This window comes from Oscillospiraceae bacterium, from assembly GCA_034925865.1.
Taxonomy (GTDB): Bacteria; Bacillota; Clostridia; order Oscillospirales; family SIG627; genus SIG704.
Map to the genome: position 1 here is coordinate 1 of JAYFRN010000003.1, position 57,671 is coordinate 57,671.

A 57,671-nucleotide genomic window follows, 5' to 3' on the forward strand; every position below is an offset into this window, starting at 1 on the left:
ATCCATTAGTGAACTACGGTCACTTTCATTGAGTTCGATTACATATTTGACTGACGGCATGCAATATCCTCCCATCATGTGATGAGAATATTGTATCATAGATTTTGCCTTTATACAAGTTTTAGATGTTACGAAGTACTAGTATATGGGCTTTTCTCTCTTATAAAAACGACTTATTTAAATGTTTCTTCGCATCAGGCGACTTTCTTTGTCTCCTGTTTCTGTCTGATGTACATTCAGAAGTTGTCGACAAGCTAATAAAAAGCTGTATTCAGAAAGAAATTTAAACACATTTCTTTTTGAATACAGCACTTTATTTAATTTTATCCGTGAATCTTTTCGATATATTTAAAAATATCTGGTCACTTAACTTTAAATTTTAAACTTATATCCATTGCTCTGACAGAGTGAGTCAACGCTCCGATCGATATGAGATCTACTCCGGTAGAGGCGACTTCATATAAATCTTTATCTCCCATATTGCCTGAAGCCTCCGTGATCGAGCGACCGCCGACAATTATGACTGCCTTTTTCATATCTTCCACAGACATATTATCAAGCATGATTATATCGGCGCCGACGCGCAGAGCTTCATCCAGCATCTCGAAATTTTCAACCTCAACTTCTATTTTAAGAGTATGAGGCGCGTTTTTGCGTGCGTTTTCCACTGCTGCGGTAATGGAGCCGGATGCCACGATGTGGTTGTCCTTGATAAGAACCCCGTCGGCAAGGTTAAAGCGGTGGTTTGATCCGCCCCCGCATTTGACAGCATACTTTTCAAGCACACGCATACATGGCGTGGTTTTTCGAGTATCTACGATTTTAGCTTTAGTGCCTTTGACGGCTTCGACCGCGGCGCGCGTGCGTGTAGCGATGCCGCTCATATGCTGTAGAATGTTTAAAGCGGTGCGTTCGGCTGTGAGAAGACTTCTCGCGTTTCCGGAAACAACAGCGATCACATCGCCCTTGTTAACTTGAACACCGTCGTCATAATTTATTTCAAAAAGAACAGCGGGATCAACATATAGAAACACATCTCTGCATACTTCAAGTCCGCAAATTATTCCGTCTTCCTTCGCGATGAATTTTCCGCTCGCCGCGGCAGAAGCGGGTATGGTCGACAATGTCGTTATATCTCCCGTACCCACATCCTCACTCAGAGCTTCTTTTATAAAATCATGTACAGACAGCATCCGGTTATCTCCGTTTCTATTGAAATTCACTGCTCGATATAATGAGCGCCTACGCTGACCTTTCGGTCGATCGCGCCCTTCGCGACGCGGCGCGCCACCTCGGTCATATTGCACAATTCCATTTTTGCGGGAGTGTCGAGAATCATGCGTTCATATTTATCAAATAATGCATTAAGCTTTATATATGCCTGATTCATATCCGCCATATGGCGTACAGCACCGAAATTATCGCTCATCAGCTCTTTAAGCGCAAGCTTGTCCGCTGCGACTTCATCGTTTGATGCCGAAGGAGCTACGGAATCAGAAGAAACGAACATTGATTCTGAAAGGCCATGCTTTGATTCGCGGTATTTTCTGGACTCGGCATTTATATGGCGCGCGCAGCGTCTGCCAAACACAAGACATTCAAGCACGGAATTGCTTGCCAAACGATTGGCGCCGTGTATACCGGTACAAGCGCATTCCCCACAGGCATACAAACCGTTGACTGAAGTCATACCGTTGAGATCCGTCTCGATTCCGCCCATAAAATAATGCTGTGCCGGATGGATCGGAATATTGTCCTTGGTAAGTTTGATTCCGTGCCGTTCACATTCCGCAAATATGGTCGGGAAACGGTTTGAGAAAAACTCCGTAGTCATAGACGAGCAATCAAGCCATGCGTGAGCATCACCTGTACGCTTCAGCTCTTTGAGGATCTCCCTTGTCACAATATCACGGGGCGCAAGATCAGCCATTTCATGCTTTCCCTGCATAAACGCCTCACCGTTGTTGTTCCTGAGAATACCGCCCTCGCCTCTGACAGCCTCGGAAATCAAAAACTGGCGTTCGCTGCCCGCGCTTTCGCTTGTTATCAGTGTCGTCGGATGAAACTGAACCATTTCCATATTGATAAGCTTCGCTCCGGCTCTCGCGGCGCACGCTATTCCGTCTCCGACGGCTCCGACAGGATTGGTCGTATAACGGTAAAGCTGACCTATTCCGCCGGTTGCTATTATAATGTTCGGTGATTCGAACACAACATATTTTTCATTTTTACAGTCGTATAAAAGCACCCCGCATACTCCGTGCTCATCGGTAAGAACATCTGTAAGAAAGCTGTGAAATTTGACATGAATATTGCTGCGCGACATTACTATTTCGGAAAGACGTTTAGTCGTTTCCCTTCCCGTGGCATCGCCGCCGCAATGCACGATACGGCGCAGCCTGTGCCCGCCTTCGCGTGTGATCTGCAGCTCTCCCTCGCTGTCGACATCGAACGGAACATTCATATTGACAAGCTCGCGGATATTTTCGGGCCCTTCCTCAACGAGCACTTCAACGGCTTCCTGCTTGCAAAGCCCCGCACCAGCCTTAAGAGTATCCTCAATGTGAAGGCGCGAGTTGTCTTCCTTGGCCATTACCGCGGCTATGCCGCCCTGAGCAAGCCACGAATTTGATTCGTCTATATCGACCTTGGTAATAATGGCGCATGATTTTTTGTCATCGATGTGGAGAGCGGCATACATTCCCGCTATTCCGCTACCGATTATTATTACGTCATACTTTTCCGCGGATGAAAAATCCGCACACTTCTTATCAAATAAAAACCTGCGCATTTATAAACACCTCTTATTAATATGCCTTTCCCCAGTAAACGAGCGACTTCGCCGGTTTGCCGCAGCAGACGCAGGTATCAGATATTTTCTCATCGGTAATGCTGTCGCCCTTAAACGGCATACAGCGCGACGAAACATCGCATGTTTCCTTAAGCTTGCGTTCGCACTCCTCGTCGCCGCACCACATAGCTCTGATAAAACCGGGCTTTTCGGCAGCAACGGATTTCATTTCCTCAATACTGTGGGCGTCATATGTCATTGAATCGCGGCGTACCTTTGCTTTTTCATATAGACCGGCCGTAACATCCGACAAAAGCTTATCTATAGTTTTTTCAAGTTCGCCCGGCGCAACGGATGCGACCGTTTTCTCTCCGTTATCTCGTCTGACAATCACACACGCGTTATTCTCGATATCCTTGGGGCCGATCTCAATCCGCAGAGGAACCCCGCGCATTTCATATTCCGCAAATTTCCAGCCCGGACTCTGCTCTGATACGTCGATACCGGTTCTGAAGGATTTTTTCAAACGGCTGTAAAGCTCGTTTGTTTTATCAAGCACGCCTTCTTTGTGCTGTGCAATCGGTATGATTTCAAGCTGTACCGGAGCGATGGCCGGCGGCAGCACAAGACCGTTATTGTCTCCGTGAGTCATTATGATCCCGCCGATTATGCGTGTTGAAATTCCCCACGACGTCTGATAGCAGTTCTTAAGCTTGTTGTCACGGTCGAGATATTGTATTCCGAAGGCTTTGGCGAAGCCGTCGCCAAAATTGTGGCTGGTACCGGATTGAAGCGCTTTCCCATCGTGCATAAGCGCCTCTATCGTATATGTTGCCAATGCACCCGCAAATTTTTCTTTATCGGTTTTTCTTCCTTTTATGACTGGGATGGCAAGATATTTTTCGCAAAATTCGGCATAAATGCCGAGCATGCGGATAGTCTCGTCATATGCTTCCTCGGCGGTGGCATGCATGGTATGCCCCTCCTGCCACAGGAATTCCCTGCTTCTCAAAAACGGGCGGGTCGTCTTCTCCCATCTTACGACGCTGCACCACTGATTGTAAAGCTTTGGCAAATCACGGTATGATTTTATAATATTGGCGTAATGCTCGCAGAAAAGCGTCTCCGATGTAGGACGAACGCACAGGCGCTCCTGAAGCTGCTCGCTGCCGCCCTGAGTAACCCAGGCAACCTCGGGCGCAAAGCCTTCGACATGTTCTTTTTCCTTATTAAGCAGCGATTCCGGGATGAACATAGGCATATATACATTGCAATGCCCCGTTTCTTTAAACATCCTGTCAAGTATCGACTGGATGTTTTCCCAGATAGCGTATCCGTAGGGGCGGATGATCATGCATCCTTTAACACCGGAATAATCTATGAGGTCGGCCTTTTTCACAATGTCGGTGTACCACTGCGCAAAGTCCTGCTCCATCGGAGTTATTTCTTCGACGGCTCTTTTTCCCTTTTGTGCCATAGCTTCTTTTCCTTTTTGCTGTAATGCGTTTTATATATAAAATTCAGTATATACCTTTATTTATACCTAGTCAAGGTTTTCGTTCGTTTTATCGAAAATTCGCCCGGTTCTAATTCCCTGCACACAGCTTTGGCCGCAACGGAAAGCAGATATTCCGGATTGAGATATTCCGAATTGTCAGCTGAAAGCACGGCGGAAAGAATTGTCGTCCCGCCTATTTCAAATACCTCCGCCGATATGATCTGAGACTTTATATCCGTGGGCTTTACTCCGGATTTTGTGCGTTTATCAACTATAAGCTCCGGCATTGCCAGCGCTGATTTGAGCTTTTCGGTTTCTTCTGATGAAAAACTGTAAATTTTTATTTCATATTCCGCCGCGTATACGTCATCCTTGGGATTATCGTCCTCTACGGAGCATGAAACCAGCGATATCCCCTTCGGAAGCTGCTCTGAAAGCCGCCGGAATATCTCATCCGCGTCCATATTACAGCAATCGGCGGTAATTATAGTCATCCGTTCGCAAAGGCTTTCCGTTCCGACGGAAAGCGGAAGCGAAAAACTGAGCTTCGGATGCGGATTAAAGCCTTCCGAATGTTTTAGATCAATATCTGCTCTTGTGAGCGCACGCGTGAAAACACGCGTCAGATCGAGATGCGAAATATACTTCACCGCTCCGAGCTTTTTGAATATTATTCTGTATACATGATTCTGTCCGGTCATTTTTTGATTTCTCCGGTAATTATCAATTCACGGATGCTGCGTTTTGGAACACAATGCACTCCGTCTTTATTTCTGTAATATTTTATCTCTGTGTCTTCCGCCGTGACAAGCTGTATTTTCTCTTTCGGGGCGCCGAGCGCGATAAGAAGCAAGGGCTGATATCCTTCGCCGAGCCCGAAGAGACCGGAAACCGCCTCTTTTGAAAAGCTGCCTATCATGCAAGAACCAAGCCCGATTTCACGCGCTCCGAGAGTGATCGCATATGCGTAAATTCCCGTATCAATGTCATACGGAGCTTTTCTTATCGATGTGTCGTTACATAAAAGAATATACGCCGTAGGTTCGTTTCCGGAAAAGGGCGGTTTGTTTGACGTAAAATATCCTGCCCATTTAATATGCGGAAATATCGCTGTACAACCTTCTTCAGAAACGGTATACGTAAATTTTATTGCCTGAAGATTGGCGGCGGATGGCGTCAGGGTACACAAGCCTATAAGCGAAAGCACCTCGCTTTCGCTTATAGGACGGCTTCTGTCGAAATTGCGTACGCTTCGCGTTTCGGTCATCAGATCTTTTAACATATATCGTTATTCTATAACAATGACTTCATAATCGTCAAGCTTGTCAAGAACAAATGTAAGCTTTCCGCTTTCGGTACGCTTGCCGAGAATATTGCCTCCGCGAAGCGTTCTGAGTTTGAATTCTCTGCCGTCTGTTTTAATTCCGAAGCCATCAAGCGTCAGTGAAAAGCGCACATTATTGAGAGGAACCAGCTTTTCAAGAGGACGGTACATAGCTCCCGTAAGATTTACCGCATGAAGAATAAATCTGTCGGAATTTTCTTGACGGCGCAGCACCGTTTCGTAAAGGCCGGGTTCATCCGATTCCACAACCGGCTTTGCGGTATAATCGGCGAAAGCGTTTACGAGATTTGCGTAATCCGTCATATTGCGGCCGTTAACGGTTTCGGCGTAGTTGCCGCATATATAATAGGCGCAGCCGCTTCCGTATTTATGCTCGCATAAGAATGGATAATATCCGTCCTCCGGAATAATGGCGTATGTGCTCGGCATCGGATGCATGACCTTCATCAATACCTTTGTATCCGGGAGCGTATTCCATTCAAGGGTCAGAATATTTCCGGGGATTCTTGGGAAAGAAAGCGCGTCGGTTATGGGATGCGAGCCGGTGGAAATAGCATACGCGTTTCCGACGCTTGGTGAACTGACAAGCTTTGGTGTGCCGCAAAGCCCGAGAACCTCGGCAAGCTTCGGGGTGGAAGCGAAGCTTCCGTCTTCATTGTACATACCGGCATCAAAATTGGCAAGGAGCTTTCCGCCGTCGGAGACGAACTTCTTTATCGCCTCGGCTCCGTCGTCGGTAAGGCATGCGACCTCGGGCAAAATCACCGCTTCATACTTTGAAAGAGTGCCGTCGACGAGCGAAACGTCGTCGATTATGTCAAACTGCACATGCTTGCGGACGAGCATATCATATACGGACATTATCGCGCCGTAATGGTCGCCTCTTTCGCGAAAGCCGGATTTTCTTGCCGCGACGAAGTCGCTGTCGCCAACGCTGGAGGCATAATTATTCGCAGTGAACTGAGACCAGACAAGCGCGATGCGCGCGCAGGTCTTTGAGGCGGCAAAAACATCGGAATTGGATAGTACGAATTTATTCATTGCGCGCGCCGCCAGACAGGATTCCGTATTTTTAAATTCGGAAGGCGAGAAATGCACTCCGTACCAAATATTCGATCCGTTGGCATAGCTCTGCGCGTATGTAAGCGTCGTTTCGGCCGGTGTGTGCAGGTAATATGCTATACCGGAATGGTTTCCTGAGAAGAAGCATACGGTCGTCTTGCCGTTTGCGAGCGTCTCGAGATATTTCGCTTTGCTGCTTACATGCCAAAGCCCGAGCCCCATAGACGCGGAGTGAAATCCGCCTTCCGCTCCGAGTATATCGACATACGGATAAACCTTTCTGGTATTGTTCCCTGTTATATCGGCTCTGAGCGCGGAATTATTTAAATAAAGCAATATGTCGGGATTTATTCTCTTTACGGTCTCATATGCTTCTTTAATATGCTGGGTCACGCTGTCAACGCGCATGGTCTGAAGCTCTATGCGCGTGGCCTCGTATATCGAATGTCCGAATTTTTTCTCAAAGTCGGCGCGGCATACGTCGCAATAGCATCCGTTCTCACGCATGACGGGACCGTCGAGAAAAACGCCGTCGATATCGTGATGGCAGAGAGCATCAAGCTCCTTAATAAAATTTTTATGCCAGTCGCCGTTCGGATTTATGCACACGAGGTTGTATATCGAATACGCGGGCATGCGATTTCCTTCCTTGGTCAGCTGACACCAGTCCGGATGCTCAGCAGCAATCTTATCGCTCATGCAGTGAGTATTATAATAACATATTTCATGAATGCCATGCGATCGTGATTTTTTTAAATATTTGTCTAGGATTTCGGCATGCTCTGATTCTTTGTAATATGCCATATGTCCGTTATTTGCGAGAAGATGAAGCAGCTGCTCGGTATTAAAGCCGTATTTCGCGACATATTCATCGAGCACCCATTCGTCGTCATCTCCGAGGCTGCACTGGACAGCGCTGATTGTAAGAGGCTGCTTTTCCCACCATTTCATAGTAATATTTCTCCTTTTATATCTGCCGATTCCGGCCGAATTTAGTCTTCATTGTCTGCGGTGAAATGATTACACTTTTTGGTTTATCTGCTATGCTTTATTAAAACGGCAATTAAATAAGTCTTGTCTTATAAGAGATAAAAGTCCATATACAAGAGCCTTTTCTCTCTTTTAGCGGTAATTATTTAATTGCCGAGTTAATAATATATATTTCCTTTGCCTTTTCGTATGCCGAATTCCATTCTATATGTGATTCCGGATAATACTCCTTAATCGGTTCGGACCGCGCGATGACTCCGCGAGCCTCTGTGAGCGAGGATATTTTCCCGAGTGCGATAAGCTGTATCACGGTATTTCCGTACACGGTTGCCTCCGTTGGGCCGGATAGCACCGGTATCCCGCATGCCGAGGCGGTCATGGCGCATAAAAGCGTATCTTTCGTTCCTCCGCCGACGACATAAAGCTTTTCAAAGCGTTTGCCTGTACAGCTTTCGAGGTTTTCAAGAACATATCTGTATTTCAAAGCAAGGCTTTCATAAATACAGCGCATGATATCGCCGGTTGTTTCCGGAATGTGTTGTCCTGTCCGGCTGCAGAATTCTCTGACGCGTCCAGGTATGTCTCCGGGAGTGGCAAAGGCAGGATCATCGGGATCAATAAACGATACAAACGGCTCGGCCTTCAGCGCGAGATTCTCAAGCTGTGAATATGAGTATTCGCTTCCTTCACGCCGCCATGCCCTCCTGCTTTCCTGAATTAGCCAAAGCCCTGTCACGTTCTTTAAAAAATTTACGGTCCCGCAGGCGCTAAGCTCGTTGGTGAAGTTATACGCCAGCGTCGTTTCGTTTATAAGAGGAGCGACAAGTTCCGTTCCGATTAATGACCATGTGCCGCTGCTTATATACGCAAAACCGGATTCTGCCGCCGGAACGGATATTACCGCGCTTTGAGTGTCATGGGCCGCGACGGAAATCACTTTTATTTTTTTGCCTTTCAGACCGACCTCGGCGGCGACATCGTCCGAAATACCGCCCAAAATAAACCCGCAATCCGTGACGGGAGGAAAGAGCTCAGCGGAAATGCCCAGAGCATTTAGAATTTCGGGCGAATATTCTTTTTTATTCGCGTCCAGCAGCTGAGTCGTGGAAGCCATTGAAAGCTCAGTATTCATAATACCCGTCAAAAAATAATTAAAAAGATCCGGTATCAGAAGCAGCCTTTTTGCTCTTGAAATCAACGCCGGTCGCTTTTTAACAAGTGCGAAAAGCTGATATATTGTGTTTATTTCCATGAACTGAATTCCCGTCAGCTCATAGATTTTCTCACGCGTGATTATTTTAAAGAGCTCGTCCTTCATTCCGGAAGTACGTCGGTCGCGGTAATGGACCGGGTTCTCAAGCATGCGTCCGTCTTCGCCGATTAGACCGAAATCAACCCCCCACGTATCAATACCGAGTGAATCCGTTTCGATGCCGGAAGAGGCAAGCTTCATAAGCCCCTGTTTTATCTCGAAAATCTGTCTGGGTGTATCCCAGAAAAGAGTATCACCGAGCTGGACCGGATCGTTTGAAAACCTGTGAATCTCATTGAGGACGATCTTCTCTCCGTCAAATTCCGCGACGACCGCGCGTCCGCTCGACGCTCCGAAATCAAATGCCAATACTTTTACAGTTTTCATTTCTATGATCATGCCTTCCTTTGCATCGAAGAATGAGTTATTGCCGTTTCCGAATGGCGAATCCGTTATTTTGTGTGAAGCTCCGCATGAGCTTTTTCGGATAAGGGCGCTCCGTAATATTCGTCATATATTCGTTTTATTGAAGGATTTTCATGCGCAAATCTTATCTCGGACGAACAATCAAGCGTTTTTAGTATTTCGGCGCGTTGGGCGGCAAGTTCAAATCCGTCGTGAATCGGCTGTCCGCCTCCGCCTGAACATCCTCCGGGGCAAGCCATGATCTCGACTATGTCAAAATGTTCTTCTCCGGATTCTATCATTTCGATTAACCTGCGCGCATTTCGTAATCCGCTCGCGATCCCGAGCGAAACCTTTGCGCCGGCGATATCGATTGTGTATTTTCTCATACCATTGTCATTCTCCCTGACATTGGAGAAACAGTCGGGAGAGGGATTTTTACCGGTGATGAAGTAATAAGCGGTTCTCAGCACCGCCTCCGAAACGCCGCCGGTCGTGCCGAAAATTACTCCCGCGCCTGAAGCCAAGCCCAGCGGAGAATCGAAATTCTCTTCTTCAGCGGCTTCGACATCATGGTTTGCGGATGTGATCATGCGTGCCAGCTCACGCGTGGTGATCACCGCGTCAACATCCCGTCCGTTTTCAAACGCGTTGGGGCTGTCCGCGGCTTCCTTCTTTTTCGCCAGACAAGGCATGACGGAAACAGAAAAAATTTTAGATGGATTCTCTCCTATCAACCCGGCAAAATAGCCCTTAACCGCTGCGCCGAACATCTGCTGAGGCGACTTTGTACTTGAGAGGTTTTCCGCCGCATCCGGAAAACGTTCCTTTGCGAATGTCACCCATGCCGGACAACATGAGGTGAACAGGGGATATTTATATTTTTTACCGCTTTTCAATCTTTCAATAAGCTCGCTTGTTTCTTCCATTACTGTCAGGTCAGCGGAAAAATCAGTATCGAACACGTAATTAAAGCCCAGAGCGCGGGTAAGCGATACAAGCCTGCCTACGTTCGCCTTTTCCGCAGTGAGCTTCATCGATTCAGCCCATGCTGCACGCACAGCCGGAGCGATCTGTATAACAGTTATCAAATCTGGATCGCCGAGCGCGGCGATCACCCGTTCCTCATCGCTCCTCTCCTTCAAAGCGGCGACAGGACAATGCGTTATACACTGGCCGCAGAGAGTACAGCCGCTTTCAGATATCGTTTTGCCGCCGGCCGCTCCGATTGCGGCACGCGCTCCCGTTCCTCTGAGCTCCCATGCGTTTACAGACTGGATTTTATCACAGACATTTATGCATCTCATGCATTTAATGCACTTCGCCGCTTCTTTTATAAGCGGAAACGAACCGGGAGCATCGTTTTCCGCCAGCTTTTTCTCATATATTCTGTCTGTGATATTCATATCACGGCAAAGGGACTGAAGCGTGCAGTTGCCGTTTCTTGTGCAGTTTGGGCAGTTGGCGTCATGCTGAGACAGGATCAGACGAATATTTGTTCGGCGCGCGCTGCGGACACGCTTTGAATTGGTATATACAACCATACCCTCTTCGATCATTGTATTGCACGCGGTAACAAGCTTCTCGCCGCCCTCAATTTCTACAAGGCAGACGCGGCAGGCGCCGATTTCATTAATATCACGCAGATAACAAAGCGTAGGGATATTAATGCCGCACTTTTTTGCCGCGTCGAGAATTGTCGTCCCCTCCGGGACGCTGACCGGCCGCTTATCTATTATAAGATTTATGTTCTTTGTTTCTGTTTTATTTATATGTGCGTTTACCATTGCGGTTTTCGTCCTCCTTTGAGTGAAGCGAGGCCGAAGCGGTCACAGCGCAGACATCTCGCGCATTCTCTTAATACTTCTTCCTGCGTCATCGGGTCTTCCATCAGATTAAAATCGTTCTTTCGTTCGGATTCCGGACGCTCTTTTGTGTTGATTCTACCGCACGCGCATTTAACGTGATAATCCGGCTCCGGAATCTCGACATCACAGGTTATTTTATGCGAAAATCCGAGGTAAGTGTCAATATTGCGCGACGCGACTTTTCCGGCTTCTACAGCCCGGATAACGGTCGCGGGACCGGTCACGCAGTCTCCTCCGGAAAAAATACCTCCGTCGCGTGAAACTACGGTTCCCTTTGAATTTGCCGTGATAAGTCCCCATCTTGTCGGGATGCCCGACTCCATAAAATGCTCCGATTCGACATCCTGCCCAACAGCGACGATTATGACATCGCATTCAATGCGCCGCTCCGGCTCGCCGGATTCAATGGGCCTAGGTCTTCCTCTGTCATATTCCCCGGAAATCTGCGGCTTTACAATAAGCGCGGCAACTTTTTCTCCGTCTGTTTCCACTCGGACAGGCGACATGAGCTGTATGACCTCGCAGCCCTCGGCCATAGCGCCATCTATTTCGTCCGCAAGAGCTGTCATATCAGTTATTCTCCTGCGGTAAATGCATTTCACATTATTCGCACCGAGGCGCATGGATGTACGTGACGCATCCATTGCGACATTTCCGCCGCCGACCACCACGACGCGCTTGCCCGTAAAGTCCGGCGCGTTTTCTTCTCCAACCGAACGCAAAAGCTCCACGGCGCTCATGACGCCGCGGGCATCTTCGCCTTCTATTCTGAGCTTTTTATCGGTATGCGCGCCGATTGAAATATAAACGGCGTCATTTTTACTCTTAAGCTCATCCAATGTAATGTTTTTTCCTATTTCAATACCGGTCTTGATTTCCACTCCCGCGGAAATAATAGTTTCTATATCCGAATCCAGCCATTTATCCGGAAGCCGGTATGAAGGTATGCCGTATCTGAGCATACCGCCGGTTTTTAAGCGCTTTTCATAGACGGTCGCTTTATGTCCCATCAGCGAAAGGAAATACGCGCATGTGAGCCCGGCTGGACCAGCGCCTATGACAGCAACGGATTTACCGGTTTGCTCCGCGCATCTCCGGACGGGAACCTTTCCCGCGCCTTCGACCGCCGCACGTTTAATGGCTCTGATATTGACAGCGTCGTCTATTATTCCTCTGCGGCAGCCCGATTCGCACGGATGCTCGCAGACGAGCGCGCATGACGCGACAAACGGATTGTCTTTTCTGATAAGCTTAACCGCGTCCGCGCATCTTCCCGCTTTTACAAGCGCGATATATCCGGGTACATCTACATCGGCTGGGCAAAGAGAGGTACACGGTATAGACCCGAAACCCGCGGCGCAAACTCCGTGCTGCGCATGAGATATGTAATCGTCATAAAATCCGGCGAGGATTTCAAGAAAAGCGGACGCCGCCTCAAATCCGATCGCGCAGTCCGCAGAATCGCGGATTGTCTTCGCTGTTTCTTCCATAAGAGCGAGATCATCGACGGAACCTTTTCCGTCGAGAATTTTCTCGGAAAGCTCATACAGTACATTCAGCCCGATGCGGCAGGGCACGCACTTTCCGCAGCTTTGCGCAAGGCACATACGGATATACGCTCCGGCGAGCTCGACCGGACAAGTTCCCCTAGGCGCGAATTCAGCTCGCTTGATTAGTGATTTGTAAAGCTCATTAGCGCATTTTTGCGCTTTTTCCTGCTTTTTTAATTCCAGTTCCGTCAAGTTTATTTCTCCTGATTTTTGCATTCGCATTCAGTATAATAATAACCGAATTATATGAACATAGTGTGAACATACGTCCTACTTGTCCTATTATGTCGAAATTTAAACACATGAATTATATGTTTACACAGGCTTTTATTTATAGTATAATTATTGAGTTGATTTAAGAGAAGAATCCAGATATCAGAGTCATTTCTTGTTAAAAGTTTTTTCAATTTTAATAGCATATTGAGGTTTTTATATAATGTTAAACTCGTTATTATCGCTTTTATTCCCTCCTATATGCCCGATATGCTCTATGCCTTTGCTCCCGGAGGATACAAGAGGCGTATGCGCCTCTTGTATGACAGAGCTCGCCGCACTTTATTCGCCTAAGCTTATATCAAGCCGGATTATATCCGACGCCGGTATATGCCGCGCAACAGTATTGTTTCCATACCGTGACGCAAAGATTAAAAAGATGATTTTCGCGGCAAAGACACGCGGCAGCCGAACCGCTGTAAGATTTTTCGCATCTTATGCCGCAGATGGCATTCTGTCAGAAAAAGTTTTTTCGTCAGCCCAAATAATTACATATGCTCCAAGGCGGAAAAGCGCGCTTTACAAGTCCGGAAACGACCAGGCGTTCCTATACGCTAAGGATATATCCACACTTACGGGCATTCCCTGTTCGCGCCTTATCTCCCGTACCGGAGGCTTTTTTGACGGAAGACGCGAACAAAAAACGCTTGGTCAGGCAGAGAGAGCGAAAAACGTCCGCGGCTCTTTCCGCGCATCTCCGGATGCTTCAGGTAAACGAATACTGCTGATCGACGACGTTATGACTACAGGCTCGACGCTTTCGGAAGCCGCGCGCGTTTTGTTAGCATCCGGCGCAGCATCGGTATGCGTGATAGCGATATCGGGGTGATCGGACATTACTACAAAATCAATTTATTTCATCGGGCAATATATAAAGCAATAAATTAACTACAATCTAATACATATAGGAGCCATAAATGAACATTTTACAAATAGAAGCAGCAAAAGAAAAATTCGGATCATTAATTGAAAAGCAGCTAAGAAGAATCGAAAAAATGAATCATGACGGAGATTTTATTAATTACAGAATGCTTGATAAAACTATAATCGGTGTTTGCGGCGGAGACGGAATCGGACCTTCAATAACCAGACAGGCACAACGTATTTTGGAATATTTACTTGCCGATGAGGTTCAAAAAGGTAAAATAGAATTCAGAATTATAAATGGCTTAACGATTGAAAGACGAATTCAAGAAATGTCTGCCATCCCAGCTGAAGTATTAGATCAACTGAAAGAGTGCAATGTTATTCTGAAAGGGCCGACAACAACTCCCAGAAAGGGCGACGATTATCCGAATATTGAATCGGCAAACGTGGCAATGCGCAAAGAATTAGATTTATTTGCAAATGTACGTCCTGTCCGTATTCCCGAACAAAAAATTGATTGGACTTTTTATAGAGAAAATACAGAAGGCGGTTATGCCGCGGGGAAAGACGGTATAAATGTAACCGATGATCTCGGAATTGACTTTACTATAACCACAACTCAGGGCTGTGAAAGAATAATAAAAGCTGCTTTTGAATTTACAAAGCAAAACAACAAAACAAGAATAACTGCAGTCACAAAAGCAAATATTATTAAAACAACGGACGGAAAATTCTTAGATGCATTTTATAAAATAGCAAAAGAATATCCCGGCATAACTTCTGATGATTGGTATATTGATATCATGACTGCAAAGCTTGTTGATATAAAAAGGCGAGCAGATTTTCAGGTTTTTGTACTTCCAAATCTATATGGAGATATCCTGACAGATGAAGCCGCCGAGTTTCAGGGCGGCGTGGGAACGGCAGGAAGTGCGAATATCGGTAAAAAATATGCAATGTTTGAAGCTATCCACGGTTCTGCTCCAAGAATGGTGAAGGAAGGCCGGGATATTTATGCCGATCCATGCAGCATGATGCGTGCAGGGGCGATGCTCCTTTCACACATCGGTTATAATATTGAAGCAGAAAAGTTAAATAAAGCGCTGGACACTTGCACTATTACAGAAAAAAAGCTGATAATGACCGGCAGAGACACCGGCGCAACGAGCGAAGAATTCGCCGATTACATAATGGATACTATAAATACCTTTAATTAAATTTAACTTACATATACAGAACAAAGACGACATAACACATCGTTTTTGTTCTGTCTTTGTATATTCTGATGGAGTATAGATTTTTGCTTTATGAAGGTATTGCTTTCAGAGGCTTCGTTAAAAATTTCTTTATATAGCACTTGACAAAACCATATTAACGGAATATAATATATTGTGGAATTTATTTCACCGTTGCCGTCCATATTGAGGTTCGGAGATGAAATCTTCAAATCCCAAATGCTTATGGATGGTATTTTTTGTGCAATAAAAGTATATATTTCGTCGTGTTTTCACATTACGACTATAGTATTTATACCGTTTGTCTGATCCCGTACATATATCAAATTATATTATTTATGCGTCAGGCAAAAGTGTGAGAACTTCTCACACTTTATGTTTGTAAAGAATTCCGGATTTTTATAGTATTCTTATCCCGTTTTGATATAATAATAAATCGGAACAATATTTGAACTGAAATCTCCGGCAAATTCAACATAAATAATATTATTATAAATAATCAAAATCATAATGGAGTACCAACGCAATGCAATACTACCTCATTTTATTACCAATCGCGTTATTGCTTATCGTATCAAAAGTATTGATGAAATTCTGCAGTAAAATCGGCTTGCCGGGCGTTATCGGAATGCTGCTTGCCGGAATACTTGTCGGTTTAATTAAATACATTCCCGGTCAAACGATTTTTAACGAAACAAGCCTTACCGGAATCGGATTTTTCGCACAGATCGGTGTAATCCTGATCTTGTTTACTGCCGGCCTCGAAACCGACTTGAACCAGATTAAGAGCATCGGCGGCCCTGCTGTAATCATCACATGCGCCGGAGTTATCGTCCCTATGGGACTGGGATTTTTAGTGGCAACACTCTGCAACGGCGGATTTGCGGCCTTAAATCATGACACAATCATAACAAACATTTTTTACGGAACAATATTGACCGCCACCTCTGTCAGCGTAACAGTCTCGACTCTCCGTGAAATCGGAAAGCTAAGCACTAAGGTCGGCAGTACAATCATCGCAGCCGCAATAATTGATGATATTCTGGGAATTATCGCCCTTTCTGTCGTCATTGCGTTGAAAAGCAACGGATCAACGGAAGTGGCGAACCCCTTGATGGTTATTTTAAAGACAGTTTTGTTTTTCGTGGTTGTTGCGATTATCGCATTTTTTGCATCAAAGCTTTTCAGAAATCTGGATACTAAATATCCCCATCACCGCTTGATTCCCATATTCAGCCTGGCATTCTGCTTTATAATAGCTTATGTCAGCGAAAGATGGTTCGGAATTGCCGATATAACCGGTGCTTACATCGTCGGTTTGATACTTTCCACAAATCCTGACAAGCAGTATATCGTCCAAAAATCCGATATTCTCGGTTATATGATTTTTGTTCCGCTATTTTTCGGTAATATCGGTATATCAACAGAGTTTGCGGGTATGAATCTGAACATGCTGTTTTTCGGAATCATGTTTATATTAGCCGGTATTATAGGTAAAATTATCGGCTGCGGCGGTGCCGCGCTTCTCTGTAAATATAAATTCAGCGACTCCTTAAAAGTTGGAATCGGAATGATGGCGCGCGCGGAGGTTGCTCTCGTTACGGCGCAAAAAGGTGTCGAAGCAGGCATTATAACCAGCTCTGTTATGCCCTTTATCGTCCTTCTTATTGTTGTTACAAGCTTTATCACACCGATAGCACTGCAATCCGTTTACCATCACGATGAAAAGCATGAGATCGCTTTAAATAATTCAAAGAGCCAAAAAGTTTAATAAAAATTATTTATTAAAAAGCAGGAGACCATCATGGCCTCCGGCTTTTTTATATCGCTAAAATGGTTAAATTTTTTCTTGCCTCTTAAGGTTTTCATCCAGTAAAAGTAGCTCCGAATTTTCTTCTTAGCAAGCACGATGCAAGTTGTAGACAAATCATTAAATTATACAATCTCTGCATTTCTGTGAAGTACCTTTTTCTTTATACCAGCTTCTTACTGCAATTCACAACAACACACCAATATTATACCTGATCAAATGGAGCGGAGAGCAGATACATAAAAATGTATCTGTTCTCCGCTCTTTGTTATAAATATAAACAATCTCGCTTGTGTGAAAACGGCAATTATAAAACGGAAATTTAATAATCAAAGCCCATATACCAGAGCTTTTTCATCCATAAAGTGCTATTATTTATTAACTCGGCATTTAAATAATTACCGCTTAAAGAGAGAAAAAGCTTTGGTATATGGGCTCTTCTCTCTTAAAAGACAAGGATTATTTAAATGCCGTTTAATAATTGCCGTGCTAATAATTACCGTATTTTTTAATTTATAGTTTGGTATATTGGCTGTTTATATTAATTCTTCTGTCATTTTGCATCTGAAGGCGCGGGCGCATCAGGAGCCACGTCAGCCTCAGAAGCCGGAGCTTTTTCGGTTCCGAGATAATCCGGCAACTTCATACCCGCCATGTCAAACATTTCACTCATGGGTGGTATTGACTTCATCATTCCTGATAAGAAATTCGCGGTTGATGTTTTCCCGTCCTTGGCCGAACCGGAATCCCAGACGGTTACCTTGTCGATCTTGATATTCTTGATTGCTTCGACCTGGAGTTGAATAAGCTTTTCCATCTTGTCGGCAAGCATCAGGCGGATCGCGTCATCCGAATTGCCATCGGCGGCTTCAACGATCTTAGTAAAGCCTTCGGCCTGCTTTGAAAGGATTTCATACAAACCGGCAGCTTCCGCTTCACGACGCATTCTGATGGAATCAGCTTCACCGCGCGCTCTCCGGCGTGTTTGTTCGGCTTCTGCTTCAGCCTGAAGTTCAAGACGCTTTTTTTCGATTTCAGTTTTAACAATGATATCGGCTTCGAGCTTTGCTTTTTCGAGGTACGCTCTCGCCTGCTCTGCGGCTTGCTGAGCAGCGTAGGATTCTTCCATTGCCTTTGCCGCCTGGATATTCTCCGTGGCGGTTGCGCGTTTAAGCGATTCGGCTTCTCTTTCGCGGCGGGTGGCGTCGGATTCCGCGACCTTTGCTTTGGCTTCGTTTTCACCCTGTATAGCTTCAGAATTGGATTTTGAAACGCTGATTCTTTGATCGCGTTCGGCGTTTGCCGCGCCTATCGCACCGGCGCGGTCAGCCTGAGCCACAGAAACCTTTGCGTCATTGATCGCTTTGGATGCCGCCTCTTTACCAAGAGCGACTATATAGCCGGATTCATCATCGATATCGGTAACGTTGACGTTTATCAGTCTCAAACCGATCTTCTTTAATTCGCTTTCCACGTTTCCGGATACGGCTTCAAGAAATTTATCACGGTCGGTATTTATTTCTTCGATATCCATTGTTGCAATCACAAGACGGAGCTGGCCGAAAATGATATCTTCCGCAAGCTTTTGGATTTCTTCCATCTTGAGTCCGAGAAGACGCTCTGCCGCATTCTGCATAATACCAGACTCGGTTGAAATACCGACGGTAAATCTTGATGGTACATCGATACGAATGTTCTGGCGTGAAAGCGCATTCCTGAGATCAACGCTTATCGAAACGGGCGTCAGATCGAGGTATTGATACGCCTGCATAACCGGCCATATAAAAGCCGCGCCGCCGTGTATGCATTTCGCGCTGCGCTGAGAGCCGTCGTTATTATTGCCGACTTTACCGTAAATGACCATAACCTTATCGGAAGGGCATTTTTTGTAACGGGAAAGCAATACAACCACTGTTGTAAACAATAGCACCGCGATAACCGTCACAAGCATTACAATTTCATATGTGTCCATGGGAAACTCCTTTATGTATATTATTTTTTGAGTAGCGAGTTTAATCTTTCAATAAATTCGTCAGCTTCCGCGTTGTCCGCGATGGGTGCAGAAAACAACGTCCGGCCGTCTCGTGCTTTTATTACAATCTCATATGCTTTGACGAATGTAAGCGCGGGATCGACATCGGCAAGCTCTTTTTTTACCGAAGCAACCGACGATATGTCGGCAAGAAAGATCGCAACAGTTTTTTTATCGTCCTTTTCTGACACGAAGGAAAACCGGCTGCATGAAATGTCGCATGTCGATTTATTGATCTTTATCTGTGTTATGGCATATTCGACTGTACGGAATTTTCCATCGTCTCCTTTGAGATATTGTATTCCGTCTCCGAACACAAAGCCCTCTGCGATATATCTGTCGCGGTCTCCCGAATACCCTTTTGATTTAGTACTGATAAATTCTTCACGGAAGAGATTGTCGCGTTTTCGTTCTAACGCATTGTCAATCTCCGAATCCTTTGGCTTTGTAATCGCTGAAACGAGAATCACAAAGCTTCCGGTAATAAGGAGCGGATACATAAAAAATCCGTAGCTCCATATAAAATAGCACAATATTCCTAAGAAAACCATCACTCCCCCGATTGCATAAAATAATGTGTGCAGCGCCTTTTTCTGAGTAAAGTATTTTGCATTGCCTGAATAGTTCATATGAATCCTTTCCACTTTTCATCCGGAATCCGGATCAGCCGTTTTTTGTTTGTGTTTTTATTATTAACTCGGTATTTAAATAATTTCTCTCTTATAAAACACGACTTATTTAAATGCCGTTTTAATAACTCGGCATTTAAATATGAGAAAATCCGTTGGGATATAGCCTTTCCCTCTCATAAAATAATACTATTTGTTTGACGTTTTAATAATCCTTTCGACCACGAACATATCGAGTCCGTTCGTCGAGACAACTCTTACCTGTTCTCCCGTTTTTATCGTATCGGGATCTTTTGTCATTGCAGAAACCTCCGAGTATTTTTCTTGAATTATAATATTTACCTTTCCCCGACCTTTTGCACAGCCCGGAATCGGGATATACACCTCTCCGACTTTTCCTATGGCGTTATTCAAGTCGATATTTCCGGAAGACTGCAGCTTTAGCATCAATTTCATTAATACTGCTATCAACATCAAAGCGGCAAAACCGCAAGCCGCCGAAAGCAGCACCGTAAGAACGACCGGCAGGCTCATGCCGTCAAACAGCATACCGCTCCAGCTGCCTACGCAGAAAAACGCCATTATACCTCTGACCGAGAATAATGACAGACCCGCGTCGCCGGTATCTGCACCCGATCCGGGATCAATCACGCCGTCACCGTTAACGTCGATGTCCGCACTTCCATCCGAACCGTCTCCGATTCCGAAAAGTAACAGGATCGTCTGAAGCACGAGAATAACAGTGGATGGTATTGCGATTATCGCATATATACTGGATACATCGGAAAGCGCCTCAAACCATTTAATCATAAAATTCCACTCTCCTTATTGAAGCTTCGGTTATAGTTTTTCATACAGCTCATTACAATAAAGCTGAAGCATTGTTGAATAATAGGAAACGACAATAATTTCAAGCGCTGAGATAAGCCGCCTGCGCGCTCCGGTAACTTTTTCTTCATATTTTTCGGTATATTTTTCTATACAGCCGCGCAGTGTTTCACCCGACGCATCTTCAATCTCCATCATCCTTTCGATTATATCGCATATATAACCGTATAAAACGGATTCCGGAATGATATCATCATCGCAGCAGTTAAGATCCCCATTTATATATTTCAGAAGAAAATCTATTTTTTCAAGTGAAAGTGATTTTCTCATCATGTTTACAATCAATATGCGCGCCACGGTGTCTTTAGAATACTTTTTATTTTTCGGATTCGGAATCCAGCGTCTCTTGACCCAGTTCTGGAGCGTAGAGCCGTCTATTCCCGATATTTCTTTTATCTGAGCCAGCATAATTCCATCAGTAATATAAAATATCTTATCTAAAAATTCGATACCGGTAACATTGCCCATAGATATTTTTTCAAGTACGGTCCCCGGTATTATCGGAGCGTATTTTATTATATTCATATCTGATCCCCCTTTCTTTGTAATGATTGTATCATAAGTTCACTAGATTGTCAATAGCGTTCTTGATAATTTTAAAAATATTTTATTGACTGCATTTCACGGTAAAGCTTTTTCTGATAGAAAGACAACCTAAGCTTATAGAGATCGCCGAAAATATAGCTTACGGTTCTACGCCCGGCGGTAAATACCCGCAGCCGGTCTTTCTCCTAAAAAATTCATAATGTGGACTCACCAAAAAAATCCCCGCAAAACCTTTTAAATGGTTTTACGGGGATTCGGCATGTCACGCATGAATCAAGCTCCTAAAGAATTGAGCTTCTTTGTGAAACGGCTCTTCTTCCTTGCGGCATTGTTCTTGTTCAGGTATCCTTTTGCGACTGCGCGGTCAATAATCTTAACTGCGGATTTGTATGTTTCCATAGCAAGCTCCTGATTGCCGTCGACAAGGGCCTTGTCATATTTCTTTATCGCGGTTTTCATTTCGGATATAAACATATGATTCTGAAGCGTCTTTTTCTCAGTTGTCTTAATGCGTTTTTTTGCAGACTTTATATTTGCCAAACTGCTACACCTCCTTAATACTATTGTTAGTCGTCATTCAATTATATCTTACCATCTTTCGAGATATTTTTCAAGTGTTTTTTTCTTTTTTTATTGATTTTTTCAAAATTTGGGGATAATAAAACAAGCATATAATTTGTTAAGGCGAATATTATTATCGCGGTAATCACAACTTGTATTAAAAACTTTGGTATATAGCTTCATAAAACAACCGCTGTTTTAATACCATTAAAATGATGATAAAACCGACTGTATACTATTACAGAACTTTTTCTCTTTTCAAGAAGCAGCAATTTTAACAAAGAACTTTATAAATAATCCGGAATCCAATACAGGTAAAACTCTTCCTGATTATAGCTATTGTTATTCTAAAATCACATGGCAAACGCATATTTATATTAAGCGGGTTATGACGATCTGTTCGTCCTGGTCCCGCAATAGGAGGATATGAAAATCATGGCAGTAAATTCATCTATCAGAACAGACCTCGCACTAGAAGCGCATGAGCTTGCGTGTGCCGCCTCTGGAGGCAAAAGCCCGGATGGAGTCGAATATCGCGAAGAAACCGACGGGTGTGTTAAGTTGATGTATGTCAAAGTAACAAACGAAAACGGCGAAAAAAGTACCGGTAAAAAGATCGGCGAATATGTTACCGCCGATATTGGACGCCTATGGAAGGATGAAACCGAAACATTCAAGCAAAAAGTTCAATATATTTCAAAAACAATTTCTAAAATGATCTCGGGCGCGGGCGGGGGCAAGTGCGTTCTCGTCGCGGGACTCGGCAACAGAAGCATCACCGCAGATGCGATAGGCCCGCGTTCAATCGACAGCCTGCTTGTCACCCGGCATATCAAAAACACCACTCCTCTGATCTTCGAAAAGCTCGGTCTTTGCGATGTGGCCGCAATTACTCCCGGCGTTCTCGGACAGACAGGCATCGAAAGCGCCGATATTCTAAAAAGCCTGTCCGATAAAATAAAACCGGACATGCTGATAGCCATTGACGCGCTTGCGTCGCGCAGACTGTCACGGCTCGCGACAACCGTACAGTTTGGCACCGACGGAATATCTCCGGGAAGCGGAATCGGCAACAACCGGCAAACCATTTCTTCGGAAACTCTTGGCATACCAGTAATATCGATCGGAGTTCCCACCGTTGTCGACGCGGCCACTCTTGCGGCGGATGCCATCGAAGCGGTAGCCGCAAAATCGGGCGTGGCGCCGGAATATGATTATGAAAAAATCAAAGAGGTTCTGTGCGAAGGCGATTTGAATTTCTTCGTAACTCCAAAGGAAACCGACATAGTCCTAAAAAGTGTTTCCGAGCTGATAGGCTATTCTATAAATCTTGCGCTTAATCCCAATCTGAATTATGAAGAAATGCTCTCGTTGGTATAATCTAATATTTATCGCGAAAGGATTTTAATCGATAATGAACAGCTCAAAACCGTTTTTATCACGCTTTTCTCCATCCAAGGGCACGCTTACCTCCGCCGTAACACTAATAACGGCCGCGGCGCTGACCCTTACATATTTTAAATTTACGGGGATTTCATTAAATTCAATAATTCAGGCTGCGGCATCCTTCGGCACATCATGCTTTTACAAATCCGCCGATAACTCAAGCCTCACGGACATTCCGGATGAAATACCGAAAAGTGCGCTGCCTGGCTTTTCCGGCAGGATGACACCCAATCTTTTTTTCTCGGATGCTGTCAAGGCTGAGAGAGAGATAAACAAATCAAATCAATTGTTTCCGGAGCCGAATCTGCCGCCACATTATGAAATACCGGATAATTATTATCCAGTTATCGCGGCTGATCTCGCATACCGCGGAATGGAACTGATTAATGATACTGATTTTTATATAGATCCGACTAAAATGAACGATTACGAAAACCCCTTTGTCTTTGATCCAAACGAAACCGGACCTATAGTGCTTGTCATACATACGCACGCCACCGAATCATTTTATGAAGATTCACAAATCACCTCTCTGTTCCCTCACGATAAGCTCCTTGTAGGCTATTATAAATCGGGTTCAGCCGCGCCGCGTTCCTCTGATACAGAAAAAAATGTAGTAGCCGTCGGTAAAGTATTTACAGATACTCTCAATTCGCTGGGTGTGGACACGATACAGGATACATATTTACATGATTACAATAATTATGAAGGCGCATATACCTCATCTCAGAATGCCATAAAGGAATATATGAAAAAATATCCTTCAATCAAATATGTAATCGACATACACCGCGATTCACTTATCAGAACAAACGGTGAAAAGCTGAATCCCGTAACAGTCATAAACGGAGAAAACACGGCGCAGGTTATGTGCGTGGTTGGCACGAATCAAAGCGGTTATTATCATCCGAACTGGAAAATGAACCTAAAGCTGGCATTTCATTTCCGTAATGAGCTGAACTCTATTGACGAAAGCATGTGTCGTCCCGTTTATCTTCGCACCGGAAGATTCAATCAGCATCTTTCGCCGGGAAGCATGCTGCTTGAAATCGGCTCCTGCGGATCACGGCTGTCCGAAGCAAAAAACGCCGCGAAACTCGCTGCGTCCGTTTTAGCTGAAATAATTCACGAATAAGCATAATTTTACGCTTTGAAGATACAAAACAACCGCTTTTTTTCAATTCCTCTTCGACATTCTTTTTTACCGATTGATATTAAAATCGACATGTCGTCATTTCAAATGATCGGAAAGGATAAGGTTAAAAGTATGGAAGGTAAAATAAGCCGTCCCGAGTCAAAATCGGGAGCTTCAAAACAAAAACGTAATGAACCTGATATTAAAAACACTGTCAGCGCGTTCCTGTCGGGCTTCGACAGAGGCATGTCTGTCTTTGCCGGCGATATTTATGCAGACATCCGACAATCGGAATCGCATGTAAAAAACGCTTTCAGAACACTGTTTTTCTGCGTGGCGTTGTTTGCCGGCGCTCTGTTGATATCGGCCTGTCCGTTTTTGGGAGAACAATATCCTATAGGGTTGGCAATCATCTGCGCTGTGGGTGTAAGGCACCGTCGCGAAGCGATCGGGATCCGAGGAAACGCGATGGGAGCTGTATTGATTGCCGCGGCTCTGTTTTCGTGTATTTTCATGAAAAGCGGAATCCTGGTTTCGTTTTTTATAAGCACGGCTGTCTTCCTGACACGCCTTGCGTTTACCAAAGGCGCTTTAAACGAGGGCTATGGAGCGCGCGTGGCTATTGCCGCGTCCGGAGCGATATCCCGTGCTCTCATAACCTATATATTCACCGGGTTTGAAGCCGCCGATATCGGGTATGCCGCTCTGTCCGGTCTGAGCGCGGCGGCATTCACATTCCTGCTTTGCGGGTTTCATCCGCGTGAGAACGCAGAAAACCTTCCTGACCGCTCGCTTCATCGTACGGCCGCAATCGGAGCAGTCATTTTTACAGCTGTATTATCGATACGCGGTGTCGATTTTCTCGGATTCAGAATCAGTTTTGTAATTGGCGTCGTGTTGACTCTATGCGCCGCCGGATACAAAAACGCATTCATGGGCGCGTTATGTGGAATTGTCTGCGGAACGGCGGTCGGAATGTCCGGCAGCGCATACATAGCGCCAATGCTCGCAGCCGCGGGCTTTTGCGCCGGATTTCTTTTTCCCGTCGCTAAGATCGGTTCTCTCGTATGTTCGTTCGCAGCCGGGTGTGCTTTTTGTATATTTACGGGAGGATCAAAGGCTCTTCTCTCCTGCGGTGCGGATTTTCTGGCGGGTATTCTTATCTTCTTCTTTATAATGCGTTTTATTCCGATACCCGAGCGCGCCGCAACTCAGAAAATCCGTGAAATTACTACCGGATCTAGCTCCGACACCTTGTCAGAAGGAAAGCTCCGCGAACGGATAAAAGGGATTTCCGACGCTTTTGGCAGCTTGTCGGCAGAATTCACTTCGATCTCGGACAGGCTAAGGGTTCCGCAGATAACGCATGCCACACATATAGTAAGCACTACAACCTCCGGGCTTTGTTCAGGCTGTTCCCTTTCTGGAGTTTGCTGGGGAAAGGAATATACCTCAACTCAGGATGTAGCTCTCAAGCTGGCTAATAAGCTGTCGAATACAGGCTCCGTCTCAGAGGACGATATGCCCGCGTTTTTCAGGGAAAAGTGTATAAAATCGCCCGAATTGATTGCAACAATAAATAAAAAATACGATAAACTGTGCGGAGAATGGCTGAAAAACGACAGAGCACAGCTTCTCGCGGGCGAATATTCCACAGTGTCGCGTTTATTAAAAAGCGCCGCCGACGACTGCGAATCAGACTGTTCACGTAACTTTGGCGCCGAAAAGCTTGCGCGGGCTGCTCTAAACGGGCTCGGAGTGTATTATAAAGCGATATTTGCATATGGTACACGATCTCTTATCGTCGACTGTGCCGGAATAATCCCCTCAAATCTCTCTTCCTCCAGTTCTGAAATAACTGCTTCTTTTGAAAAAAAGCTCGGAGGAATTTTTGGCGAACCGGAATTCATATCAAACGGAACGGCTTCCGTAATGCGTATGAGACGCAAGCGCAGAATGATGCTCGAATGCGCCAAAGTATCTCGAGCAAAGAACGGCGAAGCCATAAACGGAGACACCGCCTCTTTCTTTGAAAATCCCAATGATTATTTTTATACCTGCGTATGCGACGGAATGGGCACCGGGCGCGACGCGGCTCTCACATCACGACTTGCCGCGATATTTATAGAAAAGCTTCTGACTTCCTCGGGAGAAAAGAGCATTACGCTCGAAATGCTCAACGGCTTCCTGCTGGCGAAAAACGATGAATGCTTCACGACCGTCGACTTGTTGGAAATAGACATGCTTTCGGGAGAAGCGTCATTTATCAAAGCCGGTGCCGCACCTTCATATGTGCTGCGTGCCGGGCGTCTGTATAAGATAAATTCCGCCACTCCTCCTGCCGGAATTATTAAACGTATGACAGCGGAGCTTACGAAGCTGGAGCTTTATCCGGGCGATATCGCAGTATTAATGTCAGACGGTATAGAGGATGGAGATATGTATAAGCTGCCTGAGCTGTTAAGCGGTGCATCGCCTGATATTTCGCCCGCCGAGCTGTCAAGATTGATCCTTGATTCCGCGTGTTCTTCCACCGGACGGGGCGACGACATGACGGTCGCGGTTGTAAAGGCCCGCGCGGCGTAAAAGCGTAAAGCTTAAAATTTATCTGTTTATACCGGGATTTATTGCCATACATCCGGCATAAATCCCGGTATTTTATTAGTTCGGCATTTAATAATTGCCGTTTAATATTTTCCAATTAATGTTGACATTTTCTCCGAAAAAGTTATAATCAGAGATAATACAGCGGCAATACTAATATTGCGGTTTTACCTTAGCGGTTTATATAATCGTAATTTCGGCATACAGCAACTCTAAAATTGCAGTTTGGAGAAAGGAAATGCTAAAATGAAGCCGATTATAAATGAATTTACCGTTCCCTCTCCTGACGGAGCCGTAATGCTCAAGGGGCTTTTTTATCCCGCAGTAAATCAAAAAGGACTGCTGGTCATCTGCCACGGAATGCTGGAGCATAAGGAGCGATATGACGAATTCTGTATATATATGTCAGAGCAAGGAATTTCATGCGCCATTTTTGATATGCGCGGCCACGGGGAAAGCGTAAATTCGTCTGATGAATTAGGTTATTATTACAAAGGCGGAATCAAGAGCGTCGTTGAGGATATCCGCGCTGTGCTTATCTATACCCGATCGCTCGCCGGAAATGTACCGGTCACTCTGTTCGGGCACAGCTTCGGCTCGCTTGCGGTAAGATCTTTCGCGAAGAAATACGGAAATACGATCGATGCGCTGATTGTATGCGGCAGTCCTTCTGAAAATCCTGCCGCCGGCGCGGGAATTGCTGTCGCAGAGTTAATGAGCATATTCGGCTCTTTGAAAAATAGAAGCGTTTTAATCGACAATCTTGTATTCGGCAACGCAAGAAAAGCGTTCGCAGCGGACGGGAGGTGCGGATGGCTTTCCTCAAACCGTGAAAGCAACGCCGCTTATGAAGGGGATCCTCTGTGCGGTTTTGTTTTCACGCTTGACGGATTCATTACGCTTTTCAGGCTGATGAAGGATGTCTATAAAACAGAGCCATGTGTGAACCAAGCGCTGCCTGTGCTTTTTATAAGCGGAGCCGGAGATCCCATGAGGATCGGAAACGATGAGTTTTTCGCCGCCGCCGAATCCATGAAAAAATGCGGATACAAAAACGTCCGTGCACATCTTTTCGAAGGAGCAAGACACGAAATACTCAACGAATGTGATGAAATTAAAAAAGCGGTATACTCTGAGATTGCAGATTTTACGAAAAACGTTGGATAAAAAGAAGATTTAATAATATAACAGTCCGCCGGAAGAAAAATTCCTCCGGCGGGTTTTTGTACGGTTGATAATAAATGAGGTATTATAGCTTCTTCCAATTTCCCCAGCTGCCGATAGGGCTTTTATCAACCGAAAAATATCTTGCTGACATTGTAATAACCGGCTCGGCCATTCTTAACCGCTCCTCAAACGAGATGGTTTCATCCGCCAACCGTTCATCGGCGAGTACGTTTTTGATACTGCAAACATAAATTTCACTTTTTCCCTCTTCATCAAGGCGAAGCGTCTTGTCAACAACAAGTTCAAAACTCCATACGCTGTCTTTTGGCACAGGTACATTTAATACCGCGCCGTTTATTGACTCGATTATTTTTGATTTATCAACCTCATAACCGGAATTATTGCCAGAAAAGTCGGCGAACGGCAACAATGATTTTGTTACGACTGATGCCGAAAAAATACCCGTTGCGCGTATCCTGTCGCGTGTAAGTTTATCCTCGCCTATACAAGCGACGAATTTAAATTTATCATCCCAGCAATATGTAGCCCAACAAAAAAGACCATAATTCGGAATATTACCTTCTTTATATGTGCCATATAGAAACAGACACTGCGGGCAGAAAGCATTGGACGCGGGCAAAGAAATTTTTTCCATTTTTTTATTTTACCTCTCTTAAGTGTGGATTATTACAACCCTGTCGTATATAAAACCGATATGCCACCGGTAATATGTTGTAAATCATTGGCACATCTCATTGATTTCTTTCTGAATGTACTTCGGAAATTTGGAAACAACAATGTCATATGCATGGTCAATCATCTGCAAGATTTCTTCGTCCGGCACAGTGCCGTCAAGGTTTACTGTATTGAAATGAGGCTGATGGATGGGAGGGCAATGCCAGCCTCGCACCACAGAGCTGGAATAAACACTTCGGTAAAATTCAGCCGACTCCGGGGTGCAGTTCAATGTAACCTTCGGTTCGCCGTGAAGCATAAACGGCTGTGCGAAAATCCGTCCCTTTTGCTGAGAAGGAGCTTTTACCTTAATGACAGGATAAAGCGGATCAAAGGGATAATCCGTATATGTACATGGCTTTTGCAGACAATATTCTATTATTTCCTGATGTGTCATAGCTTTTAAACCATTTGTTTCTTTCTTCAGTCAGCTGCGGATATAAATCGTTATTCCGTTCAAATCATATCTCTTATCGTTAATTACAAAGACATATTACCATAATCCGTCAGTAAATACAATATAAATACATTTCTTTGTATATGTTTTTTAGTTCAGCGTATAATAAACTCAAAGGAGTGATATTAATGTCTTATGTAAGCCCGGCGCTTCGTGACAGGTTTGAATCGCTTTCCATAGATCTTAAAAATGAAATTCTGTCACGAAATGTAAGACTCGAAACCCTGCAGGATCTTATCGATATTTTGGATAAAATTGCATCCGAAGGAGAAACCGCCGGAAAATAAACGGCGGTTTTTTTATGGGAATATATTGCGTTGCAGGACAAGTAAATTCAATATACATTTTTCTTTTCTATGAATATACTATTTCAGAGGTGAGTTTATGAACTACTGCCAGCTGACTATGGCTGTCACTGCGCTGGCAAATGCGCTTGCGGGTATGTTGAACGAAGATGAAATTTCCGTGCTGGCAGCCTTGTTGACGCAACTGGGCGACACTCTCGCAACAATAAACACCCATAAGGAAATATGCGAGGCAAGGCATGATGATAATGAGGAAAGCATAAAAAAACGATAATGATATTTTCTGATGCTGTCGGAATAAATAAAAGCCCCGGTTTGCTGTCATAAGAAAACGAATTTTTGACAGCAAGCCGGGGATGATTTTATTATGTTTACTATTGCTCCCCCAATTAAACATAGCCTGGGTTATGTGGCGTAGAGTGTGTACTGTGCCTTAATCTTTGATATTATGCCCTCAGTCAGACGGTAATTCCTTCCGTCCTTCAATGAGATATAGACAAAATTAGTCTTTATCGGGACATTTGAGCAATCTCAAAATAATAAAGATTTTACTCTACTGTTTACTTTTGTGTTTTCTCTTTCTCTTTATATATTGAACGCGTTCAAAAATCAAATAATGAGGAGAAATTCTTATGGCAACCTATAACATTAAAAATCTGGGTTCCGGTAAATATCTGAACATCAATGGCAATTATCTTACTTCCCTTACAAATCACCAGGAAGTTACGCAGTGGAGCGGCAGTAACAAGCCAGAGCAAACTTGGGTTATTGACACAATAGATACAAGTAGTACAAGTGTCGGTGTACCCATCAAATCGTATGTAAATCAATCTTTTAGTCTAAACATTTATCGTGCAACAAAAAATTGCGATGTTTATCCTTTAGCTTTAAATGGTGGTGGAGACGGCTTTGTATATTTTGTACCTGTGGCAGGTGTAACAAACGGATATAAGATTATAACAAAATCTGATTTTTCGGCAACAAAACACTACCTCTCTCTTGCAGCCAACAACGCCACAAACGGGACAAATATATGCTGGGCGCCGACTAATGGAACCAACTATCAGGTCTGGGTGCTCGAAACTACAAAATACATGCATGTAAATGCGAATTTGCATTATGTCCGCATTGCACCATCTGAAATCGATATCCGGTACATAAATGCCGCTAAAACGTCTCCAACTGATGGCAGCTATTTTAATGCAGGATTTTTCGGTGATTATTACGGCTGTGGTACCTTACCTGTTGCAAATCTTTTATGTAATTTAAATGAAAGTGTAATCTCAGATGCTAATCAAACTGCTTTGCGGGGTTGGTTATGTACGATATCAGGCAATAAGTTGTATAAGAACAGTTATAACCCGACGGGAGTTTCAACGCCTATTTCTACTTTCTATATAGATTCATCCAACAATGCTTATATTGCGCAAGCAAACAGCGTCCAAACCACATGGAAATGTGCGGTTTCAGGCGCACCGATCATGAAAAATGGTGTAATAACGAGCATTACCGAACTTAATGATGAACACTGGGATCCTAGTTGGAAATATGGAACATGGCATGGTTGTTTAGCTGTAGCTACTTCATCTACCGTAGGCGCATCTGAGTTTTTCTACGTAGCTATGGAAACCACAAGCGATGATTGCAGAACTGGCGAAGCATACAACATTGTAAATAGCTTGAATTTGGGGATCCAGAATGCAATTATTCTTGATGGCGGCACAAGTTTTATTTTCAAATATAATGGCACTACAAGAGAAACTACTGGAGGAACCAGACCAATTAACAATATAATGTACTTCTAAGAAATCAACCGGCGGGGACATTTAGTCCCCGCCGGTTATTTTAAAATGAATTGTATTAGCCGTATCAGTCCGTCTCTAAGGACGGTTCCACATGCCTCACATGCGCAACAGGCGAAAAATCTTCTATAGGGCAGTTTGTTACCGTCAAACTTAGCAGAAGATTTAATCCGCGGAGTACCGATATGTCTGTAATCGGATTGTCGTCAAGACCCAAGCGCTCCATCTTGCTCCAGCTTCCCAGAGGTGTAATATCGCTTATATTGTTGCCGCTAAGTCTTGCGTCGGTAAGATTCACCAATCCGGAAAGCGGTGAAATATCGACAATGTTGTTAGAATTAATGTATAAAAGGACAAGATCAGTTAATCCGGACAATGGTGAAACATCAACTATGTCGTTAGCTGCAATCTCCAACCAGACAAGATTCGTTAATTCGGACAATGGCGAAACATCAACTATGTTGTTGCTGCCCAAGTAAAGCTTAGTAAGATTTTCAAGCGTTGCGAGCGGTGAAATATCAGCTATATCATTTCCAGAAAGCGAAAGGAGGTCAAGCTTGTTTAGTCCGTTTAGCGGTGAAATATCAACTATTTTGTTATTATGCGCTTGAAGTTCAGTAAGATTCATTAGTGCCGCGAGAGGAGAAATATCAACTATTTTGTTATAATAAATGATTAAATCGACAAGACCAGTTAATCCGGACAATGGTGAAACATCATCTATGTTGTTGCTGCTCAAGTCAAGTTCAGTAATATTTTTAAGCGCCGCGAGAGGCGAAATATCAGCTATATCATTTACAGCAAGTGAAAGGTGGTCAAGCTTGTTTAGTCCGGTTAGCGGTGAAATATCAACTATTTTGTTGGAATTAATGTATAAATCGACAAGACCAGTTAATCCAGACAATGGTGAAATATCAGCTATGTCGTTGCCTCCCAAGTTAAGTTCAGTAAGCTTTTTAAGCGCCGCGAGAGGAGAAACATCAACTATGCTGTTGCTGTTCAAGTTAAGTTTAGTAAGCTTTTTAAGCGTCGCGAGAGGCGAAATATCAACTATTTTGTTAGAATGCGCTTGAAGTTCCGTAAGATTTATAAGTGCCTTAAGAAGGGTAATATCCTGAATACCCACACCGGATATATCCAAGCTTGTCACCTTGAGAAAATCCTCTTTAGTAAGATCACCATTTTCCACATTCGCGCTTAACCGTATTGCCGCTTCAATTTCAGGGTAGTCACCGATTGTTCTGATGTCGAAACCGTTTATCAGATAATCATTTACATTTGAATCCCCCGATTCCGTTGCGATTTTATTAATATCGGTTTCGCTGTTTCGATTTTCGTTGAAGGCTACCATACAAACGGAAAAACACAGTAACGCCGCCATTAGCAGTGAAAAAACGATCTTTTTCATAATAAATAAGTCCTCCCTATCAAAAATATCATATATATTATTATCTCGTAACATCTAAATATTTATTGTCGGATACAAATGCTTGATGGTACCACGGTGGTGTGAGAGAACGGGGTGACTTTGGCTGTCAGCTCCTCCTACTCGATTGTATTATTCAGGTATTGTTCCGCCTCGTGTGTATGGTTCCACACGCTCCACATGCGCAACAGGCGAGAAATCTTCTATAGGGCAGCCTCCTAACATCACTTGTAATAGTGTAGTTAAGTTACCAAGTACAGTGATGTCTGTAATCGGATTAGAATTAAGTGTTAAGCGCTCTATATTTTTCCAACTGCGAAGGGGTGTAATATCGCTTATATTGTTACCGCCAAGTCTTGCATCGGTAAGATTCACCAATCCGGAGAGCGGTGAAATATCGACTATGTTGTTAGAATTAATGCATAAAAGGACAAGATCAGTTAATCCAGACAATGGTGAAACATCAACTATGTCGTTAGCCGCAATCAACAACCGGACAAGATCAGTTAATCCGGACAATGGCGAAACATCAACTATGTTGTTGCCGTCCAAGTCAAGTATAGTAAGATTTTCAAGCGTTGCGAGCGGTGAAATATCAGCTATATCATTTACAGCAAGTAAAAGGTGGTCAAGCTTGTTTAGTCCGGTTAGCGGTGAAATATCAACTATGTCGTTAGAATAAATGATTAAATCGACAAGACCAGTTAATCCGGACAATGGTGAAATATCAGCTATGCTGTTGCTGCTCAAGTCAAGTTTAGTAAGCTTTTTAAGCGCCGCGAGAGGAGAAATATCAACTATTTTGTTATAATGCGCTTGAAGTTCCGTAAGATTTATAAGTGCCTTAAGAGGGGTAATATCCTGAATACCCTCACCGGATATATCCAAGCTTGTCACCTTGAGAAAATCCTCTTTAGTAAGCTCACCATTTTCCACATTCGCGCTTAACCGTATTGCCGCTTCAATTTCAGGGTAGTCACCGATTGTTATGATGTCGAAACCGTTTATCAGATAATCATTTACATTTGAATCTCCTGATTCCGTTACGCTTTCATTCGGATCGGTTTCGCTGTTTGAAGAAGGGTCTTTAACATTTGATTCCCCTGATTCCGTTGCGCTTTTATTAGAATCGGTTTCGCTGTTTCGATTTTCGTTGCAGGCGACCATACAAACGGAAAAACACAGTAACGCCGCCATTAGCAGGGAAAAAACGATCTTTTTCATAATAAATAAGTCCTCCAAAAATTATTATCAAAATATCATATGTTGGATATATCCACTTATATAAATGCCATAAGCATGTTCAAGGGTGGAATAAAAAAGTGACGATACTCCTTCTTGTAGCTCTCGGAACAGTGCTTGATAATATTATCACACCCAGTAACACGTTCATCAGAAGTATGATAGTAAGCTACTACATCGCTAATGAAAGTCTGAGTATTCTTGAAAATATAGGAGCGTGTGGAGTGCCGTTCCTAAAGCACTGTATAAAATACCGTACAGTCTCAAAAGCAATGGCAGCACAAATCAATGCTATATTTAATTTGTGCGTCTAAATTGTCTGTTTACGCAATATTGGATATCAATATAAAATGATAAACATAATACATAATATTTAGAGATCATTAGCATTTTATTTCTTATATTTATTTATATCCAGTTTATTTAAATTTTTATTTTAACACCTGCATTTTGTATTATTTATAATTATATTATTAATTATAACCTAAATTTGGATTTTGTCAACTTATTGCCAATTATTTTTTAATTCATGAAATTATTTGCCATCGGGTAACCAGCAATTTATTGCGGTTATATAAAATATATCATATCATCCCGCAAAAAACTCCGACAGCTTTTCTGCTGCCGGAGGTTAATTTGAGTCAAGAATAAAATCCCGTATTTTAATTACATTGTCCATTTTTTATATTCGTAAAGTTCATCCGCCATTCTCGCAATCTGTAATCGATCAAGCTCAGGATTCATTACGGCAATGCTTTCGACAACCTCATGTCTGCTTATTTCCAACGGCAGCATATTTTCATTGTATTTTGTATTTGCTGCAGGTAATTTATCTGAAAATAATTTTGTCCAATTATTATTTTGAGCGAAGCCCAGGCGGTAATAATTCTTCATTAACATTTCATTTCCGGATATATCGGATGTAACTGTTATTAAAGGAAGAGAGCAGTACGGGGCTTTTTTATAGTGAATTATTATAGGCAGCGAAGCTTCGCCAACAGATTTTATTATTTTTTTCTGAATGCGGTTTATATTATTTTCGTCTGTTTCACGTAGACAATTAGCGGACATTTCATTAAACAACCGTTTAATTAACTCCAACTTATTATGATCAACAGAAAAGCCAATCAAATTCATCGGCAAGCTGTTTATAATTGATTTTATAATAATTGAAGTTTCAGCCGCATTGATTGCTTTCATTGAGTCTATTATTATATTATATGGCAATCCTTCAATAGGACCGTATGTTAAATAGGTAATGATATTCTTTACAGCGTTATTTTTATTTCTGCCAAATTCGTAAAGCAATTCTAATGAGTTGGAACAACATGCATCTAATATTAAAATGTCGATTTTATTGCCCGCTTCACCCGCCGCCGCATCTATAGCTTTTACCATTTCAGGAATGCCCATTATATAAGGCATATTACCGCTGTAATCGGTCATCAGACCGACGCAATGATAACTGTGCCCTCCTGTTATCAACATATATCTTTTTGCAGGATAATTAAGTATCCCCCATTTAACAAAGTTATATAGCTGTTTGGGATCCGACATATTAACGTTGCCCATATATTCAAGCAATTCGGATTTGCCTTTATGAATATAATATCGGCGAACGCCTTTTTCGTTATCATTTAAAAAAATAATATCACGTCGAATTAACTTGACAAGCCGCTCATCCGCTGTGCCGATTTGCATCAAAACATTGAAGGCAGAAAAAGAGCCTGTTTTTTCAGCATCAAGCATAGCTTTATGCATTTCAGGCTCAAGATCATTGTTGCCATTTGCGTATATCAGAACTGTCCAATCAGCATAATTTAAGCATGTATCCATTTAAACTTTCCTTTTTTAAGACTTTCTAACGGTGATTATTAAACGGTAATCTTAATAAATTATTATAAGAGAGAAAAGCTCATATACCAAGCTTTTCTCTCTTAAACCTGATTATATAATTACCGGGTTAATATAATGAAATGCCCGCTGTACAAGTTTACAAACAAAAGTAAACATCGTTCTATTTACTTAAACTATGGCTTCTGTTTTAAAATGCATTATGCCTCGCACAGGTGTTTTATTTATCAGTATCGCGGCATTATAGGAATAGAAATTTGTCGTTGCCAAATCCGGTTTCCCGTCTCCATTAAAATCTCCCGGTATAATATCGGAGGGATAATCACCCGTAGCATAATATTGCGCCCATTGAAAAGTACCGTTTCCGTTTCCGAGTATAACAGCGACACGGTTATTTATGGTATTGGTAACCGCCAAATCCACATTGCCGTCATTGTTAAAATCAGCGGTTGTTATACCGGTCGGACCAGTCCCGGCCGGAGTAAAAGTCGGAGGTTGAAATGTGCCGTCACCGATGCCAAGCAGTATTGCAACATTGTTTGATGAATAATTTGTAGCCGCGATGTCCAGGATTCCGTCGCCGTTAAAATCGTTGGCTGCGATATCCATAATATCAGAACCGGCCGGAACTGAAGATGCCGCCATAAAAGTGCCGTCTCCTATTCCGAGCAATATATTTACATTATTATCACCGCATGCCACCGCTAAATCAATTACACCGTCGTTGTTAAAATCAGCCGCTATTATTGCGTCAGCGGGAGCGCTTATCGAATATGGCACCATCGCTTGAAAAGTACCGTTTCCGTTTCCGAGAAATACTCCTACTATATTGTTGCCGATATCTGTTATAGCTAAATCCATATTACCGTCATTGTTAAAGTCGGCAGACACAATATTAATAGGATTAGAGCTTGCGGATATTGCAACAGCAGGTAGAAAAGTGCCGTTACCATTACCGAAGAGGATTGCTATATCACTTCCGTTTGAATCTGTCACAGCTAAATCTATATTGCCATCGTTATTAAAATCCGCAGCGGTGACTGCGGTTGGATTAGCGCCTACAGAATAATTTGCCGTTGGACCGAATGTGCCGTCGCCATTCCCGAATAAAATTGTTACATCATCATTTTGATTGCATGCTATAGCTAAATCCGTATTTCCCGACGTTGTAAAGACGCCGGTCGCTATACCATATGGGCCCTGGTCTGTATTGTAAAACACAGCCGGGTCAAAGGATAAAATCATATATATCTCCTATTTATATTATTAATGCAAAGATATTATATTGTATTTACATAGTTCATGAGTGCCATTAGCCTATATATCCGGCATTTATGGCTCGTAAAGATATCATATAATGCTATGTTCTTGCAATATAACGATTACGTTAAAACTTACTATAATATAATATTCGAAATCGTATCGTATTGTTACTTGTAAACTCCGGCATATTGTCGACAGCAGCCTACTTGATTTACATAAAAAATGGCTGAAGCAAAAATAGTCAGAAAAAAGAGCCGTTGACTACAATTTAGTAGTACAAACGACCCTGTTTTTTGAAAAGATGCAGTATGAAACAGCAAATTGCTGAGAGTTGAAATTCCGATATTCTAATAAATAATTGCATTTACGAGAGAAAAGCTTATGATTCTTTTATGGACTGTGATTATGCCCGGCAAACAGACAGCTCATGATAACAGAACAACTGCCTAAATCAATTCTCTGAACATTAAAAGCAGCTCGGTTTTACTGTTTATATTCAGTTTCCTGTAAAGACTCGTTCCGTATGTATTCGCTGTGGAATATGCTATGCCCATCGTAGCGGATATCTGCCTGAGAGTATAGCCTCCGAGCATCAGTCTGCATACCTCCTTTTCCTTCGGCGACAGTTTAAATTCCGCGAGCTTTTCATCAAGCCTGGTGCCGTGTGTCACATCGGGACGGTTAAGGTCATCCATGCACTCGGCATTATAAAGCTTTGATGAAAACATAGGCGATATAAAAACTAAAATCATTGTGATAATAATAGAAATTAATGCAATATGCAAAAATGAAGATGATTCGTAACTGTTCTTTAATAATAAGAGCAGGATGAATCCGGACATATAGCCCGCGCCGGAAATAGCCGCGCCAATACGGTAAAATATTACACTGGAAAACTTTTTAGACATTATGCCGCTTATATAATAAATTGTTATCATACCCGACGCATAAGCAGCTCCGAAAAGGAATGAGCTTACGTAAGCAAATGATAAAGCGTTTTTATATATTATTGCCATTACAGAGCCGAGTGAAATCAAAAAAAACGAAATGTTCACTCCGTAACACATGCTTAAGCCGGCAAATCGTCTAAGAACATATGTAATTAACGCTCCAAGAATAATTCCGGCTAAGTAATATGCAGCCAGACTCTTTCCGGTCGACAACTCAAGATTTTTAAATATAAAAGGCACGGTTATATCATTCAGAAAATATACTGCGAATACAAGCAGCATACTTGAATAAGCCGAGAGCGGAATTATTACATTTATATCTCCCACAGTTTCTATGGAACGCCACGCAATAAAAAAGGCGCATATTATCAGAATTACCAGAACCAAACCGGCGCAAAGCTTGAATACTATCGTATTTCCGATACATGAGATGATATAATATACCATTTTTGACATTATAACTCCAAAAAATATGGCATAGAATTTCTCGGAATTATTCAGAATCATAAAATAAGAGAATCCGAAGCATGCAAACAAATGCCCTGTTGCGACAGCGCACGGGATCAAAATATATAAATATATAATTTCCAATTTAAAAAACAGAGTCGCAATCAACGCTATCAGCAAGATAAATGCGCTTGCCGGAGCAAGCTTTGTATATGCTCTGCCGTCAAAAAAGCAGATAACCAATACTGCCGAAACGAGATATATAATTACAAACAGCTTATTAGCCTGAATTCCGAGCATCATTTGTCTTGGCTCAATCCCGTATCCCGGCATCCATACCAAATAAATCCATATGAAAACTGATATCCACCCGATAAAACGCGGCAAATTGTATAAAGTGATTTTTTTAATTGATATACTTCCGCATTTTTTTACGTCAGATATAATATTAGTCATAACATGAGCACCTTGTTAAAGGGCTTAATGAAAAGTCCCGCTTTTTATATTAGATATCGGCCATGGAGACATAACGGTATCCGTTTTCGGCGATAAAGCGTTTTCTGCCCTGTATATCGTCGCCGAGGAGCACATTAAACATTTTAAATGTTTTATCCTCGTCCTCAGGCATAATTTTAATAAGTCTGCGCGACTCCGGATTCATGGTCGTCTGCCACATCATTTGCGGCTCGTTCTCACCAAGACCTTTTGAGCGCTGAACCGTATATTTCACATTTCCGAGTTGTGTAATAATCTTAGTTTTTTCCTTCTCATCATACGCGAACATGATCTTATCTTTAACTGCGATTTCATAAAGCGGAGATTCGGCAATAAATGTCTTTCCTTCACGAATAAGCGTAGGAAGAAGGCGGTAAAGCATTGTAAGGATAAGAGTTCTGATTTGATATCCGTCCTCATCGGCATCGGTGCATATGATGATTTTATTCCATTTCAATGTTTTTATGTCGAACTGTTCCAGCTCCTTATGGGATTTGGAGCGTATTTCAACTCCGCATCCGATGACCTTTAAAAGATCGACAATTATATCGTTTTTAAATATTTTATCATATGAGGATTTTAAGCAGTTTAACGTTTTACCCCTGACCGGCATAATAGCCTGAAATTCGGCGTTCCGCGCCAGCTTGCAGGAGCCGAGCGCGCTGTCTCCCTCGACTATGAACAATTCGCGTATTGAGGCATCCCTGCTGCGGCAGTTGGCGAATTTCTCTACGCGATTGGATATGTCGAGCGTTGAGGAAAGCTTCTTTTTGAGATTTATTCTCATCACTTCCGCATTTTCACGGCTGCGTTTATTTATCATGACCTGTGTGGCTATTCGTTCTGCATCTGCGGGATTTTCCGCGAAATATACCTCTAGCCGACGCAGAAAAAATTCAGTCATGGCTTTCTCTATAAAAGCGTTGTTTATTGCTTTTTTTGTTTGATTTTCGTATGAGGTTTTATTTGAAAAGCTGCTTATTATGAGGACAAGGCTTTCCTCGATATCGGAAAAGCTGATTTTCTGATCGCTTTTCGAATATTTATTATTTTGCTTCAGATAATTGTCAACAGCTTTTGTAAAGGACGAACGTACCGCCTTTTCCGGAGAGCCGCCGTGCTCGAGAAAACTGGAATTGTGATAGTATTCTATGCGTGAAACAGCGCTGGAAAAACAGAATACAGCTTCTATCATCACAGAGTATTCTTCCTGATCCTCCCGGTCGCGTCCCACGCGCTCCGTCGTTGCGTATACGGGAAGAGTAAGCGTGCGTCCTCCGGTTGCTTTTGATGTTTTCGACGGCTTTTTTCCGCTTTCAGTATCGGTATCGTCGTCGGTATCCTGTTCGGAATAATCATCGGTATTTTGATCTTCCGTACCGGGGACGGCATCTCCGGTTATCTCCTTGATATAATCGATTATTCCATTTTTATAATAATAACTTTCTTTGAAAACTCGTTCGCCGCTTTCCGCCGGCTTAAGATAGCTGCCTTGATTTGACTGATGTTCATATATAAGTTCAATGGTTATACCACGGTTTATAAAAGCCTGTCTTTTGAGAACATCGGTGAAATACTCAAGCGGTATATCGATATCGGTAAAAACCTCAATGTCCGGCTTCCATTTGACAATGGTCCCGGAGTGCCTTTTATTGAGCGGTTCTTTTCTGAGCTTGCCACTGACTGCGCCTTTTTTGAATGAAATCGAATATTTTATATCATCGCGGCAGGAAACGACTTCCATGTATTCGCTTGTGCATTGAGTGGCGCAAGCGCCGAGACCGTTTGTGCCGAGGGTGTATGTTTTCTGATTATTATTATACTTTCCTCCGGCATACAGCTCACAATATACCAGATCCCAGTTATAGCGTTTTTCATTCTCATTCCAATCAAGCGGCACTCCGCGTCCGAAGTCCTCGACGGATATGCTTTTGTCGGCATTATATCTGACAATGACGCGATTGCCGAAGCCCTGGCGTTCTTCGTCGAGTGAGTTTGAAAGTATTTCAAAAAAAGCATGTTCACATCCCTCAAGTCCGTCGGAGCCGAGCATGACAGCCGGACGTTTTCTGATTCTGTCCGCTCCTTTAAGGCTGACTATGCTTTCGTTTGTATATTCTTCGGCCATTTTATATGAATTCCCCTGTCTATGGATTTTTGCGTTAATATGAACACTTTTGCATGATACGTCTGAATATAAATTTGCCTGCGCATAAGCATAAGCAAGGCGCAGGCGCAAGCAAATTATATATCGGTGAATATTTCGAAATTATTAAAAGCCGTATAATTATCCGAGCTTGTTTTCGCTGCCGAGCACGCAGGTAATCTTGTGCTTGACAAGTTCCTTTACATTGGCGCGCGCAACGCTGAGATAGGTTCTCGGGTCGAACGCGTCAGGCTGTTCGAGCATGACTTGACGGATGCCGGCGGTAAACGCGAGACGTATATCACTGTCTATGTTGATTTTGCAAACAGCCATTGAGGCGGCCTTTCTGAGCATATCCTCGGGAACGCCTTTGGCATCGCCGAGCTTTCCACCGCATGAGTTAATGATTTTGACGTATTCCTGCGAAACGCTTGAGGCGCCGTGAAGAACTATCGGGAATTCGGGCAGACGGCGTGAAACCTCTTCAAGGATGTCAAATCTGAGACGGGCTTCGCCTTTGAATTTGTATGCGCCGTGGCTCGTGCCGATGGCAATGGCAAGCGAATCCACGCCGGTTTTGTTTACAAATTCCTCAACCTCGGAGGGATCGGTATACATGGCGTCGTCCGCGTGAACCTTAACTTCATCTTCGATTCCTGCAAGCTTGCCGAGCTCTCCCTCGACAGTGACATTTCTCGAGTGAGCGTATTCGACCACTTTTTTTGTAAGAGCAATGTTTTCTTCAAATTTAAATTTCGATCCGTCGATCATAACAGAGGAAAAGCCGTTGTCGATGCAGGCTTTGCAGATCTCAAAATCCGCGCCGTGATCAAGGTGAAGCGCAAAGGTGATGTCTGTATCCTTTTCTACCGCGGATGCGAGCGCCATGAGGTATTCGGCCTTGGCGTATTTTCTGGCTCCGGCGGATACCTGAAGAATAACCGGAGAACGAAGCTCGTCCGCCGCCTCGGTTATCGCCTGAATTATCTCCATGTTGTTGATGTTGAAAGCGCCGACTGCATATCCTCCGCGATATGCGTCATTAAGCATTTTTTTTGTGTTTACAAGTGACATTGATTTCTCCCGACTTATTTATTTATTTTATCTTTTTTTAAATCTGCTGACAATAATAAAAGCGATCACGCAGACAATCATTATCCCGAGAATCCACATGATTCCCTCGTCTCCGGTCTGCGGAGGAGGCGCAGTCACCTGGGTAAGGGTCAATACTTCTGCAATTTCGGTGCCTTCCATGATCATATTGATTTCCGGCATTTTCAAATTCCGGCATACATTGCCACTACATGCAGCAGTTGCCCGCGTCCTTTCAAAAAAATCAGCTTCACAATATACTGAATATTATACATCAAATGTAAATCCGCGTCAATATCTCAGCGGTATTAATTGAAATATGTTTGATATAATTTTATAAATAATAGTTTATATTATTATTTAATTATGTAATAAAGGCTTGAATGTCTTTAAAATTTCAATACTTACGCATGTTTCTCAACCTGCGTTTAATTTTATTTTAGCAATCAAAATCTCATGATCGGAGACTCCGGTTTCGACGGCTTTTACAATAATAATTGTTTCATACAAGAGTAAAGTCAATATACCAGAGTCGTTAATCGAGCGGCAGTAATTTAAATGCCGCAGCAGTAAATCAAACTTCACCAGTGATTAAGTCTCCTGATTTATGGGAAGATTCGTACTGATATTATTATATCACCACACATAAAAACCCGCAATGATAAAACCGACAAAATAAAAAGGAGCAAAATAAAAGAAATTGTGAAAATTATAACAGATATAACTCTTGATTATTTTGTGACTTTATGATAAAATGAATATTATAGTAAATTTAGGAAAGGTAAGAACTTGTATGTTCAATAAAAAGTCAATCGAAGACATTTCCGTTAAAGACAAACGTGTGCTTGTCAGATGCGATTTTAATGTACCTCTTGAAAACGGCGTCATCACAGACGCAAAACGCATCGTCGAAGCGCTTCCCACGATAAAATATCTCAGCGAACACGGAGCAAAGGTTATTCTCTGCAGCCATCTTGGCAGACCCAAAGGAGAATTCAATCCCGCCTTTTCGCTTAAACCGATAGCGGATAAACTCACGCAGCTTCTTGGTAGGGAAGTGGTGCTCGCCGCCGATGTCATAGGTCCAGACGCGAAGGCAAAGGCCGCCGCGCTGAAATCCGGAGATATCATGCTGATAGAAAACGTCCGTTTCCATAAAGAAGAAGAAAAGAACGATCCCGCATTCGCAAAAGAGCTCGCTTCCTTCGCGGACATATACGTAAACGACGCTTTCGGCACAGCGCACCGCGCTCATGCATCTACAGCCGGCGTCGCCGATTATCTGCCCGCCGTCTGCGGATATCTTATTCAGAAAGAAATCAGGATTATGGGCGGCGCGCTCGATAATCCGGAGCATCCTTTCGTCGCCATTCTCGGAGGCGCAAAGGTTTCCGATAAGATAGGCGTCATCAACAATCTTCTCGAAAAAGTCGATACTATTATAATCGGCGGAGCCATGGCTTATACTTTCGTCAAAGCAAAGGGCGGAAAAATAGGCATTTCGCTCAATGAACCCGACAAATTCGAGCTCGCTCTTGAGTTGCTTAAAAAAGCCGAAACAAAGGGCGTTAAATTTCTTCTCCCTATCGACAATAAGGCTACTACCGCTTTTTCCAACGACACGCCTTCGATAATCTGCAAGGTTGACAATATCCCGGATAATTATGAAGGACTTGATATAGGACCCGAAACCATAAAGCTGTTCTCCGACGCAGTCAAAGACGCTAAAACCGTCATCTGGAACGGTCCGATGGGCGTATGCGAATTCTCCAACTATGAGGCCGGCACGCGTGCCATTGCCGAAGCGGTTGCGGATTCCGGAGCGGTCTCCATCATCGGCGGAGGAGATTCCGCGGCAGCGGTAGAAAAGCTCGGATTTGCCGACAGAATCACGCATATAAGCACAGGCGGCGGAGCCTCTCTCGAATTTCTTGAAGGTCTTGAGCTGCCCGGAATAGCCTGCCTACAAAACAAATAAGATAAATTATTAAGAAAAGATCGGTATCAAAATGGGAAAATATATTATCGCCGGAAACTGGAAAATGAACAAAACTCCGTCAGAGGCGCGTGCTCTCGCGGCTGAAATAGCTAAAAGATATCCGTCCGCGTCATGCGAGGTGGTTTTATGCGTTCCGTTCGTCGACCTTTTTGCCATTCGCGAAGCGGTTTCCGGAACATCGGTGCGTATAGGCGCACAAAACGTACATTGGGCCAAATCCGGAGCGTTCACAGGTGAAATATCCGCCGATATGCTTGTGGAATGCGGCGTCGAATATGTGGTAATAGGACACAGCGAACGCAGGCAGTATTTCGGTGAAACAGATAAAACAGTAAACGACCGCCTTACCGCGGCGCTTGCGGCCGGACTTAAGGTTATTCTTTGTGTAGGAGAAACCGAGGCGCACCGTGACGCCGGCGAAACCGAAACCGTTGTCAAGAACCAGGTAGTACGCGATCTCGAAGGAGTGGGCGCGGATGCAATGAAATCCGTCGTCATCGCATATGAGCCGGTATGGGCCATCGGCACGGGTCGCACGGCGACCGACGATCAGGCCGAGGAAGTTTGCGCGCTTATCAGAGGAATCATTTCCGGAATTTACGGAAAAGAAAGCGCAGAAGAGCTTACCATTCAATACGGCGGCTCCATGAACGCGAAAAACGCGAAGGGTTTGCTGTCCATGCCAAATATTGACGGCGGACTTATCGGCGGCGCGTCATTGAAGCCGGATGATTTCGGCGTTATAATCGAAGCGGCAAAATAATTTAATTTATTGTAATTAATGGTCCTTTTGAAAAAAGCTTAAGAATTCTTGAATGTTTTACTTAAAGTTTTTCCGATTCCGTTCCGCGATCTAAACCGATATCGGAACGGAATATATATGTGCCCGTAGCGCAGTCCGGATAGCGCGATAGACTCCGACTCTATAGGTCACAGGTTCGAATCCTGCCGGGCATACCAAAAACTCCCCAGCTTTGATACAATCGTATTGAAGCTGGGGAATTTTTATATACAGGAGCGTACAGTTCACGCCCTCCGGTCTCAGCCATAATTAACCATATGAAAAGATATGACATTTCAATTTCTTGTGTAATAATAAATCATAAACTTAAGTATATGTATTGACAAATTTTTAAATCGGCACTATAATTAAGCAAAATATTACATTTACTATTCTAATGGTATTATTATGAAATTCTTTTGGATTCATCAAATTCGAAGCGTACGGTCGGATTTGTTATCCATGCTTCGCAGTAGCGATTGAGAGGAGACAAGCGTGAGAAAATTCCTTCTTATAGTTCGCATGTACATACAGGCTTTCACCAGAAGAAAAGTGTGGATGAGCTTTCTTTGCTTCGGAGTAATATTTACGCTGGGCTGTTATTTGTTAGTTTACGATCATGAATATCTACTTGCGTTACCCCAAACCTGTTATGGTCAGATCATACTTACGCTGGTTTTCATGATGATGGGCATAGAACTGATAAGAGAACAGCGGCGGGAGCATCTGAATGATATTATGGCCGCTTATTCCAAAACATCCGGTCTTATTCCCTGGGCTCAGGTGCTTGCTATCGGTTTTATTGACCTTCTGATGATGCTTGTGATTATGGCGGGATGCTATATCCGCATGGTGAAGGATGGAGCCCCGGCTTTATGGATAGAACAGTCATTAGCCTATATCGCGTTACTGTATTTTCTCCCCTGCCTGATCTCAGGCGTTTGGGGGCTATTAATTTCTCAATGGAATAAAGGCAAAAGCGTTTATCTGCCGGCTGTTCTTGTCTGGGTGCTTACCTCATCATTATTCAGTACATACCTCGTTGATTATACCAGGTCAATAACGTATAACAGCGGCGGATTTTTCTTTAACGCGCTCAATATGGGCATGAATAACTTTCATATTTCCGATAATGTATCGACAGGTGCGCCGATTGAGCTTCCCCGGTGGATTGTCCGCATTGGGATCGCAGTGCTATTGATCGCTCTTTTTCAATGCAATAATAACAGGTGCTTTGCTTCCACACGCAGACAAAAGCGGAACGCGGGAATCATTACTGCCTCTGTCGCCGTTTGTGGAATTGCTATGATGACGTTTTTTTACTATAACTATTCAGTTTTCTTTACGCGTTTTGCCGATCCTATGGACAGGGATGATTATGTTTACGACAAAAATTATGAGTATATTCCGGGAGAATCGGTAAGCCTGGTTGATTACCCTTCGAAAAAAAATATTACTCTTGTAAAAACGGATATCGATCTCTCCTGCACTACTCAGGGAATAAAAGCCGAAGTCACTATAGAAGCCGTCATGGATGCGGATGCAGACGGTCAGGGCTTTATGTTATATTCCGATTTCAATGTCGATGATGTTAAGGTGGACGGGAAAACTGCCGAATTTGAAAGAAGTAACGATGTATTGATAGTGCGCTTTCCAAATGCAAAAAAAGCGGGTTATAAAGTCACTTTTGTATTCCGTTATCATGGATACAGCCTGCCGTGCTTTCCGGCAAATGAAACCACGGTGCAATTAAATCGTTCTTTCCCATGGATACCCTGGCCGGGGATAAAGACGGCAATTGAAAACAACAATTTCTATGAGCCATCCGAAAAATTCTTTATTGAGGACTGGCAATGTGGAGATGAAGTTCATTATACTCTGCGGTATAAGGGCCCGGGAAATTTATACACCAATTTGGAAAAGCAGGGAAATAATTTATATAAAGGCTCCTCAGATAACGGAATTTCGCTGTATTCCGGCATGGTTCACTATAATCACCGGGATGTAGATATATATGTACCTGCCGGTTTATACCAGGATGCCATTGACGCTGTCGACGGTTTACTGGATGCTTATGATCCTTTGCTGGAGCTGTGCGAAAGGATGGAAACTCCCATAAAACCAGTAAAGCCGCGTTCCATTGGAGTCGCAAAAATTACAACCCCTTTTATCAGTCATTTTACATCGCGCCAGGAGCTTTATACCCGAAATGACGAATGGGAATACCGGTTGTACGGCGACTCAATTGATATTGCATATTATAGACGTGATTATGCGAATTCACTTGAAGCTTATCAAGCATCAAAAGAAGTAAGCGCAGAGTATGCTGTTTCTTACCTTACGAACCCCTGCGTAGGTTATCCCATCGATGTTTCATATCCGTCCACAAGTAATTTCGCTTCCTGGCTCAGCTTTTATTTACTTGCGCCTAAATTAGATGATTATAATTTCAAATCTAAATCTGATATGTTGATAAATTTTGGTTGCGGAAACGCCGATATGAAATATGTCGACAATAAGTTAGTAGTTGAAACCACGCTGACAAATGAAGAAGAAGGATGGATAAGCGGAATACTTGACAGAATGCGATCAAAAGAGAACTTTGACGAGACCTTTAAAGCTTTGTATCACCGTTTATTAAATAAAGAAGCAATTACAGCATCCGATATCGTATCTGCACTATATCATCATCAAGGAGAGTGAATTATGGATATATACAGGAGCGTACAGTTCACGCCCTCCGGTCTCAACCATAATAAACCATATGAAAAGATATGACATTTCAATTTCTTGTGTAATAATAAATCATAAATTTAATTAAATGTATTGACAAATTTTTAAATCGGCACTATAATTAAGCAAAATATTACATTTACTATTCTAATGGTATTATTATGAAATTCTTTTGGATTCATCAAATTCGAAGCGTACGGTCGGATTTGTTTTGGATTAAAAAAATAAACAGGAGAAATATCATGAAGAAAAAACTTAAGCTCAGGATTACCGTTTTCGCTACATGCATATTGTTGATGTTCCTGATGGTTACATCAGCTTTGGCAACAATTTATCAATCTACAGCACAAGTAAGTATTGGTTACGCTGCAAAAGCGGTAGGCTCAAAACAATCGCTAAGCACAGATCAACTAAGGGGCATAGTAGTAAGTTATAGTACATCAACTGGAAGTGATCCTTTGTATGGAGCAATGTGTACAAGAGGTGACATTTGGATTCATACGAGAGATTCCGCTAATGTTTCCCCAGGATGTTCAGTTTATTTGCTTTGGGATAACCCAAACAGACTGACAGGAACCTTTTGGGCAGAAGCCACAGCTACTGGTGGCAACCATAATGGGTATTGCACTGCCTATCAAGATCGCTAAATAATTTTCTTTAATCGGTTAAGCACGCTCCGCGGCAGCGATTTTTCCGTTGCCACGGAACGTTTAGAGAGGAGACAAGCATGAGCAAATTCCTTCTTTTAGTTCGCATGTACATACAGGCTTTCACCAGAAGAAAGGTATGGATGAGCCTTCTTTTCTTCGGAGTAATATTTACTCTTGGCTGTTATTTGTTAGTTTACGATCATGAATATCTTCTAGCTTTACCCCAAACCTGTTATGGTCAGATCATATTTACGCTGGTTTTCATGATGATGGGCATAGAACTGATAAGAGAACAGCGGCGAGAACATCTGAATGATATTGTGGCTGCTTATTCCAAAAGATCCGGTCTTATCCCCTAGGCTCAGGTGCTTGCTATCGGTTTAAAGGAGAGTGAATTATGGATATATACGGGGCGCACAATTCACGCCCTCCGGTCTCAACCATAATAAACCATAAGAAAAGATATGCCATTTCAATTTCTTGTGTAAAAATAAATCATAATTTTAAATAAATGTATTGACAAATTTTTTAATCTGCATTATAATTAAGAAAAATATTACATTTACTATTCTAATGGTAATATTGTGCAATTCTTTTGAATTCATCAAATTCGAAGCGTACGGTCGGATTTGTTTTGGATTAAATATAAAATAAACAGGAGAAATATCATGAAGAAAAAACTTAAGATCAGGATCACCGTTTTCGCTACATGCGCATTGTTAATGTTCCTGATGGTTACATCAGCTTTGGCATTAACAGTTGAATCGCCAGCTAGTGTTCGTATTGGTTCAACTTCAAAAGTAGTAGGACCTATCCAAACTCTAACCAAAGCTTCACTCACAGGTCATGTAGTAAGTTATAGTACATCAACTGGAAGTCGTTCTATGTATGGCGCTATGGTTACTCGAGGTTCTGTATGGATTTATACAAGAGATTCCGCTTCTGTTTCCCCAGGATGTGCTGTTTATGATTTAGCTTGGGATAATGGATCTTATACCGGAACTTTCTGGGCGGAAGCCATAGCCGAAAATGGCAATCATAATGGTGATTGTACTATTTATCAGGATCATTAATAATTCAAAGCTTTAAATCGGTTTAGCACGTTCCGCGGCAGCGGTTTAGTTCCGTTGCCGCGGAACGTTCAGAGAGGAGACAAGCGTGAGAAAATTCCTTCTTATAGTTCGCATGTACATACAGGCTTTCACTAGAAGAAAGGTGTGGATGAGCTTTCTTTGCTTCGGAGTAATATTTACGCTGGGCTGTTATTTGTATGTTTACGATCATGAATATATTCTTGCTATGCTTGAGACCTGTTATGGTCAGATCATACTTACGCTGGTTTTCATGATGATGGGCATAGAACTGATAAGAGAACAGCGGCGGGAGCATCTGAATGATATTATGGCCGCTTATTCCAAAAGACCCGGTTTTATTCCCTGGGCTCAGGTGCTTGCTATCGGTTTTATTGACCTTCTGATGACGCTTGTGATTATGGCGGTATGCTATATCCGCATGATACTAGATAACGCCCCGGCTTTGTGGATAGAACAGTCATTAGCCTATATTGCGTTACTGTATTTTCTGCCCTGCCTGATCTTAGGCATTTGGGGGCTATTAATTTCTCAATGGAATAAAGGCAAAAGCGTTTATCTGCCAGCTATTCTTGTCTGGGTGCTTACCTCTTCATTGTTCAGTACATACCTTGTCGATTATATCAGGTCAATAACCCAAAACAGCGGCGGGCTTTTCTTAAACGCGCTGAATATGGGCATGAATAACTTTCATATTTTCGATAATGTATCGACAGGTGCGCCGATCGAGCTTCCCCGGTGGATTGTCCGCATCGGGATCGCGGTGCTATTGATCGCTCTTTTTCAATGCAATAATAGCAGAAGCTTTGCTTCCACACGCAAACAAAAGCGGAACGCGGGAATCATGACTGCCTCTGTCGCCGTTTATGGCATCGCAATGATGACATTTTTTTACCATAACTATTCCGTTTTCTTTACGCGGTTTGCCGATCCTATGGATAGAATTGCATATGTCTGGAGCAAACATGTCGATTATATTCCTGGTAAATCGGTAAGTCTGGGCGATTTCCCTTCAGAAAAAAATATTACGCTTGTAAAAACGGATATCGATCTCTCCTGTACCACTCAGGGAATAAAAGCCGAAGTCATTATAGAAGCCGTCATGGATGCTGATGCAGATGGTCAGAGCTTTATGCTGTATTCCGATCTCAATGTCGATGATGTCCGGGTGGACGGGAAAACTACCGAATTTGAAAGAAGCAACGATGGGCTAATGGTTCACTTTCCCAATGCAAAAAAAGCGGGAGATAAGGTCACCTTTGTATTCCGTTATCATGGATACAGCCTGCCGTGTTTTCCGGCTAATGAAACCACGGTGCAATTAAATCGTTCTTTCCCATGGATACCTTGGCCGGGGATAAAGACTGCAACTAAATACGGCAATTATTATAAATACGACGAATCCGAAGAATTCTTTATAGAGGACTGGCAGCGCGGAGATAAAGTTCAATATACTCTGCGGTATAAGGGCCCGGGAAATTCATACACTAACTTAGAGAAACAGGGAGATAATATATATATAGGATCCTCACACAACGGAATTTCGCTGTATTCCGGTATGGTTCACTATAATCACCGGGATGTAGATATATATTTACCTGCCGGTTTATACCAGGATGCCATTGACGCTGTCGACGGTTTACTGGACGCCTATGATCCTTTGCTGGAGCTGTGCGAAAGGATGGAAACTCTTATAAAACCGGTAAAGCCGCAGTTTATTACGGTCATGAAAATGCGTTGCCCTGGAATAAGTTCATTTGTATCTCCACAGGAGCTCTATTCACGTGATGACGAATGGGAACTCCGATTAAAAAACGACTCAATTAATATTGCAGATTATATGCGTAATTATGCAGATTCCCTTGAAGCATATCAAGCATCAAAAGAGATAAGAGTGAGGTTGGCTGTTTCTTACCTTATGAACCCCTGCGTAGGTTATCCCATAGATGTTTCGCATCCATCCACAAGTAATTTTGCTGCCTGGCTCAGCTTTTATATACTTGCGCCTGTATTGGATGACAGCGATTTTAAATATTATTCAGATATGCTGAGAGAGCAAAATTCCGGAAATGGCAGAGAAACCATCAACGGTGCGTTTGTGGATGAAATCCCGCTGACAAAGGAAGAAGAAGGATGGATAAGCGGAATACTTGACAGAATGCGATCAAAAGAGAACTTTGACGAGACCTTTAAGGCCTTGTATCACCGTTTATTAAATAAAGAAGCAATTACAGCATCCGATATCGTATCTGCACTATATCATCATCAAGGAGAGTGAATTATGGATATTATAATAAAAAATTTATCTAAGTCCTACGGAAGAGTGTGTGCGCTTTCCGACGTTAATCTGTCGATAACTCCCGGCATTCACGGGTTATTAGGCCCAAACGGAGCAGGCAAAACAACCTTGATGCGCATTCTGGCAACAATACTTGCTTATGACGAGGGAGAAATCAAATGGGGAGATGCTTTCACCTGGAAGCATCCAATGGCTATCAAGGGCAAGGTAGGATATCTGCCCCAGCAATTCGGTATGTATAGATATTTAAGAGTTGAGGAAGCCCTCCGGAACGTGGCATTGCTAAAAAATATACCGAAAGCACAGGAAAAAGAACACGTTGAACGGGCGATGGAACGAACCAATTTAACTGAATATGCCAAACGCAAGGTCGGTCAGCTTTCCGGGGGTATGCTGCGGCGTTTAGGCATAGCTCAGGCCATTCTCGGTGAACCATCTTTATTAATTATGGATGAACCGTCCGTGGGATTAGACCCGAAGGAGCGAATTAATTTCCGGAAATTAATCAGGGAATATGATAACGGCGAACGGGTAATACTCATTTCCAGCCATATTGTGACAGATGTTGAGAGCTTATGTGAAAAGGTATCCATTATGAACCTGGGCAAGGTGCTTGTAAGCGGCAGTATGCCGGAAATTCAGGCAAAAGCCGGTCATCACGTAAAAGAAGAAATTATGAGCGAAGAAGCAATGAAAGAGTTGGAGAATACGCATACGGTAATCAATTTCACCCCTGTTGATTCCGGATACCGCGTACGATATTTGACGGACGACGATACGCAGGAGAACGCAATAAACTCCACCCTTGAAGACAGCTATACATACATCATTCAAAGGAACCAAACGTTATGAGGCGGATTTACAGAGAAACAGCCTATGACCTCAAAGAACCAGGTGTTCATATATGGATAATACCTCTGACAGCGTTGGCGTTTATCGTATTGACATATTTTTTGCAAAAAAATATGAACATTGATGTACTGACGCTTTCGCTGCTCGAAGTTCTTATTCCATCCCTGGGAGGTTACGGAACAATAATGCTTATGCAAGGCTTATTGGATACGGAAGGCGGAGAATTGGGTTTCGCATATCCAAGATCATATCTTTACTGGGGATTAATACGGCAATTTCGATTTTTCATTTTACATTCTATTTTGACAGCCGCCGTGTGTGAAGCCTTGGCATTGATATTACATGTCGATTTTCTGTCGCTCTTTTACCTCACCGTGATTCAAAGCTTTGCGGTGATGGCAGTGTCTTTTTTAGGCGTTATCGCGGGAAAGAAAGTCAGCATCGGTTTAATTGTATTAATTGCTTTTATCGGAATTCAGCTTACGCTTGGTCGCGAATATAATATCTTTAATCGGATTTATATTATAAACGGAGCAATTCCTTCACATGAACAGCTTAATTCCGTTTTATATAATTCCCTCTTTATCGGCGTTTTCGGATGGGGAATCGGTCAGGTTTGGCTGCGTCCATAAAATTATCATTCAAAAGTAAAAAGCTCCGTCAGACGACGGAGCTTTTTTTATTATGCATATAATTGCCGTTTAATAATACCATTAGACGACACATATAAAAAATGAATTTCTTTCATTTCTATATTGACAAACATAAGCTGCTTTGATATAATTTACGCATTCGGGGGTATAGCTCAGTTGGGAGAGCGCTTGAATGGCATTCAAGAGGTCATGGGTTCGACTCCCACTATCTCCACCAAAGGCCATGAAACTGTAATAGTTTCATGGCCTTTTTTGCTGGTCATTTCATCGCGTTCCTTTGTCTATATTCCAAAATGTCTCCGGGCTGGCAGTCCAGCGCAGCGCACAGCTTCGACAAGGTTGAAATCTTCAGCGCCTTTGCTTTTCCGTTTTTCAGGATGGAAATATTAGTGATGGTGATGCCAACTCGTTCCGCCAACTCTGTGACGCTCATTTTGCGTTTGGCAAGCATAACGTCGATATTAAATATTATCTCATCTTCCATGTAGTTCTCCTCATATCGTCAGGTCGCTTTGTTCCTGAAGCTCCGCGGCTTTTCTTACAAGATGGGACAGAGCGGCGGAAACAGAGGAGATTGCAATCCCAACGACCAGAACGATCAGTGACATCAGCACAATTCCCGGATGGTTCATGTTGAGAAGTAAATATACAATGTTCATTGCAAAGAAAAACTCTGAGTCGGCCACGGCTAATATGGCAATTCGTTTCAACAGTTTTGCGTTCTCCAAGGAAAAAGAGCGGTTCATACCAATGCTTCCGGCAATCCTCCACCCAAACGCCAGTGCAACATAGCAAGGGATTCCCGTAACCCCGATTAGAATCATCCATGGAAGATAACAATACGCGAATTCCGGATACTCCGCAGCCAACATTTGTCCACAGGATGGGATAACACACACATAGACAAACAATCCGCTTAAACCGACAACTATGATAATCCATTTCAACCACTTTGACAGTGATGACTGATTCATAAGCAAGACCTTCTTTCTATTCATCATTATAGCCATTATAGCATTACGCTGTTCGTATGTCAACTATTATTTGTCGTAATACGATAATTATTAGTTGTTATTCAGCGCATGTAAAATCATCTGAAGATACTGAAAGTCATTTAACGAACATGGAGGTGATCTCATTGCAAGCATTCTAAATTATCACCATAATCACCGCCGGATCAATCATGTTCTGCGTGATCGGCTTTTATTTCTTCTCGCTCATTATCACCACATAATTGCCGTCAGAAAGTCTTGAAATAAAGGCTTTTTAACGGCAATTTTATTACCAGTAATTAACTTATCCATTCCACCCGTTTCAGCGAAGCCCACGTTTTTTCAGCTTCGGAAATTATAGCTTTTTTGTCCTTTTCACATACCGAGCCAAACAACTCGACGGAAAGCCTGCCATTTTTATTTTTCCATTTGCCTACGACATTCCCGTGAAGCAGCACGGCAGGCATGACAATGCCGGCAAGATTGAATATTCCTCTTATGTACTCCTGCGGCAGGTAAAGGCTCTCGGCTTTTTGATAACCGAGCATCAGCTGATCAAATCCTGCCAGCAGAATACAATCGGGTATATCTTTATCGTATGACTTACCGTTTTCAATATAATAATAGGTTTTGCCACCGCACTCCACAGATCTCACCGGAAGTTTATCAAGCAAATCGATCACCTGTGCTTTTGTCGAGTGAAAAAAATACATAGCGTCTTTCACCGTAGCCGGAGCGAAATCAGCAAAATACCGCCGAGCCATTTCAAGCTTTGCTTCGTCCTCCTGTATCGGTTTGAACGGCAAACAGAGTTTAAAAGCTTTCTTCTCCTGCACAACATGGCACATGAACCCGCGCTCGCACAGATCGCGTATTCCGCCACCCCATTGATCGAACATGCTGTCCTCTTCAACCTGTGTCATACCCGCTATACGGCAGATTTCTTTCAATTCTTCGCGTGAACGAGAAGTGTTTATAAGTGAGTCAAGAATAATATTCGAAAAATATTTCTGTCTTTCAGGTGTAAGTGTCCACTGCTGGGTTATATGGTGAACATAGCCGTGCCATTCGTCAAGAAGATAGCTTTTTCCGTTGTCACAATGCTTGAACAGCGGTAAATCATCCTCGGCAAAAACATGTACCGTACCGCGCACTGTCCAATTTTTCACAAGTCCGTCAGATAAGGTATCCGGCGAATAGTCAAGACAGCGTATCCTCATCGAATGCATCGCATTCGCCATGAACTGCGCCTGAAAGCCGAGCAGATCACGCGCGACCGTCAATCTGTCCGTAGGAATTATCAAATATTGATTTGTAAGTTGCCGAAGCTTTATTTCATCGGTGGTCATTTTACACCTCGATCACTTCTTTATAACTAAAATTCGTCTCTGTGCTTTTCGAAAAAATCATGATACATCCGCACATTTTCAAGCTCCGTCCATTGCCTGGTACGCACCGGGACCGAATCCAGATCGTATATTCTCGCTTCTTTGACAGAAAGCAGAAACGGCGAATGCGTAGATATAAAAAACTGACAGCCAAAAAAGCGCGCCGAATCCTCGATGAATTTGATAAGCTCAATCTGAAGCTTTACGGACAGACTGTTTTCAGGCTCGTCGAGAAAATATAATGCGTTTTCTTTGATCTCCTGCGTGAAATAGGCAAAGGCGCTCTCGCCGTTTGACTTACCGTTGATATTCTCAGGCAGACGGCGGCTTACATAAGCGGATTTCGTCTTATGCTTTGCTTCATTTATACGCTTCAGCTCTTCATAATCCGCAAGTGATTTCAGATGGTAATGCAGCGGCTTATTTGTTTCCGTATATTCGTCAAATAATTTCTCACGCCTGTCATCGACGCCTTCATTTAGTGCGCGTATATTTAAAAGGTAATCGAAAACATTGTCGCTTGTTATTATTTTACTGCCGCGCGGCGGTTTTTTTCCGAAAACAAGTTCGTAATCACAGAAATTCAGATAATCTTCAAAAAAAGGCGTGTTGTTAAACGGAGCGCTGCGTTCAAGACCGAGTTTTTGAGCCACTATGTTCATCAACGTCGATTTGCCTGAGCCGTTTCCTCCGTATAAAATTGTGATCTGCGAAAAATCGAGCTTCCGCAGACGCTTCTGCGGAAATATTTTAAATGGGTATACGTTGTCCGAATAGCATTGCATTGTCATTTTATGATTGAAAGACAAAATAAAACCGACTTCCGCATCATCGGATGCAAGCGTAAATGATTCGATATATTTCATTATAAATAATTACCTCTTTGAGAATGAAAAGGCAATGGGCTTTTCTTTCTTATAAAACAATATTATTTAAATTCCGTTTAATAATAACCGTGTAATAACGGACTTATACCTTCCTTGCTTTTATAATAAACGATAACGGTAACTTTTTCGCTTTCCATTCGGAATAATATGTTGATGAAAATTCGCAGTCACGGCTTAATGTTTCTTTATCAGTTTCTTCGACAAGCTGTTCCACCATAAGACCTGCTTTTGAAAGTGCACTTATGTAATCAGATAGACGTCTGTTATATAGTGTGAGTGAATAACCGCTTTCTTTGTCGTGATTGAAATTGCTGCGATTAGCAGACTTTCCAATGTCCTTTTTAAAAGTAAAGGGTTCTTTTTCATAATATCTGCCCGAAAAGACAAGCTGTTCATCCACCGCATCTATACAGTGCATAAAGGGATGATCCCATGAAAAAATGAAAATTCCGTCTTTTTTTAAGTATGAGGATATCAAATTAAAAGTCATATGAATATCGACCGTCCAACCAATGGCATAGATAGAGTAAACAACGTCAAAATAGTTTTGCGGCAGTCCGGGATTTTGCTCCATCGGCGAATTGTAAAGCCGAGGTGTGTATCCGTTTTCCGCAAGAAATCCGGTTGCGTTTTCTATTTGCTTTGTAGATAAATCAAGTCCCCATAATTCGGCTACACCGTGATCACCGCACCATTTGAGAGAATGACCGCTGCCGCAACCGATATCCAGCACTTTTTTACCTTGTAATTTTGGAAAAAGATGCAATTCATTCTCCGTGGGACATAAACAACCGTAAGTTGGCAATGCTGTAACACCGAAAAAAGAATCTGCTATTGCATCCCAGCTTGATTTGTTTTGTTTTAAAATACCATTCATTATTGTTTTCCTCCGGAAGCAGCTAATTTACCATCAAGCCAAATCGGCATTCCAAGCGCTTTTATTTCCGCGATTTTTTCTTTCTGATTTTGTACGGGTAAATTTTCAAGGCGGATATTAAAAACAAACGAAATACCGTGTTGGCCCTGTTTAGGCCTTACATACATATAAAAACCGTTATCCACCATTTCTATGTGTTCGGCATTGCCGAATAAACTGATATAAAAATTTGCTCCGTCATCTATATATCTGATAATTTGTTGTTTATCCATTTTCAGCTCTCCTTACTCATATCGAAATA

The 57,671-nt window shown here is 42.9% G+C and carries 50 protein-coding genes and 2 tRNA genes (1 of these 52 running past the window's edge); 21 read left to right on the forward strand and 31 right to left on the reverse strand.

Annotation, left to right across the window (positions count from 1 at the left end; genetic code table 11):
* Positions 1–362 precede the first annotated feature (362 nt).
* The 9 genes from nadC to VB118_01040 all read right to left on the reverse strand — a co-directional run bounded on the left by nadC (position 363) and on the right by VB118_01040 (position 12,953).
* Positions 363–1,193 (reverse strand): carboxylating nicotinate-nucleotide diphosphorylase, encoded by an 831-nt coding sequence (gene nadC, locus VB118_01000; GenBank protein ID MEA4831177.1) that lies wholly within the window; start codon positions 1,191–1,193, stop codon positions 363–365.
* 26 nt (positions 1,194–1,219) lie between these two features.
* Positions 1,220–2,791, reverse strand: a complete 1,572-nt coding sequence (gene nadB / locus VB118_01005) for an L-aspartate oxidase (protein MEA4831178.1) — start codon at positions 2,789–2,791, stop codon at positions 1,220–1,222.
* A gap of 16 nt (positions 2,792–2,807) precedes the next feature.
* The gene (gene proS / locus VB118_01010; protein MEA4831179.1) at positions 2,808–4,268 is read right to left on the reverse strand and encodes a proline--tRNA ligase; all 1,461 of its coding nucleotides are present in this window, start codon (positions 4,266–4,268) and stop codon (positions 2,808–2,810) included.
* Between the two features lie 56 nt (positions 4,269–4,324).
* A complete protein-coding gene (locus VB118_01015) occupies positions 4,325–4,990 on the reverse strand; it encodes a TIGR03936 family radical SAM-associated protein (GenBank protein MEA4831180.1) in 666 nt (221 codons plus the stop codon).
* Complete coding sequence (locus VB118_01020; GenBank protein MEA4831181.1) at positions 4,987–5,571, reverse strand: nitroreductase family protein; 585 nt, start codon at positions 5,569–5,571, stop codon at positions 4,987–4,989. The genes VB118_01015 and VB118_01020 overlap by 4 nt, the downstream gene beginning before the upstream one ends.
* Before the next feature lie 6 nt (positions 5,572–5,577).
* Positions 5,578–7,647: an alpha-amylase family protein gene (locus tag VB118_01025; protein ID MEA4831182.1), complete on the reverse strand. Its 2,070-nt coding sequence runs from the start codon at positions 7,645–7,647 to the stop codon at positions 5,578–5,580.
* A 181-nt stretch (positions 7,648–7,828) separates the two neighbouring features.
* Positions 7,829–9,325 carry a rhamnulokinase family protein gene (locus VB118_01030; GenBank protein ID MEA4831183.1) on the reverse strand — a complete coding sequence of 499 codons (1,497 nt, stop codon included), beginning with the start codon at positions 9,323–9,325 and terminating at the stop codon, positions 7,829–7,831.
* Between the two features lie 65 nt (positions 9,326–9,390).
* Positions 9,391–11,130 carry a [FeFe] hydrogenase, group A gene (locus VB118_01035; protein ID MEA4831184.1) on the reverse strand — a complete coding sequence of 580 codons (1,740 nt, stop codon included), beginning with the start codon at positions 11,128–11,130 and terminating at the stop codon, positions 9,391–9,393.
* Entirely contained in the window at positions 11,124–12,953 is a 1,830-nt protein-coding gene (locus VB118_01040) for an NAD(P)-binding protein (GenBank protein MEA4831185.1), read from the reverse strand. The genes VB118_01035 and VB118_01040 overlap by 7 nt, the downstream gene beginning before the upstream one ends.
* A gap of 244 nt (positions 12,954–13,197) precedes the next feature.
* Here VB118_01040 and VB118_01045 point away from each other — a divergent pair, with 244 nt between their 5' ends.
* The 3 genes from VB118_01045 to VB118_01055 all read left to right on the forward strand — a co-directional run bounded on the left by VB118_01045 (position 13,198) and on the right by VB118_01055 (position 16,907).
* Positions 13,198–13,863: a phosphoribosyltransferase family protein gene (locus VB118_01045; protein MEA4831186.1), complete on the forward strand. Its 666-nt coding sequence runs from the start codon at positions 13,198–13,200 to the stop codon at positions 13,861–13,863.
* A gap of 88 nt (positions 13,864–13,951) precedes the next feature.
* Positions 13,952–15,118 (forward strand): isocitrate/isopropylmalate family dehydrogenase, encoded by a 1,167-nt coding sequence (locus VB118_01050; GenBank protein MEA4831187.1) that lies wholly within the window; start codon positions 13,952–13,954, stop codon positions 15,116–15,118.
* 544 nt (positions 15,119–15,662) lie between these two features.
* Positions 15,663–16,907, forward strand: coding sequence for a cation:proton antiporter (locus VB118_01055; GenBank protein MEA4831188.1), 1,245 nt, complete (start codon positions 15,663–15,665; stop codon positions 16,905–16,907).
* 592 nt (positions 16,908–17,499) lie between these two features.
* On the opposite strand, the gene VB118_01060 is transcribed toward VB118_01055, so the two are convergent.
* The 5 genes from VB118_01060 to rpsT all read right to left on the reverse strand — a co-directional run bounded on the left by VB118_01060 (position 17,500) and on the right by rpsT (position 21,581).
* The gene (locus tag VB118_01060) at positions 17,500–18,918 is read right to left on the reverse strand and encodes an SPFH domain-containing protein (protein MEA4831189.1); all 1,419 of its coding nucleotides are present in this window, start codon (positions 18,916–18,918) and stop codon (positions 17,500–17,502) included.
* Positions 18,919–18,938: 20 nt separating this feature from the next.
* The gene (locus VB118_01065) at positions 18,939–19,607 is read right to left on the reverse strand and encodes a hypothetical protein (GenBank protein MEA4831190.1); all 669 of its coding nucleotides are present in this window, start codon (positions 19,605–19,607) and stop codon (positions 18,939–18,941) included.
* Between the two features lie 189 nt (positions 19,608–19,796).
* Positions 19,797–20,417, reverse strand: a complete 621-nt coding sequence (locus tag VB118_01070; protein ID MEA4831191.1) for an NfeD family protein — start codon at positions 20,415–20,417, stop codon at positions 19,797–19,799.
* A gap of 30 nt (positions 20,418–20,447) precedes the next feature.
* Complete coding sequence (locus VB118_01075) at positions 20,448–21,020, reverse strand: DUF1836 domain-containing protein (GenBank protein ID MEA4831192.1); 573 nt, start codon at positions 21,018–21,020, stop codon at positions 20,448–20,450.
* A 294-nt stretch (positions 21,021–21,314) separates the two neighbouring features.
* Positions 21,315–21,581, reverse strand: coding sequence for a 30S ribosomal protein S20 (rpsT, locus tag VB118_01080; GenBank protein MEA4831193.1), 267 nt, complete (start codon positions 21,579–21,581; stop codon positions 21,315–21,317).
* A 456-nt stretch (positions 21,582–22,037) separates the two neighbouring features.
* On the opposite strand from rpsT, the gene gpr reads away from it, so the two are divergent.
* The 4 genes from gpr (at position 22,038) to VB118_01100 (ending at position 27,954) form a co-directional block, all read left to right on the forward strand.
* Entirely contained in the window at positions 22,038–22,982 is a 945-nt protein-coding gene (gpr, locus tag VB118_01085) for a GPR endopeptidase (protein MEA4831194.1), read from the forward strand.
* A gap of 34 nt (positions 22,983–23,016) precedes the next feature.
* Positions 23,017–24,183 carry a stage II sporulation protein P gene (gene spoIIP, locus VB118_01090; protein ID MEA4831195.1) on the forward strand — a complete coding sequence of 389 codons (1,167 nt, stop codon included), beginning with the start codon at positions 23,017–23,019 and terminating at the stop codon, positions 24,181–24,183.
* 132 nt (positions 24,184–24,315) lie between these two features.
* Entirely contained in the window at positions 24,316–26,769 is a 2,454-nt protein-coding gene (locus VB118_01095) for a SpoIIE family protein phosphatase (GenBank protein MEA4831196.1), read from the forward strand.
* 264 nt (positions 26,770–27,033) lie between these two features.
* On the forward strand, positions 27,034–27,954 hold the full coding sequence (locus tag VB118_01100) for an alpha/beta hydrolase (protein ID MEA4831197.1): 921 nt from the start codon (positions 27,034–27,036) through the stop codon (positions 27,952–27,954).
* 82 nt (positions 27,955–28,036) lie between these two features.
* Here the strand turns inward: VB118_01100 and VB118_01105 are convergent, their stop codons facing one another.
* Together VB118_01105 and VB118_01110 are read right to left on the reverse strand one after the other, a co-directional pair.
* Positions 28,037–28,609, reverse strand: coding sequence for a flavin reductase family protein (locus VB118_01105; protein MEA4831198.1), 573 nt, complete (start codon positions 28,607–28,609; stop codon positions 28,037–28,039).
* A gap of 84 nt (positions 28,610–28,693) precedes the next feature.
* A complete protein-coding gene (locus tag VB118_01110; protein ID MEA4831199.1) occupies positions 28,694–29,086 on the reverse strand; it encodes an MmcQ/YjbR family DNA-binding protein in 393 nt (130 codons plus the stop codon).
* 188 nt (positions 29,087–29,274) lie between these two features.
* Here VB118_01110 and VB118_01115 point away from each other — a divergent pair, with 188 nt between their 5' ends.
* The 3 genes from VB118_01115 to VB118_01125 all read left to right on the forward strand — a co-directional run bounded on the left by VB118_01115 (position 29,275) and on the right by VB118_01125 (position 31,256).
* On the forward strand, positions 29,275–29,433 hold the full coding sequence (locus tag VB118_01115) for a hypothetical protein (GenBank protein MEA4831200.1): 159 nt from the start codon (positions 29,275–29,277) through the stop codon (positions 29,431–29,433).
* A gap of 97 nt (positions 29,434–29,530) precedes the next feature.
* Positions 29,531–29,725, forward strand: coding sequence for a DUF6774 domain-containing protein (locus VB118_01120; protein MEA4831201.1), 195 nt, complete (start codon positions 29,531–29,533; stop codon positions 29,723–29,725).
* Between the two features lie 358 nt (positions 29,726–30,083).
* Complete coding sequence (locus VB118_01125) at positions 30,084–31,256, forward strand: hypothetical protein (GenBank protein MEA4831202.1); 1,173 nt, start codon at positions 30,084–30,086, stop codon at positions 31,254–31,256.
* 64 nt (positions 31,257–31,320) lie between these two features.
* On the opposite strand, the gene VB118_01130 is transcribed toward VB118_01125, so the two are convergent.
* The 8 genes from VB118_01130 to VB118_01165 all read right to left on the reverse strand — a co-directional run bounded on the left by VB118_01130 (position 31,321) and on the right by VB118_01165 (position 42,351).
* Positions 31,321–32,661: a leucine-rich repeat domain-containing protein gene (locus VB118_01130; GenBank protein MEA4831203.1), complete on the reverse strand. Its 1,341-nt coding sequence runs from the start codon at positions 32,659–32,661 to the stop codon at positions 31,321–31,323.
* Between the two features lie 150 nt (positions 32,662–32,811).
* Entirely contained in the window at positions 32,812–33,903 is a 1,092-nt protein-coding gene (locus tag VB118_01135; GenBank protein ID MEA4831204.1) for a leucine-rich repeat domain-containing protein, read from the reverse strand.
* Between the two features lie 684 nt (positions 33,904–34,587).
* Complete coding sequence (locus VB118_01140; protein MEA4831205.1) at positions 34,588–35,757, reverse strand: clostripain-related cysteine peptidase; 1,170 nt, start codon at positions 35,755–35,757, stop codon at positions 34,588–34,590.
* A gap of 189 nt (positions 35,758–35,946) precedes the next feature.
* Positions 35,947–37,020, reverse strand: a complete 1,074-nt coding sequence (locus VB118_01145; GenBank protein MEA4831206.1) for a VCBS repeat-containing protein — start codon at positions 37,018–37,020, stop codon at positions 35,947–35,949.
* A 464-nt stretch (positions 37,021–37,484) separates the two neighbouring features.
* Positions 37,485–38,891: a helix-turn-helix transcriptional regulator gene (locus tag VB118_01150; protein MEA4831207.1), complete on the reverse strand. Its 1,407-nt coding sequence runs from the start codon at positions 38,889–38,891 to the stop codon at positions 37,485–37,487.
* Between the two features lie 49 nt (positions 38,892–38,940).
* A complete protein-coding gene (locus VB118_01155) occupies positions 38,941–41,058 on the reverse strand; it encodes a toprim domain-containing protein (GenBank protein MEA4831208.1) in 2,118 nt (705 codons plus the stop codon).
* Between the two features lie 159 nt (positions 41,059–41,217).
* On the reverse strand, positions 41,218–42,150 hold the full coding sequence (gene fba, locus VB118_01160; GenBank protein ID MEA4831209.1) for a class II fructose-1,6-bisphosphate aldolase: 933 nt from the start codon (positions 42,148–42,150) through the stop codon (positions 41,218–41,220).
* Positions 42,151–42,177: 27 nt separating this feature from the next.
* The gene (locus tag VB118_01165; protein MEA4831210.1) at positions 42,178–42,351 is read right to left on the reverse strand and encodes an LPXTG cell wall anchor domain-containing protein; all 174 of its coding nucleotides are present in this window, start codon (positions 42,349–42,351) and stop codon (positions 42,178–42,180) included.
* A 610-nt stretch (positions 42,352–42,961) separates the two neighbouring features.
* Here VB118_01165 and VB118_01170 point away from each other — a divergent pair.
* The 11 genes from VB118_01170 (at position 42,962) to VB118_01220 (ending at position 53,443) form a co-directional block, all read left to right on the forward strand.
* Positions 42,962–44,146 carry a phosphoglycerate kinase gene (locus VB118_01170; protein MEA4831211.1) on the forward strand — a complete coding sequence of 395 codons (1,185 nt, stop codon included), beginning with the start codon at positions 42,962–42,964 and terminating at the stop codon, positions 44,144–44,146.
* A 31-nt stretch (positions 44,147–44,177) separates the two neighbouring features.
* A complete protein-coding gene (gene tpiA / locus VB118_01175) occupies positions 44,178–44,930 on the forward strand; it encodes a triose-phosphate isomerase (GenBank protein ID MEA4831212.1) in 753 nt (250 codons plus the stop codon).
* A gap of 119 nt (positions 44,931–45,049) precedes the next feature.
* A tRNA-Arg gene (locus tag VB118_01180) sits at positions 45,050–45,127 on the forward strand.
* A 316-nt stretch (positions 45,128–45,443) separates the two neighbouring features.
* The gene (locus VB118_01185) at positions 45,444–47,651 is read left to right on the forward strand and encodes a hypothetical protein (protein MEA4831213.1); all 2,208 of its coding nucleotides are present in this window, start codon (positions 45,444–45,446) and stop codon (positions 47,649–47,651) included.
* Positions 47,652–47,923: 272 nt separating this feature from the next.
* Positions 47,924–48,328, forward strand: a complete 405-nt coding sequence (locus VB118_01190) for a hypothetical protein (GenBank protein MEA4831214.1) — start codon at positions 47,924–47,926, stop codon at positions 48,326–48,328.
* An 80-nt stretch (positions 48,329–48,408) separates the two neighbouring features.
* Positions 48,409–48,690, forward strand: coding sequence for a hypothetical protein (locus VB118_01195; protein ID MEA4831215.1), 282 nt, complete (start codon positions 48,409–48,411; stop codon positions 48,688–48,690).
* A gap of 309 nt (positions 48,691–48,999) precedes the next feature.
* Positions 49,000–49,404, forward strand: a complete 405-nt coding sequence (locus tag VB118_01200; GenBank protein MEA4831216.1) for a hypothetical protein — start codon at positions 49,000–49,002, stop codon at positions 49,402–49,404.
* Positions 49,405–49,489: 85 nt separating this feature from the next.
* Positions 49,490–51,700 carry a hypothetical protein gene (locus VB118_01205; GenBank protein MEA4831217.1) on the forward strand — a complete coding sequence of 737 codons (2,211 nt, stop codon included), beginning with the start codon at positions 49,490–49,492 and terminating at the stop codon, positions 51,698–51,700.
* Positions 51,701–51,703: 3 nt separating this feature from the next.
* Positions 51,704–52,573: an ABC transporter ATP-binding protein gene (locus VB118_01210; GenBank protein MEA4831218.1), complete on the forward strand. Its 870-nt coding sequence runs from the start codon at positions 51,704–51,706 to the stop codon at positions 52,571–52,573.
* On the forward strand, positions 52,570–53,205 hold the full coding sequence (locus tag VB118_01215; GenBank protein ID MEA4831219.1) for a hypothetical protein: 636 nt from the start codon (positions 52,570–52,572) through the stop codon (positions 53,203–53,205). Before VB118_01210 ends, VB118_01215 begins: the two co-directional genes overlap by 4 nt.
* 162 nt (positions 53,206–53,367) lie before the next feature.
* Positions 53,368–53,443: transfer RNA gene (locus VB118_01220), tRNA-Ala, on the forward strand.
* A gap of 42 nt (positions 53,444–53,485) precedes the next feature.
* Here the strand turns inward: VB118_01220 and VB118_01225 are convergent.
* The 7 genes from VB118_01225 to VB118_01255 all read right to left on the reverse strand — a co-directional run.
* Positions 53,486–53,710 (reverse strand): helix-turn-helix transcriptional regulator, encoded by a 225-nt coding sequence (locus tag VB118_01225; GenBank protein ID MEA4831220.1) that lies wholly within the window; start codon positions 53,708–53,710, stop codon positions 53,486–53,488.
* Positions 53,711–53,720: 10 nt separating this feature from the next.
* Positions 53,721–54,200: a DUF2975 domain-containing protein gene (locus VB118_01230; protein MEA4831221.1), complete on the reverse strand. Its 480-nt coding sequence runs from the start codon at positions 54,198–54,200 to the stop codon at positions 53,721–53,723.
* A gap of 317 nt (positions 54,201–54,517) precedes the next feature.
* Entirely contained in the window at positions 54,518–55,567 is a 1,050-nt protein-coding gene (locus tag VB118_01235) for a crosslink repair DNA glycosylase YcaQ family protein (protein ID MEA4831222.1), read from the reverse strand.
* Between the two features lie 26 nt (positions 55,568–55,593).
* Positions 55,594–56,472, reverse strand: a complete 879-nt coding sequence (locus tag VB118_01240) for an AAA family ATPase (GenBank protein ID MEA4831223.1) — start codon at positions 56,470–56,472, stop codon at positions 55,594–55,596.
* 103 nt (positions 56,473–56,575) lie between these two features.
* Entirely contained in the window at positions 56,576–57,370 is a 795-nt protein-coding gene (locus VB118_01245; protein MEA4831224.1) for a class I SAM-dependent methyltransferase, read from the reverse strand.
* Positions 57,370–57,642 carry a hypothetical protein gene (locus VB118_01250; protein MEA4831225.1) on the reverse strand — a complete coding sequence of 91 codons (273 nt, stop codon included), beginning with the start codon at positions 57,640–57,642 and terminating at the stop codon, positions 57,370–57,372. The genes VB118_01245 and VB118_01250 overlap by 1 nt, the downstream gene beginning before the upstream one ends.
* A 2-nt stretch (positions 57,643–57,644) precedes the next feature.
* A protein-coding gene (locus VB118_01255) for a hypothetical protein (protein MEA4831226.1) crosses the window boundary here: on the reverse strand, positions 57,645–57,671 show its end. It continues 375 nt past the right edge of the window; 27 of the gene's 402 nt are visible here — the last part of the coding sequence; its start codon lies off the right edge, out of view — the gene reads right to left on this strand; it ends in the stop codon at positions 57,645–57,647.

Bases quoted from the DNA above. Each gene is read 5' to 3' on its own strand.
- VB118_01155 (MEA4831208.1), bottom strand. From the start codon at position 41,058: ATGGCCGAAGAATATACAAACGAAAGCATAGTCAGCCTTAAAGGAGCG.
- spoIIP (MEA4831195.1), top strand. From the start codon at position 23,017: ATGAACAGCTCAAAACCGTTTTTATCACGCTTTTCTCCATCCAAGGGC.
- proS (MEA4831179.1), bottom strand. From the start codon at position 4,268: ATGGCACAAAAGGGAAAAAGAGCCGTCGAAGAAATAACTCCGATGGAG.
- VB118_01105 (MEA4831198.1), bottom strand. From the start codon at position 28,609: ATGGAAAAAATTTCTTTGCCCGCGTCCAATGCTTTCTGCCCGCAGTGT.
- VB118_01195 (MEA4831215.1), top strand. From the start codon at position 48,409: ATGAGCAAATTCCTTCTTTTAGTTCGCATGTACATACAGGCTTTCACC.
- nadB (MEA4831178.1), bottom strand. From the start codon at position 2,791: ATGCGCAGGTTTTTATTTGATAAGAAGTGTGCGGATTTTTCATCCGCG.
- VB118_01150 (MEA4831207.1), bottom strand. From the start codon at position 38,891: ATGACTAATATTATATCTGACGTAAAAAAATGCGGAAGTATATCAATT.
- VB118_01095 (MEA4831196.1), top strand. From the start codon at position 24,316: ATGGAAGGTAAAATAAGCCGTCCCGAGTCAAAATCGGGAGCTTCAAAA.
- VB118_01170 (MEA4831211.1), top strand. From the start codon at position 42,962: ATGTTCAATAAAAAGTCAATCGAAGACATTTCCGTTAAAGACAAACGT.
- VB118_01235 (MEA4831222.1), bottom strand. From the start codon at position 55,567: ATGACCACCGATGAAATAAAGCTTCGGCAACTTACAAATCAATATTTG.
- VB118_01020 (MEA4831181.1), bottom strand. From the start codon at position 5,571: ATGTTAAAAGATCTGATGACCGAAACGCGAAGCGTACGCAATTTCGAC.
- VB118_01055 (MEA4831188.1), top strand. From the start codon at position 15,663: ATGCAATACTACCTCATTTTATTACCAATCGCGTTATTGCTTATCGTA.
- VB118_01215 (MEA4831219.1), top strand. From the start codon at position 52,570: ATGAGGCGGATTTACAGAGAAACAGCCTATGACCTCAAAGAACCAGGT.
- VB118_01045 (MEA4831186.1), top strand. From the start codon at position 13,198: ATGTTAAACTCGTTATTATCGCTTTTATTCCCTCCTATATGCCCGATA.
- VB118_01245 (MEA4831224.1), bottom strand. From the start codon at position 57,370: ATGAATGGTATTTTAAAACAAAACAAATCAAGCTGGGATGCAATAGCA.
- VB118_01100 (MEA4831197.1), top strand. From the start codon at position 27,034: ATGAAGCCGATTATAAATGAATTTACCGTTCCCTCTCCTGACGGAGCC.
- tpiA (MEA4831212.1), top strand. From the start codon at position 44,178: ATGGGAAAATATATTATCGCCGGAAACTGGAAAATGAACAAAACTCCG.
- VB118_01145 (MEA4831206.1), bottom strand. From the start codon at position 37,020: ATGATTTTATCCTTTGACCCGGCTGTGTTTTACAATACAGACCAGGGC.
- VB118_01050 (MEA4831187.1), top strand. From the start codon at position 13,952: ATGAACATTTTACAAATAGAAGCAGCAAAAGAAAAATTCGGATCATTA.
- VB118_01225 (MEA4831220.1), bottom strand. From the start codon at position 53,710: ATGGAAGATGAGATAATATTTAATATCGACGTTATGCTTGCCAAACGC.
- VB118_01210 (MEA4831218.1), top strand. From the start codon at position 51,704: ATGGATATTATAATAAAAAATTTATCTAAGTCCTACGGAAGAGTGTGT.
- VB118_01030 (MEA4831183.1), bottom strand. From the start codon at position 9,325: ATGAAAACTGTAAAAGTATTGGCATTTGATTTCGGAGCGTCGAGCGGA.
- VB118_01250 (MEA4831225.1), bottom strand. From the start codon at position 57,642: ATGGATAAACAACAAATTATCAGATATATAGATGACGGAGCAAATTTT.
- VB118_01130 (MEA4831203.1), bottom strand. From the start codon at position 32,661: ATGAAAAAGATCGTTTTTTCACTGCTAATGGCGGCGTTACTGTGTTTT.
- VB118_01065 (MEA4831190.1), bottom strand. From the start codon at position 19,607: ATGAACTATTCAGGCAATGCAAAATACTTTACTCAGAAAAAGGCGCTG.
- VB118_01035 (MEA4831184.1), bottom strand. From the start codon at position 11,130: ATGGTAAACGCACATATAAATAAAACAGAAACAAAGAACATAAATCTT.
- VB118_01075 (MEA4831192.1), bottom strand. From the start codon at position 21,020: ATGAATATAATAAAATACGCTCCGATAATACCGGGGACCGTACTTGAA.
- VB118_01140 (MEA4831205.1), bottom strand. From the start codon at position 35,757: ATGGATACATGCTTAAATTATGCTGATTGGACAGTTCTGATATACGCA.
- nadC (MEA4831177.1), bottom strand. From the start codon at position 1,193: ATGCTGTCTGTACATGATTTTATAAAAGAAGCTCTGAGTGAGGATGTG.
- VB118_01110 (MEA4831199.1), bottom strand. From the start codon at position 29,086: ATGACACATCAGGAAATAATAGAATATTGTCTGCAAAAGCCATGTACA.
- VB118_01060 (MEA4831189.1), bottom strand. From the start codon at position 18,918: ATGGACACATATGAAATTGTAATGCTTGTGACGGTTATCGCGGTGCTA.
- VB118_01200 (MEA4831216.1), top strand. From the start codon at position 49,000: ATGAAGAAAAAACTTAAGATCAGGATCACCGTTTTCGCTACATGCGCA.
- VB118_01015 (MEA4831180.1), bottom strand. From the start codon at position 4,990: ATGACCGGACAGAATCATGTATACAGAATAATATTCAAAAAGCTCGGA.
- VB118_01125 (MEA4831202.1), top strand. From the start codon at position 30,084: ATGGCAACCTATAACATTAAAAATCTGGGTTCCGGTAAATATCTGAAC.
- VB118_01025 (MEA4831182.1), bottom strand. From the start codon at position 7,647: ATGAAATGGTGGGAAAAGCAGCCTCTTACAATCAGCGCTGTCCAGTGC.
- VB118_01070 (MEA4831191.1), bottom strand. From the start codon at position 20,417: ATGATTAAATGGTTTGAGGCGCTTTCCGATGTATCCAGTATATATGCG.
- VB118_01135 (MEA4831204.1), bottom strand. From the start codon at position 33,903: ATGAAAAAGATCGTTTTTTCCCTGCTAATGGCGGCGTTACTGTGTTTT.
- fba (MEA4831209.1), bottom strand. From the start codon at position 42,150: ATGTCACTTGTAAACACAAAAAAAATGCTTAATGACGCATATCGCGGA.
- VB118_01165 (MEA4831210.1), bottom strand. From the start codon at position 42,351: ATGCCGGAAATCAATATGATCATGGAAGGCACCGAAATTGCAGAAGTA.
- VB118_01120 (MEA4831201.1), top strand. From the start codon at position 29,531: ATGAACTACTGCCAGCTGACTATGGCTGTCACTGCGCTGGCAAATGCG.
- gpr (MEA4831194.1), top strand. From the start codon at position 22,038: ATGGCAGTAAATTCATCTATCAGAACAGACCTCGCACTAGAAGCGCAT.
- VB118_01115 (MEA4831200.1), top strand. From the start codon at position 29,275: ATGTCTTATGTAAGCCCGGCGCTTCGTGACAGGTTTGAATCGCTTTCC.
- VB118_01230 (MEA4831221.1), bottom strand. From the start codon at position 54,200: ATGAATCAGTCATCACTGTCAAAGTGGTTGAAATGGATTATCATAGTT.
- VB118_01240 (MEA4831223.1), bottom strand. From the start codon at position 56,472: ATGAAATATATCGAATCATTTACGCTTGCATCCGATGATGCGGAAGTC.
- VB118_01190 (MEA4831214.1), top strand. From the start codon at position 47,924: ATGAAGAAAAAACTTAAGCTCAGGATTACCGTTTTCGCTACATGCATA.